The organism is Hafnia alvei, from assembly GCF_964063325.1.
Lineage (GTDB): Bacteria > Pseudomonadota > Gammaproteobacteria > Enterobacterales > Enterobacteriaceae > Hafnia > Hafnia alvei_B.
Genome location: NZ_OZ061315.1, coordinates 4,142,151 through 4,199,821, shown reverse-complemented (window position 1 = coordinate 4,199,821; position 57,671 = coordinate 4,142,151). Strand labels below are relative to the sequence as shown.

Genomic DNA, 57,671 nt, shown 5'->3' with positions numbered 1-57,671 from the left:
TAATGCCATGCGGCGCTAACTCTGTTTTTGTCATGAATGAAATAGCTAATGAGGGAGTGTAATGAATCCAATAAATAAAATTAATGTCCCTGAAATAATATCAAATGAGATGCGCGATGTATTACGTGTTCAGTATGAAAATGCAAAACCAATCGCAGCGGACGCTGATAATTCAACGATTAGACAAGCTTATATTGAGGAGAGAAAATATTGGAATGAGGAAGGGCCTAAAATGCTTAAGACCCTGCATGAAAAGATAGCCACTTCTTACGGAGAAATCGGTGTAAGAATATATTATCCACAGCGTGAAACAGCGGCAACGATCTTTTATTTACACGGCGGCGGGTTTATTGTCGGTAATCTTGATACCCACGACCGTATTATGCGTTTATTAGCCGATTACACGGGATGCGCCGTGATTGGCGTTGACTATACGCTTTCACCTGAAGCGCATTTTCCACAGGCGATTGAAGAAACGGTTGCGGTATGTCGCCATTTTTCTCAGCGTGCTGCGGATTATCAACTCAATATGCAGTCAATTGGCTTTGCCGGAGATTCTGCCGGTGCGATGTTGGCGCTAGCCACGGCGTTATGGCTGCGCGATCGCAACATCGACTGTGGCTACGTCAAAGGCGTTCTACTTTATTACGGACTTTATGGATTACAGGATTCTGCCAGCCGTCGATTATACGGTGGAGTCTGGGACGGTTTAACCGGGCCCGATATTGAACTGTATCAACACGCTTATTTGGCGAATGAACACGATAAAGAGTCACCTTATTACTGCCTGTTTAATAACGATCTTAGCCACAGCATGCCTGCCTGCTTTATTGCCACCGCAGAATTTGATCCGCTGATTGACGACAGCATCGCGCTGCACCGCACGCTTTCTGAACACCAACAACCTTGCTGCTATAAAATGTATCCCGGTACGCTGCATGCGTTTTTGCATTATTCGCGCATGATGGAAAGTGCCGATCGGGCGTTGCGCGACGGTGCCCGCTATTTTTGCGAGCAGCTTGAAGCAGGACAAAAATAGGCAAGTAAAAGGCGGGCAGTCGATCAATGTTGATCATTTAAGCTTGATTTTAGGGGGACCATACCGATGGGGTCGTAGCGGCGTAAGCCGCCGGAGCGCCCCGCGGTATGGTAGACCCGTGTATCTCGATCTCTTAAACGATCTGCATTAGCCGGTTAATGTGATTGCCCGCCAGTATTTTTAATACAGATCCATTTGGCTGGTTTTATCCAGCGATAAATCGCGCGTTTCGGGCGCTAAAAATACGGATACGACCATGCCAAAAAGCGAGATCCCCGCACCGGCTAACATCGTCATCGCGATCCCGTGCTGTTGCATAAACAGCGGCAGTGCATACGTTGACACCACGGTGCCGATTCGGCTGAGTGACATCGCAGCGCCCACCGCAGAAGCGCGAATGTGAGTGGGGAAAAGTTCGTTCGGATAGAGCCATTGCAAAATGCCGGGGCCGCCTGAGAAAAACGCATAAAGCGCAAAGGCTGAGACAATCAGCGTGATGCTAGGGTCTGGAATAATTCCTAGTACCGCGAGCGCGAGCGTCATAATGGCAAAGCTACCAATCAACAACGGACGGCGTCCGATGCTGTTGAGCCAATACATCGCTGGCAAGCAGCCAATCAGAAAGAACAGGCTAATCACCACGTTGCCGAGCACGGCCTCTTTGCCTTCGTTGAGCCCCAGCAGGCTGATAATTTGTGGGCCGAAGGTGTAGATGCCAAACATCGGTATCACCTGACAGGTCCAAATAATGGCGACGAACAAAATCGATGTTAGGTGCCTGCGGGTGAAAATCTGGCTATAACGCGTCTCCTGCGGGGCTTCGTCATCGAATACCACATGTTCGCCAAACAGCTTAAACATCAGCGCACGGCACTCTTCAATACGCCCTTTGCGAATTAGCCAGCGGGGAGATTCGGGCAGTTCAAAACGTCCTAACAAAATGATAATGCACGGAATAACCGCGCTGCCCAACATCCAGCGCCAGCCGTTTTCAACGTCATATAACAGGTAACCCACAACGTCGGCGGCGGTTGCGCCGATGTACCACATCGCGGCGATAAACCCCATGGTGAAGGCGCGCTGGCGCGTGGTGGAGAATTCGGCAATCATCGAGGTAGCGATGGGGTAATCTGCGCCGATCACAATACCAATCAGAAAACGTAGGATCACCAGCTCCAGCGGCGATGTAACAAACATGGTCGCGGCAGAGATAACGCCGATGGCAATAATATCAATCAGAAACATCAATCGACGGCCAAGCACATCGGCAATGTAGCCAAACAATGATGTGCCGATAAACAGCCCAACCAGCGTTGCGATCCCAACTAATCCCACCCAGCGAGCGTCAAGCTGTAACACGGGAGTCAGTTGTTCAAGTGCAATACCGATGATGACCAGCACGTAGCCATCGAGAAAAGGGCCACCGCTTCCCCACAGCATGATTTTGCGGTGGATCGGGGTAAAACTGATGTCATCAAACCTTTTGGATTTTTCCATAATGATGGTTTTAATCAGCCTGATAGCTGCTTAGCTCTGACATGTATCGCAGAGCTAAGTGGCTATAGTGGGTAAATAAAGGGACAGAAACGGGCAGGCCAGAATATCGATTTTTAGCCGTAGCGATATTCAACGCCAAAGGTGCCACGCGGGTAGTTCCACTCATCTAAAACGGAATCACGGCACAGGATCCGGCAGGTGCCGCATTCAAGGCAGCCCGCGTAATCAAAGCGGATCGTTCCATCAGGCTGGAGCTTGTACAGCCCCGCCGGACAGGCCAGCGTGAGGGTGTGAAACGCCGCCATATCAGGGTGTTCGCGAATGATGATATGCGGATGTCCTTCATCAACGTGAAACTTGTTAATGCCTAATTTCACATCAACGTTAACGGGAACATTGCCGGGGGAATTGGCGGATTTGACGGGGGCAGTCATAGCGCGGTCACTCCTTTAATGCCGTCTTTCAACAGGTTTAGATAGCCAATTTTTTTGCAATGACGCATCACCATTTTGCGTATCGGCTGTGGCGGTTGGCCGTTAACGGTGAACATATCCGCCATGATGTCGGCGACCATTTGCGGGTATTGGGTAAACATGCGCGGGTTTTCCAGCATGGCGGGGACTTTACGGTAGTGGCGTAAATCCTTCATGACCGGTAATTCCTCTAACAGCTTGAGATAAGCGTTCAATCCCTGCTCGCTAAAGTTATTGGCCTCTTTGGCTTGCAGTACGGCGCGTGCGGCCGCTTCACCAGAGGCAATGGCCATATCCATTCCACGGATGGTGAATCCCAGATTCATGCACATGCCCGCGGCGTCACCGGCGATAAGCACGCCGTTACCCACCAGTTTGGGCTGCATATTAATTCCGGCTTCAGGTACTACGTGGGCGGCGTATTCCACGGTTTTGCCGCCGGCAATTAATGGACGAACGGTGGGATGCTGTTTGAAATCTTCCAGCATCTGCGGCACCGATTTTCCCGCATCGGCAATATGGCTGAGGCCAACAACGATGCCTAAAGACAACGAATCACCGTTGGTATACAGAAAGCCGCCGCCCATCAGGCCGTTAGACGGCGTGCCGGCAAATAACCATGCGGCACCTTCGTTCTCGGTTAGGCTAAAGCGCGCTTCGAGCAGTTCACGCGGCAGTTCAATCAGCTCTTTCACTCCCACGGCCACATGCTTGGCAGAAACCTGTTTTTGCACCATGCCCAGTTGCTCGGCCAGCAGCGCGTTAACGCCTTCGGCAAGGATCACCACGTTGGCTTCTAAAATATCGCCATCGGCTTCAACGCCGATCACTTTGCCATCGCGCTGGATAAGTTTATCCACGCGGATCCCAGGTACGAATTGAGCACCGGCGGCTTCAGCCTGTTCCATCAACCATGGATCGAATTTACTACGCAAAACCGAGTAAGAGTCCTGCGCCGGTTCAGCCGCATTGGCATGGTGGTAATCCAACGTGACCGCGCTGTCGTCGGTAAGAAACGATATTTTTTCGCGGGTAATGCGGCGCTCAACGGGAGCATGGGCCGCAAAATCGGGAATGATGCGTTCTAAACTGTGCGCATACAGGCGACCACCGGTGACGTTTTTGGCTCCCGCATGATTACCGCGCTCGATAACCAATACGTTCGCGCCTTCCCGGGCCAGTACCAGCGCCGCAACGCAGCCAGACAGGCCAGCGCCAACAATAATGGCGTCAAAGACATCTTCAGACATAGGCTCTCCAAGTTCGATGGAGCACGGAAGCCACTCGCTAATCCGCGCTCCGTCGATATTTTATCGTTTTAGTTTTTCTGTCAGAGCAGGGACGATCTTCATCAGATCGCCGACGATCCCGTAATCGGCGTATTGGAAGATCGGCGCGTTTTTATCTTTGTTGATGGCCATCAGGATCTGCGCGCCGTTGGCGCCGACCATGTGCTGGATCTGACCAGAAATTCCCAGCGCCAGATAAAGTTCTGGCTTGATCATGATCCCAGAGATGCCAACGTAGCGTTCACGATCCATCCATTTTTCGTTTTCAGCGACCGGGCGCGAGCATCCCAGTTCTGCGCCAATGGCATTGCTTAACGCCGCCGCAATGGTGATGTTTTCCTGTGAACCAATGCCGCGTCCAACGCTCACCACCAAACGTGCTTTGCCCAGATCGACGCTTTCGCCTTGCTTGGCTCGGCGTGATACGCAGGAAATCGCGTGGGCGGGTGGGATAAACGCCAGCGTTTCAGCATTGCCCACTAAGGCGTTATCTTCTGATACGGCAGGGAATACGCCGCTGGCCAGCGTGATGACGGCGTAGTCGGTGGTGATTTTCTCTTTGCCGAAGGCTAAGCCGCCGTAAACCATGTGCGTGGCTACCGGATATCCGTCTTCCAGACTCAGCTCAGCGGCATCGTTAACCACGCCAGCGTTTAGGCGAGCGCCTAAGCGCGCTGCTAAGGTTTTGCCGCGACGAGTTGCGGGCAGCAGCAATAAAGCACGTGAACTATGGCTATGCGCTTTGATCGCCTGAGCCAGAGTATCGGCATAATCTTCAATGATGCGGTCGGCGGGCTGTTCGCCAATATGGTAAACGGCGTTAGCGCCGAGACGGAAAGCCAAGGCTGATTGCTCAGCGCTGTGGCTGATGACGTGAATGATTTCACCCAGCTCGCGTGCACCGCCAATCAGCTCGGGTAGATGTGAGTGGGTGTCACTGAACACCCATACTGTTGCAAACTTGCTCATATTGCCCCCAATTAGCTGATGACTTTGCGCAGATGTTCTGCGAATTCTGAAATTTGATCGTCGCTATCGCCTTCGATAATGACCCGCCCGCGCGCTTTTTGCTGTGGAGCCTGTACGCTCAGCAATTCGGTGTATGGCGTGATCTCTGGCAGTTCTAAATCGGCAGGTTGCCACGCGGTTACCGGCTTTTTAGCCGCGCCGAGAATGGCTTTCATGGAGGGGATTTGAGGCGTATTGATATCAGTGGATACTGAAATCACCGCAGGCAGCGGAATGGTTAAGGTTTCAACTTGGTCTTCTAGCGTGCGTTCAACCTGAATGCTGTCGTCACTGAGGGCCACGATCCGGCTCACCCCATTGATAGACGCGACGCCCAGCGCCTCGCCGAGCAGCAAACCAACCTGCTGTGCATAAAGATCGGCTGAGCCGTCACCACAAAGAATTAAATCAAAACCGGTTTTCCGCGCAGCGGCCGCCAGCAGGGCAGACGTTTGGTGAGGAAGCATCTTCTCCAAACCTGCGCTGGAAACGACAACTAACTCATCGGGGCCGCGAGACAGCACGTCTTTGCGACCTTTGGCGTTGGACAGCGCTTCGCCACCTACGCTCATGGCCGTAATCTGGATGGTGTCATTGAGCGATTTCAAGCCGATAGCCGCTTCGATAGCGTTGAGATCGAATTGACTAATTTTGGCATCCGCTTTGCTGAGATTCAGAGAGCCATCACTATTAACGGTGATATCCTGCTCCTCGGGGATGAGTTTGTAACATGCAATAATTTTCATCACTTCTCCGATTTCGATAGGCAATACAATATCCGTAATACCCTACACATAAGACTACGCCCGTAACGTCACCTGCCAGGTGTCATTATTCCTAGAGCGAGAAACGTCAGGCAAAGATAAATAAAAATAACGAAAATAGTGTTCGCTATATATATAAATGTGTGCACGCCATAGCCGATTTAAACGCTATTAGTGGTGTGATTAAACTTACTGTAATAAAGAAAGGAGTAAATTAATTAATATCTAATAAAGGTATCCCTGTAAGTTGTTATTCGTGCCTTGTTATCACGCTAATAGAAATACCATGATTCACCAGACCAAAATAATACCTAGATCACCAATATTGAACGACTTAAAGGCAAAAAGCCTTCGCTAATAATGTTTTAATTTTGTTATTTTGATGATTTTAAAGGATTTAATTAGTATCGCTGGATCGGGGCTCTAAGACGCTCATTGGGTGTCAGAAAATAGTTTGATTAAGATCACGGATTATTGAACAGTCAAATCTCATTATATCTCGGCGTTAAGCGGTAAAGGCGACACACACGCAATGAGATACCTTTAACTATTATTAACAGACGTTTTAACAGATATTTTTGGCAAGCTAAATAACTCGTAATAACTAGATCCACCATTAATTGAAAATTTACCTGCAAAATTAGTGTTGGTGTTCTGTCTTTTCATGGCAGAAATTCTGACGTTTATTCTGAATATTACATCTCAAGTTTTTATGGCAAGGAACTCCTTTCCATGAGGGAAATGTGTAAATGAAGACAGAAACGAGCAAACGGAAAATAGGGATAGAACCGAAGGTTTTTTTCCCATCATTGATAATTGTCGCACTACTTTGTTATTTAACTATCCGCGATCTGAACGCCTCTAATATCGTCATTAATTCGGTATTCAACTACATCACAACGCAGTGGGGATGGGCGTTTGAGTGGTACATGGTCGTGATGTTTGTCGGTTGGTTCTGGCTGATCTTTGGCCCTTTTGCCCAGCGACGTCTCGGCGAAGAAGCCCCGGAGTTCAGCACCGTCAGCTGGATCTTCATGATGTTCGCCTCCTGTACTTCAGCCGCCGTGCTGTTTTGGGGATCGATTGAGATCTACTACTACGTTTCTTCTCCGCCGTTTGGTTTAACACCATTTTCAAACCCAGCTAAAGATCTTGGTTTAGCCTACAGCCTGTTTCACTGGGGGCCTTTGCCATGGGCGACCTACAGCTTCCTCGCCGTGGCGTTCGGCTACTTCCTGTATGTGAAGAAAATCGACGTGGTGCGCCCAAGCGGAACGCTGGTGCCACTTTTTGGTGAAAAACGCTGTAACGGAATTATTGGCACCATCATCGACAATCTGTATCTGGTGGCGCTGATTTTGGCGATGGGAACCAGCCTTGGGCTAGCAACGCCGCTGGTGACCGAATGTATTCAGTATCTGTTTGGCGTGCCTCACACGTTAGAGCTGGATGCGCTGATCATCTCTTGCTGGGTGGTGTTTAACGCCGTGTGCGTTGCGTTTGGCTTGCAGCGCGGGGTTAAAGTTGCCAGCGACGTCCGAAATTACCTCAGCCTGATCCTGCTGGCGTGGGTATTCATCATCGGCGCGAGCAGTTTCACCATCAACTATTTCACTGATTCTGTTGGCATCCTGCTTTCTAACTTCACCCGTATGCTGTTCTACACCGATGCCGTCGGCAAGAGCTGATTCCCGCAGGCGTGGACGGTGTTCTATTGGGCATGGTGGATCGTTTACGGCATCCAGATGTGCATCTTCTTGGCGCGCATTTCTAAAGGTCGCACCGTGCGCCAGCTCTGCTTGGGGATGGTCGGTGGATTAACCGCTTCAACGTGGTTGCTGTGGACCATCTTGGGCAGCAATACGCTCTCGCTGATCAACAACGGCAAAATCAATATCCCGCAGATCATTGAACAACACGGGGTGGCGCGCGCCATCATTGAAACCTGGGCCACGTTGCCGCTCAGCACCCTCACGATGTGGGCGTTCTTTATTCTGTGCTTCCTCGCCACCGTAACGCTCATTAACGCCTGTTCGTACACGCTGGCCATGTCGACCTGTAAAGGCGCAAACGGCTATGACGAACCGCCGATTTGGGTTCGCGTTGGCTGGTCTGTGCTGGTGGGGGTTATCGGCATCATTCTACTAGCGCTTGGCGGATTGAAGCCGATTCAAACCGCGATCATTGCCGGAGGGTGTCCGCTTTTCTTCGTCAACATACTGATAACCATATCTTTCTTAAAAGATGCCAAGGCTACGCACTGGAAATACTAAGCGTTTTACCCTGTTTGAATTCGAACGATATAAACCACCAAGAGGCCTGATTTATGAATTTTGCACTGTCTGACGAACAAGAGTTATTTGTTTCCGGTATCCGCGACCTGATGGCGCAAGAGAACTGGGAAGCGTACTTCGCGGAATGCGATCGTAATAGCGAATATCCAGAGCGGTTCGTCAAAGAGCTGGCTGATATGGGCATTGATAGCCTGCTGTTGCCGGAAGAGCACGGTGGTCTGGATGCGGGCTTTGTCACCTTAGCCGCCGTGTGGGCCGAGCTTGGACGCCTTGGTGCGCCAACCTATGTGCTGTATCAGTTGCCGGGTGGATTTAACACGGTGCTGCGTGAAGGAACGGCGGAGCAAATCGATAAGATCATGGCTTTCCGTGGCACCGGCAAGCAGATGTGGAACTCAGCAATTACCGAACCTGGCGCGGGCTCTGACGTGGGCAGTATGCAAACGTCGTATACCCGTAAAAACGGCAAAGTGTACCTCAACGGTAGCAAATGCTTCATCACCAGCAGCGCGCATACGCCTTACATCGTAGTGATGGCGCGTGATGCGGCTTCACCAGATAAAGCGATTTTCTCTGAATGGTTTGTGGATATGAGCAAACCGGGGGTGAAGGTCAATAAGCTGGAAAAACTGGGCCTGCGCATGGATAGCTGCTGCGAGATCCTGTTCGACAACGTTGAGCTCGAAGAAAAAGACATGTTCGGACGTGAAGGTAACGGCTTCAACCGCGTGAAAGAAGAGTTCGATCACGAACGTTTCATCGTCGCACTCACCAACTACGGCACCGCATTCTGTGCCTTTGAAGACGCCGCGCGTTATGCCAACCAGCGCGTTCAGTTTGGCGAAGCCATCGGGCGCTTCCAGCTGATCCAAGAAAAATTTGCGCATATGGCTATCAAACTGAATTCGATGAAAAACATGCTGTTTGAAGCAGCATGGAAAAGCGATAACGGTTTGATGACCTCCGGCGATGCCGCGATGTGCAAATACTTCTGCGCTAACGCCGCTTTTGAAGTGGTGGATTCGGCGATGCAGGTGCTCGGCGGCGTGGGGATCGCAGGCGATCATCGTATTACCCGCTTCTGGCGCGATCTGCGCGTGGATCGCGTTTCCGGTGGTTCGGATGAAATGCAGATCCTAACGCTGGGTCGTGCGGTGCTGAAACAGTATCGGTAAGCCATTTATTAAAAACAATTTATTGAAAATAAAGGGCTAACGGCAAGTTGCGTTTTAACCGAGATACACGGGCATAGCGTACCGCGGGGCGGTTATGGAACACATCCATGTGTTCCTCCCTACGGGCCAACGCTGGAGCGTTGTTCAACTTTGCTCCAAGCAAAGTTGTCGGCGGCTCACGCCGCTACGACCCCATCGGAACGCTCTCCCTAATATTGGGCCTAAGTTATCGCTTGGTGAGTCGGTTACACGTTAGCCCTAATTTTGAGGAAACAGCTTATGTCTATGCCAACATTTGGCCCGCTGGCGGGTTTACGCGTGGTCTTTTCAGGAATTGAAATCGCAGGCCCTTTTGCAGGGCAAATGTTTGCCGAGTGGGGCGCTGAAGTTATCTGGATCGAAAATGTCTCCTATGGCGATACGATCCGCATTCAGCCAAATTATCCGCAGCTTTCACGCCGCAATTTACATGCGCTGTCGCTGAATATCTTTAAAGACGAAGGGCGTGAAGCTTTCTTAAAGCTGATGGAAACCACCGATATATTTATTGAAGCCAGTAAAGGCCCCGCCTTTGCGCGCCGTGGTATTAGCGATGAAGTGCTTTGGGAAATAAATCCCAAGCTGATTATTGTGCATCTTTCAGGTTTTGGTCAGTACGGCACGCCGGAATACACCAATTTGGCGGCTTACAACACCATTGCGCAGGCATTCAGCGGTTACCTGATCCAGAATGGTGATAAAGATCAGCCGATGCCCGCATTTCCGTATACCGCCGATTATTTCTCTGGCCTGACGGCAACCACCTCGGCGCTGGCGGCGCTGTATAAAATGCAGCAAACGGGCGTGGGCGAAAGTATTGATGTGGCGATGTATGAAGTGATGCTGCGCATGGGGCAATACTTCATGATGGACTACTTTAACGGCGGCGAAGTATGCCCACGTATGACCAAAGGCAAAGATCCGTATTACGCGGGCTGTGGTCTGTACAAATGCCAAGATGGTTACATTGTGATGGAGCTGGTTGGCGTGAACCAAATGCAGGGAATGTTTGAGGATATGGGCATTGCGCACCTGCTGGGCACGCCAGAAATCCCCGTTGGCACACAGCTTATCCATCGCGTTGAATGCCCGTTTGGTGAGCTGGTTGAAGCCAAATTGGATGAGTATCTGGCGACGAAGCCCTATGAACAGGCGCTGGCGCGCTTTGCTGAACTCAATATTGCCTCAGCGAAAGTCCTGACCATCCCTGAATTAGAAAGCAATCCACAGTATATCGCCCGTGAATCTCTCACAACGTGGAACACCATCGATGGCCGCACCTACAAAGGGCCAAATGTCATGCCGAAATTTAAGAATAACCCAGGGCAAATTTGGCGAGGAATGCCAACACTCGGCATGGATACCGCCGCCATTCTTGCCAGCATTGGTTATTCTGATGCCGACATTGAAACGCTGGTGGCTAAAGGTTTAGCCAAGGCTGATTAGGCACTGAAATTATTTGGGTAGATGGATATGGATATGATAGGCAAACGAAGCTTGCGTCAGGCTTGGGATGATTTAGCGGATATGCACGGCGATAAAACGGCGCTTGTCTTCGAAGATCAGGCAAGGCAAGTTTCTCAATACAGTTATATTGAGTTAAATAAAGAAATTAATCGTACGGCTAACCTATTTCATTCCTTGGGCGTGAATAAAGGCGATAAAGTTGCGTTGCATCTTAATAACTGTGCTGAATTTATATTTTGCTGGTTCGGCTTAGCGAAAATCGGTGCAATCGTTGTGCCTATCAATGCCAATCTATTGCGTGAGGAAAGCGCTTATATCATTAATCAGTGTGAGGCCAAAATGGTGGTGACCTCTACGGATTTCTATTCTATTTACGCCGACCTCACGTCACCGAATTCACTTTCTTTGTATCCCATTATATTAATTGATGGTGACGCAGAACCTCAGCGTTCCCGCGACGTTATTTATTTTCACCCATTGCAAAAGTCCCAGCCCGATATGCTGATTTATTCGGTTGAGCTTAACAGCGATGATGTGGCGGAAATTCTTTTTACCTCAGGCACCACCTCTAGCCCGAAAGGGGCGGTGATAACCCACCACAATTTGTTATTTGCGGGCTACTACACGGCTTGGCAATGCGCATTACGGGCAGATGACGTTTATTTAACGCCGATGCCGGCCTTTCATATTGACTGTCAGTGCACCGCCGCGATGCCAACATTTACGGCGGGAGCCACTTTTGTTCTGCTGGAAAAATACAGTGCGCGGGCGTTTTGGGGGCAGGTATGCCAATACCGCGCCACCGTGACGGAATGCATTCCTCTGATGATGAAAACGCTGATGATGCAGCCGCCTATGCCGTGGGAAAAGCAGCATAACCTGCGCGAGGTGCTGTTTTATCTTAATTTGTCTGAGCACGAAAAAGATGAATTTATTCAGCGTTTTGGTGTGCGGTTACTGACATCGTATGGCATGACCGAAACCATCGTGGGCGCCATTGGCGACAGGCCCGGTGATAAGCGTCGCTGGCCGTCGATAGGGCGGGTTGGCATGGGCTATGAAGCACAAATCAGCGATGCACAAGGCAATGAAATGCCGGTGGGCCAAACGGGTGAAATTTGGATCAAAGGCATTCCGGGAAAAACGCTGTTCAAAGAGTATTACAAACAGCCTCAGGAAAGTGCGCGAACCCTGAACGCCGACGGATGGCTGCGTACCGGTGATTACGGTTATAGGGATGATGACGGATATTTTTATTTTGTTGAGCGCAGCTGCAACATGATTAAGCGCAGTGGGGAAAATATCTCCTGCGTTGAAATAGAAAATATTATCTCTACGCATCCAAAAATTATGGACGTGGCAGTGATTGGTTTAAAAGACTCAATCCGAGATGAAGCGATAAAAGCCGTCGTGGTGTTAAATGACGGTGAATTTATGACGGAGAAAGAGTTCTTCACATTCTGTGAAAATAACATGGCAAAATTCAAGGTTCCCTCTTTCTTTGAAATAAGAACGAGCCTACCTAGAAGCTGCTCGGGAAAAGTGATTAAAAAAAGCCTGGTTGAAGTTTCTTATTAAGATGAGGTCTTAGCATGAGTGAATTACATATTAAGCGTAATGGCTACATTCTAGAAATTACGTTAGACAGACCGAAAGCCAATGCGATTGATGCCAAAACAAGTTTTGCGATGGGCGAAGCTTTTATCGCTTTTCGTGACGATCCTGAGCTACGTGTCGCCATTATTACCGGCGCGGGTGAGCGTTTCTTCTCTGCGGGGTGGGATTTAAAAGCCGCCGCCGAAGGTGAAGCGCCTGATGCTGATTTCGGCCCCGGCGGTTTTGCGGGCCTCACCGAGCTGTTTAATTTGGATAAGCCGGTGATCGCAGCGGTCAATGGTTATGCCTTCGGCGGTGGATTCGAGCTGGCGCTGGCTGCCGATATGATTATCTGCTCGCGAAATGCCATTTTCTCGGTGCCTGAAGCGAAGTTAGGGATTGTGCCAGACAGCGGCGGAATGCTGCGTTTGCCGAAGATTTTGCCTCCGGCGATTGCGATGGAAATGATGATGACGGGCCGCAGCATGGACGCGGAGGAAGCGCTGCGCTGGGGCGTGGTGAATGCGGTGGTGGACAGCGAACAGCTCATGCCACATGCCCGTGAGTTGGCAGCACAAATTGCGGCTAACGCCCCGCTTGCCGTAGCGGCGATTAAAGAAATTTATCGTGAAACCAGCGAGCTGGCGGTTGAAGAAGGGTATCGTCATGCGCGCAGCGGCAAGCTAAAACACTACCCGTCAGTATTGCACTCCGAAGATGCGCTGGAAGGGCCTACCGCTTTTGCAGAAAAACGTGAACCGGTCTGGAAAGGGCGCTAGTTTCATGGCATGTAAGCCGGTGAAACCGCAGCAGAGCGCCGGTACAGCAAATAATTCAGCAAACAAATCAGCAAACAATGCGGGTATGCAAAGTTTGCTGGGCTCACGTTATGTGATGTGCCCGAGCTGTAGTCTGCGAATTAGAGGCCAGCTTTACAGCATGCTGAATCAGTGCCAAACGTGGTGCCCAAGGTGCAAGAAAAATGTCTCTTCATGCGTGGGATAACAGCGCGATAGGATTATCACAGCGGTCAGAAATAGGGCCGCTGCTTTAATTTTGAACGCTATATAAAACATGCCGCTGAAGCAATAGAAGATCGATAGCGACACACCAAATACAGAACTTAAATATTATTTTTTAAAGATCTCACCTTTCTGACATGCATCATAATGCGGTTAGCATTTCCTCAACACGTCGCTGGCATAAGATACAATTCGCTTAACCTTCTAAGGATATCTCTGCTGATGGCGGGGAGATGAAGCAATATTCTGCAATTGATTTATTCACATTGATTCATTCGCATTGATGTATTCGCTTAGATATCGCTGTCGATATCCCCTCTCCGAATATCCTGTTTATTGGTTTTAAAAATTTTAGACAAAGCCCCATCAAAGCGCTCTGCTATGGCTGGCTTTGCCCACACAATATGCTCATTGAGACAAACGCTATGACCACCCAAGCCCGCATGAAATTTGCCATCGATGATGGCTCTACCAACGTCAAAATTAGTTGGATTGAGAACGGCACGCTAAAAACCGTTGTTTCCCCTAACTCATTCCGCAAAGACTGGAAAAGTGCGGCCCTGCTGCGCGGGCAAAAGGTATTCAACTACACCATTGGCACCACCAAATACACCTACGATGCGACCTCCGATAAAGCATTATCGACCACGCATATTGAATATCAGTATGACGATTTAAACCTGCTGGCGGTGCACCATGCCCTGCTGCAAAGCGGTCTTGAGCCGTGTGAAGTTGATGTAGTGGTGACGCTGCCGATTACCCAGTTCTATAACCCCGATGACTGCCAGCGCAACGAAGATAAAATTGAAGCCAAACGTCGCAATTTGATGCGCGAAATCTCCCTGAACAAAGGCGAGCTGTTTAAAATCGTTGGCGTTGAAGTGATGCCTGAAAGTTTGCCTGCGGCGCTTTCGCATTTATTGAATTCTGAAACCAGCGAATTCACTCGCTCCTTAGTGGTCGACTGCGGCGGTACCACGTTGGATATGGGCGTGATCGTCGGTGAATTTGACGATGTGTCTGCGATTTACGGCAACAACGAAATCGGTGTGGCGATGGTGACGGATGCGATTCGTAAAGCGCTGGCTTCTGCCGACAGCGATTCAAGCTATTTGGTCGCGAATGAGCTGATTAAACGCCGTCACGATATGGCTTTCGTGCGCAGCGTGGTGAATGACGAAACACGTATTCCAGACATCTTGCAGCGCATTGAAACCAAAATTCGTGAGTTAGGCGATCAGGTGGCCTATGAAGCGAAGAAGTTTGCCAAAAACCCCAACCGCGTTTATCTAGTGGGCGGTGGAGCAACGCTGATTGAAGAAGCGATCCGCGAAGCCTATTCCACGCTGGGCGATCGAATTGTCACCATTGATAATCCGCAGAGCGCGCTGTCGCGTGAAATTTGCCTGTATCACTCAGAGGCTGGGGCCGATGCGTTGGCAGAGCCTTTGATGCTTGAGGTAGAGGAAAATGAGTAAAGGGCAGACGAGCCGAGTTAACTTCTCGCTTTATCTCAGCCCCGCTCAGTCACAGGCCGATTTACGTACCATGACGGTGTTGCAACAGCTGCACCGTCAGCTAAAACAGAGCGGTAGCGATCGCAACGATGTGAATATGGAAACTCGTACTTTTCATCGTAATGTGTACCTGGCGGGTTTACAGCTGCATCAGCTCAACCCGCAGCTCTGTCATCATGTGGCAGAATCGATAGGGCGCGAACACTTAACGCTGCCTGAATTAGCTGAAGAACTGGTGCGCTGCGAGCTTTTACCGATAGAAACTCCGGCGGCGTCTTCAGCGCAAAGCACCGATTTCTCGGCACAGCAGCTAGAGCAACTGCGTCAGGTGTTTGAACAGTCGATCCCTGAAGTAAAAACCGCTGAGCCAACGCCTGCTGCGTTGAGTGAAACGGTTCAAGCCGAAGGGATTAGCGCCGAGCAACAGGCTGAGTTTACGCATCTGCGCAGCGAGCTTGCGCGGATGAGCAAACTGCTGGAACAGCAAAATTTACAGCTCCAGCAGCTGCGCCTTAGCCAGCGAGCGCCAGCATCCGTAGAGCCAACCCGTAACGGCAACGCGGAAGAAGTTGATTTGGCTGACATCGCACCACCGACCGAAAAAATGAAAAAAATCCGTCAGAAAGGGATTTTCTAGGTTGGGGAACCAGCCTGACTTTCATGAATAAAAAGCCACGTTTAACGTGGCTTTTTATTACGAATATTGATACCGACCGAATCGCATTAGAAAAACAGGTCTGGCCTAACGTTAAAGCGCTTTGAGAGTGCTTTGATATGCTCAATGGTTAATGAGCGCTTGCCGGATAAAATCATGCTGATAAGACTTTTTGAACCGATTTCCGAGGCTAAATCTGAGTAGGAAAGCTGATGTTGTTCGATGAGAACCCGTAGCGCAGCCACGCCGGTTGGCATATCAGTCACGGCCTGATTGAAGGCTTTAAATCGCTCATTGTTATTTTCATATTCAGCAATTTTTAACGCGAGAAAATCGATTAAAGGGCTTTCGTCATCGTGCTCAATAAGATAATCAACCATAGCGAGCGCATCGCGATAGGCCTCCTCAGACGTATTTCCGCCTAAAAAAGGAACGGCATCTACCAATACTTTTGCGGCCTCTAGCGCTTTGGTCGGTTCTACAATCATTCTTTTATCTCCCGGTACTGCCTCGTTAGCTTGTCATACTCTGCGTGGGTGACGATGTGCTTGACGTAAAGGCGTTGGTTTACAAAGTTGATGTAGGAAATCATCCGCAGATTGTTTCCGCCAATGTTGACTACCCACCACTTGTTCCTATATTTGAAATTATCAAGTTTAGGGAATAGCTTGCGTAATTCCTCAGGACTTTCAAATTCATTCTCTTTAAGCAATCGGTATGCTGCGATGAGAGATGCGACATCGTTTGGAAACTTTCGCGCGGCATCTTCAAACGGATCCCGAGATATGATGTGCATGTCCGGCTCTCTGTTTACATCATGTGAACATAATAGGCGCGCAATGTTTGGTTTACAATATGTGAACTAAACATTTTTACCCAATCCTTGGTCGCTGATGAGGTCATCACTCTTCTAGGATGGCGACTTGTTTCTTGTTCAGAAGAGAATGGCTTGTCTCTCAGCGCAAAAACTATATTCCGACTGTTATTAAGATGAAATGGACCGTAGAGGTTGTTCATAGTTAGTTTTTTTATCTGGAATCCTCCTCGCGAAAACGGCTGATATAAACCACACGCCGTTGCAAACCCTAGACCCGTCTTACTATCTGCGTTACCGTTCCTTATCTCCTGCCTCTATGATAATTCGAGAAAAATGCCAAATTTTCATGCTTTAGTGTGATGTTGTCTTATGAATTCTAAAGGCGAATAGTGCAAGCGTTCTGAGATGTAGTAGGAGGGAGGGCTAGAAACTTGTGGGTAATGTCTTAAAAATCTCAACTATGGAGTGTTTCCCGTATTTTTTGGAATGGCACGGAGTAATATTATGATTTTGTGAGCGATGGATAGCTTTATGAAAGTGATATTACCTGTAATGACTGCATCTGGAAAATCCTATGCCTCAACAGAGGATTTTTTGGCAAAGGTACATGGTGAGACTTCTGGAAACTGGTTATTGAATGTTAGCGCCCATTGGCACGGTGGTATTCATCTAACTGACGCAAATTGTGCTCCGAATGCCAAGCTGACTGATGATCTCGTCGACGCGAATAAGGTGACGGGATTACAAAGTATGACCGATGGGCATATCGTAGCCTATCGCCTTAATGACACTTACTGTACAGCCCCTTATTCAGGTTCGAGAGGAACGAAAAACCTCCGTTTTTCTAGCTCGTTTATTCTTATCAAATCAACCTGCCAACCTGATGTAGCTCAACCGAATGCTTTCTCTTTGATTACACGAACCCTCGAGACTGGGCCCAAGGACTACAGAGAGCTGGATATGCTACTGATCCAAATTATGCAAATAATTTGATTAGCATTATGAATAAAGAGGGGTTGTTATGAGATTAATATTATTCTTATCTTTTCTCGTATCTTCATTTTTATCGTGGGGGAATGCAGTGATATAAATATATCAGCTGAACAAAAACAATCATTAAATTCAACGGCAGAGTCAAACTATATAGTTAAGTATAAATCGAGAGTATATTTTTATAGTGCTCCTGATGAAATGTGTCGAATTAAAAATATTTTTATCATTAAGAATGATGTGGTTAGTGTTTATGCTGAATATAAGGGTTTTTCTTCGGTTATGTTTTTCAGGAAAAATGGTGATCCTGTAAGTGGGTGGATTCATTCAGACTCTATAGAACCTATAGGAACAGGGGTTGGTCCGAAAGAGTAATGGAACCGGATCCTTAAGAAAATCTTGATATCCTCTTTTCGGTTTATCAAGGGTTTACTAAAGGGCCTAAGCCAATGCTTGCAGGTTCAAATAATAATAAACAAGAATTGATTGGCTATATAAGAAGTACCCCTTCAATTTCTCAGTATGAACCTGGAAGGCAGAGAGCTAATTATTTGGAGAGTAGTGAATGAAACGTGTTTTAGCTATTGTTTTGTTTTATTCGGCATTCTCACATGCCGCGGATGTTTGTAGTGATATACAAAACTCTGGTCAGGTGTATTTATGTTCTGAAAATAAAAAGAACGAAGCAGATAAATATTTAAATGAAAAATACTCAGAACTGTTGTCTAAAATAAATTCTGAGTATATGAATGATGATGTGTTGAAAAGAGAGTTAGTAGCCAACGTTAAGACCTCTCAGCGCGATTGGATTAAATTCAGAGACTCTAACTGCAAATTATATGCTTTCCAAATTGATAGTAATAGTTCAGCATATCAAACAACTATTAACAATTGTGTTACGAGAATGTCAGAGAGCAGAGGAAAGGAGTTAGCTGAATTTTCTAATGACATGTAGTGAAATTTTGGCTGTTTTGAAAGGATCTCCTTGAGATCCTTTTTGTCTGTGCATAATCTCTTACTCTGCAAATGAAGGAATCACCTAGGGAAGTTCGATTGGGGATTGGCAGAATACACGAATGTGTTTATCGAGCAAAATATATAGGTTAAAGACGTTCCTGTTGATATTTACAGTGGTGAGTAGAGTAATAATTTATTTGGTATTAAAGCACATGGAGATCCTAATTTCATTTTTGTTAATACTCATGAATATCTCAACGGAGAGAGGAAAGCTATCGTAGATAAGTTTATGAAATATGATTCTTATGAAGACAGCATTTCAGGTCGTTCGGATTTCTTTGTGAAAAATAGACGCTATCACTTTCTCTTTGGTTACACGGACCCTCGAGACTGGGCTCAAGGACTACAGAGAGCTGGATATGCCACTGATCCAAATTATGCAAATAAGTTGATTAGCATTATGAATAAAGAGGGGGTATTATGAGATTAATATTATTTTTATCTTTTCTCGTATCTTCATTTTTATCGTGGGGAGAGTGCAGTGATATAAATATATCAGCTGAACAAAAACAATCATTAAATTCAACGGCAGAGTCAAACTATATAGTTAAGTATAAATCGAGAGTATATTTTTATAGTGCTCCTGATGAAATGTGTCGAATTAAAAATATTTTTATCATTAAGAATGATGTGGTTAGTGTTTATGCTGAATATAAGGGTTTTTCTTCGGTTATGTTTTTCAGGAAAAATGGTGATCCTGCAAGTGGGTGGATTCATTCAGATTCTATAGAACCTATAGGAACAGGGGTTGGTCCGAAAGAGTAATGGAACCGGAACCTTAAGAAAATCTTGGTATCTTCCTTTTGGTTTATCAAGGCATTACTAAAGGATCTAAACTTATGTTTGCAGGTTAAAATAATAATATATAGATATTATTAGCTATGTAAGAAGTAGCCCTTCGATTTCTCAGAATGAACCTGAAAGGCAGAGAGCTAATTATTTGGAGATTACGGTGCGAGGTTTCTGCTATGGAAATATTATTTAAAACAGCAGGTTATGGAAGTAGATCTAATTATTAAGCATTTTTGTGCAACATTGATTCGGGCTATCCGATCTAAATATTGGCTATCTTTTCCACGGCGGTACAATAGTTCAAACCAACATGGTTATGACTTAAAAATTGAGAGGAATTATAATGAGTCATTATAAATATATTGTTTTTACGTTGTTTTGTGTGTGCTTTCAAGCACTAGCTGACGTAACTTATTTTTCATGTAAAACAGATCGAGGTGATATAATACTAAAAGAAAAAAATAAAAAATTCGAATATAATTTCCTTAACCGAAATAATGATGTGTTTAGATTCAATGCTCCCCCTGTAAAGTTTACTTATAGTCATTATTATAGATTTCAAACTGACTACTTTGATGTTTCATTTTTTAATGGAAAGTATAAATACTCTATTTTTAGTAATTTTGAAGATGGAAACTACAGTAAAGGAGTTAATGTAAAAAATATTGATAGCAAAAAAGAGTATTCTTTTGCATGTAACGTAACTGAGGTAGATCGCCTTAGAGATTTATCAGAAAAACTCAAATGTGATACAAACTCTGCTCTAGGATGTGGTTGAGTTATAAATCATATAAAAAGAGCGTCACCTCTGTCGAAAACGCCTATTCGTGCGTGTAGATTTATATTTTATAAACGAAATAAGCTGGTTCATCTGAGAACTTATGCTGAGTGTTAAGTGAAATGGACAAGAGCTAAGACGTTGCAAACTCTAGACCCATCTTGCTATCTGCGTTACCGTTCCTTATCTCCTGCCTCTATGATAATTCGAGAAAAATGCCAAATTTTCATGCTGTAGCGTTACGCCCCGTTTGTTTATTGGCCCTATTGGTATTGGCTGGTTGCTCAACCCAAACCAGTCAAGCGCCTGCGCCACGACCGGCCGATGTGAAATCACAGTTGGTTAAGCTGATGCCAAGCAACGTGCGCGATCGTCAGGGCTGGGCGACGGATATCGCTGCCGCATTTACCGCACAGGATATTGCACCAACCGCAGAAAATTTGTGTTCGGTGTTAGCCGTGACCGAGCAGGAGTCGACCTTTCAAGCCGATCCACAGGTGCCGGGGTTAGGGAAAATTGCATGGAAAGAGATCGATCGCCGTGCCGATCAGATGCATATTCCCAACTTTCTGGTGCATACCGCGCTGTTGATCAAATCCCCCAACGGGAAAAGCTATAGCGAACGCTTAGATAAGGTGCGCAGCGAGAAAGAGCTCAGCGCGATTTTTGATGACTTTATCGATATGGTGCCAATGGGGCAAAAACTGTTTGGCAGTTTGAATCCGGTACGTACCGGTGGGCCGATGCAGGTCAGCATTGCGTTTGCCGAAGCGCACGCTAAAGGCTATCCGTATAAAATCGACGGGACGATTCGTCGTGAAGTCTTCAGCCGGCGCGGCGGTGTCTATTTCGGCACCATGCATTTGCTTGGCTATCCGGCTAATTACCCACAGCCTATCTATCGTTTTGCTGATTTCAATGCCGGATGGTACGCCAGCCGGAATGCGGCGTTTCAAAGCGCGGTCAGCCGCGTTAGCGGAATTAAGCTGGCGCTGGATGGCGATTTGATTAACTACGGCACTGATAAACCCGGCTCCACGGAGCTGGCCGTGCGTTCGCTGGGCAAGCGTTTGGATATGAGCGATTCCAGCATCCGCCGAGCGTTAGAGAAAGGCGATAGCATCGATTTCGAGAAAACGTCGCTCTACAAACAGGTATATGCGCTGGCCGAGAAGTCGAGTGGTAAAAAGCTGCCGCGTGAGATCCTGCCGGGGATCACGTTGGAAAGCCCTAAGATTACCCGCCAACTGACCACCGCATGGTTTGCCAAACGCGTGGATGGGCGCTGGCAGAAGTGCATGGCCAAGGCGCGTTGATAATTGCGCGGTGCTTCGCATCTTACATTTATCCTTGTTGCTCAACTGTTAATCGGTTGTTATCGTAAAAGGCGTCTGCTATTGGACGTTTTTACCACCGTTGAGTTGCAACAAGATATCCGTGTGAGGTAGAGCATGACGACATCCAACCCGCTAAAAGACGCCGATTTTGAAGGCTGGCTGGCCCGCATTAATCAGGCCTGTGGGCGTTTTGCCGCCAAAACGCTGGGGGAAGGATTTAGTGGTTCGGTGCAGGAGTTTCGCGCAGGTGCTCTGCGTTTGAGCATGGTTGATATTGCGCAAACCAAACTTTACCGAACGCCAAAGGAAATTGCCCAGAGCGACGGTTCATATTTTTACACCGTATTTCAGCTCAGCGGCCATTCTGAAATGGAGCAAGAGGGGCAGCGAGCGCTGCTTTCTGCGGGGGATATCACCCTGATTGATGCCGCCAAACCGAGCACTTTTACCTTCAGCGACACCTCTAGCCAAATCTCATTGCTGCTGCCGCGCGGCTATCTTGAACGTAATTTGCAGTTTGCCGATTTGCGCTGTGCGCAACGATTGGCCGCGGGCGCACCGATGGTGCGGCTTAGCCAACAGCTGGTGCAAGAGAGTATGCGTAATAGCGTGTTAGATCAGCAGGAAAGCGAAGCGGTTTTAGATGCGGTGGCTACCTTGCTGCGTCCGGCGCTGATTGCGCGTGATGATGACGCGCCACAGGATAAAGTATTTAGCCGCACGCTGACTTTTATCGATAAACATATTCAGTCGGAATCGCTGCGGCCAGAGTGGATTGCCAGCGAAGTCGGCGTTTCGGTGCGTAGCCTGTATCGCATGTTTGCGCGCAAAGGGTTGGTGGTGGCGCAATACATCAAAAACCGCCGCCTTGATCTCTGCGCTAACGCTTTGCGCAGTGCGCCAGTGCGGCAAAAATTGTCAGATATTGGCTACTCATGGGGCTTTGCCGATCACAGCCATTTCTCTACCGCGTTCAAAACCCGTTTTGGCATTACGCCGGGCGAATACCGCAAACAGTATCGCTAGTCTCATCTTCGTGAGTTTGTCACCAGCGACAAAGCTGATGGCATACACAACAAATTAATCCCCACAACGAATTGCTATGTTTGAGTTAGGTCAGTTGATGCTGGCCCTGTTTAACCGTAGCAGCGCGTGGCGGCAGACCCAAAATAAGACACAAAAAAGTCTCTAAAAGATCTCTTGAGGAACTGATTTTCAACAGCACGCTCGTATACCAGGTCGAGATTATCCCGCGCACTGATTCACTGACATGAATGCCAACTTTTAGCGGTGAGGTAATAAAGCTATGTTTCATAACACCATGTTTTATAAAACCTAGTCCTATAAAAAACTGACTCGCAAAACAATGATGAAAAAACGCCTGCCGGTTGCAATTGCGCTGGCGCTTGGGCTGTTGACGTCTGCGGGTTGGCAAAACAGCGCTCAGGCACATGGTGCGGCGGCGCATATGGTGCCGATGGAGAAAACGCTGGCTGAATTTGGGGCGGATGTGCAGTGGGATGATTATGCCCGCATGTTTACCATTGCCAAAGACGGCGCTTATATCAAGGTTAAACCTGATACCAACGAAGCCATCGTCAACGGTAAACCGTTGAAACTGGCGGTGCCGGTGGTGTTTCGCGACAAAGTTGCCTATATGTCGGAAGACTTTATCAATGAAGTTTTTCAATCGGGCTTAGATCAGACTTTCGCCGTTGAAAAACGCGCGCATCCGCTTAATCCGCTGAGTGCTGATGAAATCAAAACGGCGGTAGAGGCGATCAAGGCGTCAGATAACTACCGCGATAATTTCCGCTTTACGGAAATCTCTCTGCGCGAGCCGCCAAAAGATGAGGTTTGGCAGTTTGTGTTGAGCGGAAAAACCGTTGAGCAGCCGCGTCAGGCGAATGTCACCGTGCTGGATGGTAAGCACGTTGTGGAAAGCGTGGTGGATTTAACCGATAAAAAAGTGGTGTCGTGGACGCCAATCAAAGATGCGCAGGGCATGGTGCTATTGGATGATTTCGCCACCGTTCAGTCGGTGATCGGCGCCAGCGCTGATTTTGCCGCCGTGCTGAAAAAACGTGGCATTGCCGATCCAAGCAAGGTGATCACCACGCCGCTGACCGTTGGCTATTTTGATGGCAAGGATGGGCTAACGCAGGATCAGCGCTTGCTCAAAGTGATCAGCTATCTGGACGTGGGTGACGGCAACTACTGGGCGCATCCGATCGAAAACCTTGTAGCGGTGGTCGATCTTGAACAGAAAAAAATCATCAAAATAGAAGAGGGGCCAGTGATCCCGGTGCCGATGGCTCCGCGCCCGTATGATGGCCGCGATCGTAAAGCGCCAGACATTAAACCGCTGGAAATCGTTGAGCCGGAAGGCAAAAACTACACCATTACCGGCAATACGATCCACTGGCAAAACTGGGATTTCCACGTGGGGTTGAACTCTCGCGTTGGCCCGATCGTTTCCACGGTGACCTACAACGATCAGGGCAAAAAGCGCAAGATCATGTATGAAGGATCGCTGGGCGGCATGATCGTGCCTTATGGCGATCCGGATATTGGCTGGTACTTCAAAGCCTATCTTGATTCAGGCGATTACGGCATGGGCACCTTAACCTCGCCGATTGCACGTGGCAAAGACGCGCCGTCGAATGCGGTGCTGATCGACCAAACGATTGCAGATTACACCGGCAAGCCGATGACTATTCCGCGTGCGATTGCCGTCTTTGAACGCTACGCAGGGCCAGAATATAAGCATCAGGAAATGGGACAGCCCAACGTGAGCGCCGAGCGCCGTGAGCTGGTGGTGCGCTGGATCAGCACCGTGGGCAACTACGACTATATTTTTGACTGGGTATTCCATCAAAACGGCACCATTGGCATCGACGCGGGCGCAACGGGAATTGAAGCGGTGAAAGGCGTGAAAGCGCGCACTATGCAGGATCCAACCGCCAAAGAAGATACTAAATATGGCACCCTTATCGATCACAACATCGTGGGAACCACGCATCAACATATCTACAATTTCCGTTTGGATATGGACATCGACGGCGAGAACAATAGCTTGGTTGAGCTGAATCCTGACGTGAAGCCAAACGATCGTGGCGGCCCGCGCACCAGTACTATGCAGGTGGATCAGGTTGATGTGAAAACCGAAAAAGAGGCGGCGCAGAAGTTTGATCCTTCCACTATCCGCTTGCTGAGCAACGCTAACATTACCAACAAAATGGGCAATCCGGTCTCTTATCAGCTGATCCCTTACGCGGGCGGAACTCATCCCATTGCCAAAGGGGCGAACTTTGGTAAAGACGAGTGGATTTATCACCGCCTGAGCTTTATGGATAAACAGCTGTGGGTGACGCGCTATAGCCCAGACGAGCGCTATCCTGAGGGGAAATATCCAAACCGTTCTATTCATGATACCGGTCTGGGACAGTATTCGTCAGACAACCAGTCGATTGAAAACACGGATAACGTGGTATGGCTGACTACCGGCACCACGCACGTGGCGCGCGCGGAAGAGTGGCCAATTATGCCAACGGAATGGGTGCATGCGCTGCTGAAACCGTGGAACTTCTTCAGTGAAACGCCAACGTTGGATTTGAATGGGAAGAAAGGGGAATAGTTTATTTCGGCTGTGATCCCCTCACCTTTTTTGCCCCAGCCCAAGCCCTCCCCCTCGCAGGGGAGGGAGCCGAATGTGCCTCGATGTTGACTAAGCGCTCGATCTGCTCCTCCCCCTGCGAAGGGGGAGGTTGGGAGGGGGTTGCTGAGGAACTCCGTTCTTAATACCGCACGCACACCGTTTTGGTTTCGGTATAGGCATCCAGCCAATCAGTGCCAAAATCACGTCCGGTTCCTGACTGTTTCACCCCGCCAAACGGCATATTCGCATCAATAAGCGTATGACTATTCACCCACACGGTGCCTGCTTGAATGCGCGGAGTATAGGCCATCGCGGTTTGCAGGCTGGTGGTCCAAAGGCTGGCGGTGAGGCCAAAATCGGTATCGTTGGCCTGATACAGCGCATCTTCAGCGTCTTTGACCCGGATGAGGTTAACGACGGGGCCGAAAACTTCTTCTCGCGATAGATTCAGCGCGGCATCTGGGTTAATCACCAGCGTTGGTGGAATATAAAAGCCCTGCGCATCAGGCCCTGTGGCTCCGCTGATCAGTTCGGCATTTTTGGCTTTAGCATCTTGCAGATAAGACGCCACTTTGTCGCGATGCTGGCACGAAACTAATGGATTAATGTGTGTTGTGGTATCCATACCAGGGCCGACGGAAAGTGATTTTACCGCTTGTTCAAAACCGGCAACCAGATTGTCGAAAATCGGTGCTTCGATATAGATACGTGAGCTGGCGGCGCAGACCTGCCCTTGGTTGAGAAAACTTCCTGCCATCAGGCCTTCAATCACCTGCTGCTGAACGGCATCTTTCAGCACGATGGCCGGATTTTTACCGCCTAGCTCTAAAGTGACTCGGGTTAAGCGGTCGGCGGCAGCGCGAGCAATGCCTTTGCCGACCGGCGTTGAGCCGGTAAAGCTGACCTTCGTCACCAACGGATGCTCGGTTAATGCTTTGCCGCACACTGCTCCTTTACCGGTGACAATATTAAATACGCCATCGGGAATACCCGCTTCGCTGGCAAGTTCCGCCATGCGTAGCAGCGTTAACGGCGTAGTTTCAGACGGTTTGATGACGATAGAGCACCCCGCCGCCAGCGCTGGCATGACCTTCCAAATCCCAATCATCAGCGGGAAGTTCCACGGCACGATACCGGCTACCACGCCGATGGGTTCTTTGCGGGTGTAAGCCATATATTTCGCACCGGCGGGCATCGGTATCGACACATCCATCGTTTGCCCGGTGATTTTGGTGGTGAGCCCAGCGGTATAGCGCATCCAGTTCAGCGTACAGCCCACTTCGAAGGCGCGGGAAATATTAATCGATTTTCCCTGTTCCAAGGTTTCTAGCTGCGCCAGCTCTTCTGCGTGTTGTTCTACGAGGTCAGCGTAGCGCAGCAAAATGCGCTCGCGTTCGGCGGGTAAGCGCTGTGACCACACACCGCCACAAAAGGATTGATGGGCAGACGTGACCGCGCGCGAAACATCTTCGGGGTTTGCGTCAGCAGAAGAGGCAATCTGTTTGCCGGTCGCTGGGTTATAAATCGCTAAGCGCGCATCTGACGTGGAGTTACACCATTTCCCATCAATATAAAGTCCGTGCTGACGGTCAAGAAAACGCGTAACGCTGTCGAGTATTGCTACTGTGTTGTCGGGCATAAGCCCTCCCGTCGGTCGAAAAATAGATTAGTAGAGTGGGATTGCCGTGGAGCGACAAAACCAGTCATCACCTCATGAGTCTATAACAAGGATAGTTTTATCTATTTGCTGTGCCTGACATTCGATTGGTGGGATATGACAGAGGTGATAAAAGCACCTAAACAGCACCTTAACGACGGGGGGATAGTCACGTAGACAATAGGGTTCCTCATGTTAGTATGTATAAGTAATAGCTATTAATGTGTTTGTTTCATTCATACAAAGATAGGACGTCTTGTTATGAAAACATCCATTGTTGGCGTCACCCCAATCAGCATTGATGTCTGCCATTTTGATCGGCAGTTGCCCGTTTTCACGCATTTTTTCCTCAGTTTTAACTTTGTTCGATTGACCAAAACTCTTCCTCACAGAGCGGATTTGCTGCGTCTGTAGCCCAGTGCCGCGCTTTTTTGTTTTTACTAGCATGGAACACAGCGAGTATTTATGGATATCAAAAATAGAAAACGTCTCACTTTTTACTCAATTATTCTTATCGCTATCGTGGTGGCCTTTGCCGCGTGGTGGAGCCTGCGCGCGCCCGGTTTGCCTGACGGATTCGCTAGCAGTAATGGGCGTATTGAAGCAACAGAAATTGATATTTCGGCCAAGGTGGCGGGTCGCATCGACAAAATCGTGGTGCGCGAAGGCGATTTTGTGAAGCAAGGAGATGTGTTGGCACATATGGATACGCGCGTTTTGAATGAGCAGCGTATCGAAGCCGAAGCACAGATCCGTGAAACGCAAAGCGCAGTCGCCACGGCGAAGTCATTACTGGCACAGCGTCAAAGTGAAAAACTGGCGGCACAGGCGGTGGTGAAGCAGCGTGAAGCTGAACTGAACTCGGCGAATAAACGCTATGCCCGTTCACAGGCGCTTTCTAAGCGTGGTGCAGTGTCGGCTCAGCAGCTTGATGACGACATGGCGGCGGCGCAAAGCGCTCGAGCTGCGTTGGAATCCGCTAAGGCTCAGGTGTCAGCCGCGCAGGCCGCGATTGAATCTGCACAGGCGGGCATCATTCAGGCCAATACGCGTGTGGAAGCTGCCAAGGCCACCGAGCGTCGTATCACGGCTGACATTGAAGACAGCGCCTTGAAAGCACCGCGCGATGGGCGGATCCAGTACCGCGTGGCTGAGCCGGGAGAAGTTTTGGCCGCAGGTGGTCGCGTGCTAAATATGGTCGATCTCAGCGATGTATACATGACGTTCTTCCTGCCAACCGAGCAGGCGGGTAGGGTCGCCATTGGTAGCGATGTGCACGTTGTCCTTGATGCCGCGCCAACGCTGCGTCTTCCGGCGAAAGCTACCTTTGTGGCCAGCGTGGCACAGTTCACACCGAAAACGGTCGAGACCGATAATGAGCGTCTTAAGCTGATGTTTCGGGTAAAAGCGCGCATCTCCCCTGAACTGCTGGAAAAATACCTCGAATATGTGAAAACGGGTCTGCCGGGCATGGCCTATGTGCGTTTGGATAACAGTAAAAGCTGGCCAGAGGATCTGGATGTGAGGTTGCCGCAATGAGGCCATTAGGTGCTAATCAAGACCCGCTGGCGGCGCCCATCGTTCGGCTTGAGCAGGTTAGCCAGCATTATGGTAATACTCAGGCATTACAGCAGATAACGCTGAATATTCCGGCGCGAAAAATGGTGGGGCTGATTGGGCCTGACGGCGTAGGAAAATCCAGTCTGCTATCGTTGATCGCGGGTGCGCGCGTTATTCAGTCGGGGAGCGTGAATGTTCTTGATGGTGATATGGCGGATGCCGATCATCGACGCAGGGTCTGCCCGAAGGTGGCTTATATGCCGCAGGGTTTGGGGAAAAATCTCTATCACACGCTGTCGGTCTACGAAAACGTCGATTTCTTTGGTCGACTGTTTGGGCAAGGTACTCAAGAGCGGGAGCAGCGCATCAATGATTTACTGCAAAGCACCGGACTGTCACCGTTTCGCGATCGTCCGGCGGGTAAGCTGTCTGGCGGAATGAAACAGAAGCTGGGTCTGTGTTGCGCGCTGATCCACGATCCTGAGCTGCTGATCCTTGATGAGCCGACGACCGGCGTCGATCCGCTGTCTCGCGCCCAATTTTGGGAGCTGATCGATCGTATTCGTGAGCGACAAACCAACATGAGCGTGTTGGTCGCCACCGCCTATATGGAAGAAGCCGAGCGCTTTGATTGGCTGGTTGCGATGGATGCGGGGCGGGTTCTCGCCACCGGCAGCGGGCAGGAGCTGCGCGAAAGCAGCGGCAGCGCGACGCTGGAAGAGGCGTTTATTGCTCTGTTGCCAGAAGAAAAACGCAATGCGCATCAGAAGGTGGTTATTCCACCGCGCGATACCTCGCAGGATGACGTAGTGGCCATTGAGGCGCAGGGACTGACTATGCGCTTTGGCGATTTTGTTGCCGTTAGCGATGTCAATTTACGCATACCGCGTGGCGAAATTTTTGGTTTCCTCGGTTCTAACGGCTGCGGTAAATCGACCACCATGAAGATGTTGACCGGATTACTGCCCGCCAGCGAAGGAAAGGCGTGGTTATTTGGGCAGGAGGTCGATCCTAAAGATATCGAAACTCGCCGCCGTGTGGGCTATATGTCGCAGGCTTTTTCGTTGTATAGCGAGCTTACGGTGCGGCAAAACCTTGAACTGCACGCGCGTCTTTTTCATCTTCCTGAGGAGGATATTCCTGCACGCGTTGAGGAGATGAATCAGCGATTCATGCTGAGCGAGGTAGAGGATATGCTGCCAGAGGCGCTGCCGCTAGGCATTCGTCAGCGCTTATCTCTCGCCGTTGCGGTGATCCATAAACCTGAAATGCTCATCTTGGATGAGCCAACGTCGGGAGTCGATCCGGTAGCGCGAGATATGTTTTGGAATTTGATGGTCGATTTGTCACGGCGCGATGGCGTGACCATCTTTATCTCAACGCACTTTATGAATGAAGCCGAGCGCTGTGACCGTATGTCGCTGATGCACGCGGGAAAAATACTGGCGAGTGATACGCCAGAGGCATTGGTGAAACAGCGTGGTTTAGGCACACTTGAGGCCACGTTTATCGACTACCTGCGCGAAGCCTCTGGTGATAGCGGTGCGCCCCCCGAGCAGATGCCCGACACGCCTCAGGTTGAAACTGCAACGCCTGCCATCAGCCATCACTTTAGCTTCACGCGGATGTTCAGCTATAGCCGTCGAGAAGCTTTGGAACTGCGACGCGACCCGATTCGCTCGACTTTAGCTTTGCTCGGGACGGTGATCCTGATGTTCATCATGGGCTACGGCATCAGCATGGATGTGGAAAATCTGCGCTTTGCGGTGATAGACCGCGATCAGACCGGCACTAGCCAAGCCTATACGCTCAACCTATCTGGCTCGCGTTATTTTATCGAGCAGCCGCCGATTACCGATTATCAGCAGTTGGAGCGCCGAATGCGCGACGGTGAACTCGCCGTTGCGATAGAAATACCGCCTAATTTTGGCCGTGATATTGCGCGTGGACATACGGCGAAAATTGGCGTTTGGGTCGATGGGGCGATGCCGAATCGAGCTGAAACCGTGCGTGGCTATGTGCAGGCGATGCACTTGGCGTGGCTAAGTGATATGGCTTCGCGCCAGCCAACGGCCAATATGGGGAATATCCTGATGGATATTGAAACCCGCTATCGCTACAACCCAGATGTAAAAAGCTTGCCTGCCATTGTACCTGCGGTGATCCCGCTGTTGTTGATGATGATCCCCGCGATGCTCAGCGCGTTGAGCGTGGTACGTGAAAAAGAGCTGGGCTCGATCATCAATCTGTATGTGACGCCGGTGACCAAAGCCGAATTTCTGATCGGCAAGCAGTTGCCTTATATCGCACTGGGCATGTTTAACTTTTTGCTACTGTGCGCGTTATCGGTCTTTCTGTTTGGCGTTGAGCATAAGGGCAGTTTCCTCACGCTGACGCTGGCGGCGCTGTTGTACATTATTATCGCCACCGGCATGGGACTGCTCATTTCAACCTTTATGAAAAGTCAGATCGCCGCGATCTTCGGCACCGCGATCATCACATTAATTCCCGCTACGCAGTTCTCCGGCATGATCGATCCGGTTTCGTCGCTAGAAGGGATCGGGCGGTGGATTGGTAATATTTATCCAACCTCTCACTTTTTAACTATCACTCGCGGCACCTTCTCTAAGGCGCTTAATCTGTTTGATCTTCAGGCATCGTTTATCCCGCTGCTGATTGCCGTTCCGGTGGTTATTGGGCTCAGCGTTCTTCTATTGAAAAAGCAGGAGGGCTAATGCGCAGCTTACGCAATATCTTTAATCTGGGGATCAAAGAGCTACGCACCTTACTGGGTGATAAAGCCATGTTGGCGCTGATCGTGTTTTCGTTCACGCTATCGATCTACTCCTCGGCAACCGTGACGCCAGGCTCGTTGCATATGGCACCCATTGCGATTGCCGATCAGGATCAATCCCAGCTTTCCACCCGTATCGTGAATAGCTTTTACGCGCCCTATTTTATGCCTCCGGCGATGATCGACTCGAATCAAATCGATCCGCTGCTGGATGCCGGAACCTACACCTTCGCTCTGGATATTCCGCCGAATTTTCAGCGCGATGTATTGGCTGGACGTCAGCCAGCGATTCAGTTGAACGTTGACGCCACGCGCATGAGTCAGGCATTTCTGGGCAACAGCTATATTCAGAACATTGTGAATGACGAAGTGAGTGAATTTATGGCGCGCTATCGGGCGGGGAGTGCATTACCCGTCGATTTAGAAGTGAGGGCGCGCTTTAACCCGAATCTCGATCAGTCGTGGTTTGGCGCGGTGATGGCGATTATCAACAATATCACCATGCTGGCGATCATTCTGACCGGCTCGGCGCTGATCCGCGAACGCGAGCACGGCACCATTGAGCATCTGTTGGTGATGCCGATTACGCCGTTTGAAATCATGCTAGCGAAGGTATGGTCGATGGGGCTGGTGGTGCTGGTGGCCTCGGGGCTATCGCTGATCTTTATGGTGCAGGGCGTGTTACATGTGCCGATTGAAGGCTCGATTCCGCTGTTTATGCTGGGCGTGGCGCTTAGTTTGTTTGCCACCACCTCCATCGGGATTTTTATGGGCACTATTGCGCGTTCAATGCCGCAGCTTGGTTTGCTGATGATACTGGTGTTGATCCCGCTGCAGATGCTTTCGGGTGGCTCAACCCCGCGAGAAAGCATGCCGCAGCTGGTGCAGGACATTATGCAAACCATGCCGACCACGCACTTTGTCAGCCTTGCGCAGGCGATACTGTATCGCGGCGCTGATTTCAGCATCGTGTGGCCGCAGTTTGCTACGTTGTTGGTGATTGGTATGGCGTTCTTTGGTTTTGCCCTGAGCCGGTTCCGTAAAACCATTAGCTCGATGGCTTAGGTTAGGGCGGTAGCTCTCGTTTACTGAAATTATCTTGATGAGAGCTACTTCTTAATATTGATATTTTGCGCACTGTTTAATTCAACTACTCGGGTAAATTAAAGCTCGAGAAAGGTATCTCTCAGAATGAACTAACTATTTCGACGGCTTCTCATGCGGGGATGACCCGCATGATCAGTTCTGGATAAAGCAGGGAATCGACTATGCGAAAAAGCACGGTTATTAGTACAGTTATCATCGCCGGGCTTATTGTTTTTGCAACGCTATACTTTTCTCCGGTTGGAAAGCCTACAGTGCCGAACGTTACAATTGTCGCAGTACAGCCCATTGGGAATGATTTATATCTATACGTTACTCAAACAAATAACGGCGGCGCAACGGTACCTATGACTTATCGATACTACATAGGGGAAGAAATCGACCCGCGATCTATCGATATTCAATTAAGCCATGAAGAGCCTTTTATTGTGAGTAATAGCGATCGGTTCACATGGGGGTATGCGTCGGGCGAAGTTACGGTCAATGTCACTGGGAGGTTATATGATTTTAAGTCGTCAGCGTCTTACCTTAAGAAAGGTATAAGAAATCAAATGCCTGTAAGAGTCCTAAACACCCCACATTGATTCTATTGTTCTATTCGAGCAAATGGCTTCCCGTTTTGGCGAAGCCATACACGCTTATGGCATTTCTGGCGACGGTGTGCGTTCGCCGTTAAAGCCGTGTACGGTGCCAAAACGGCCCGTGTCTTGGTTCCAGTCGGCAATGGATTGGCGTAATTCTTCTTTGCTGCGGCCCACGAAATTCCACCACATCAGCACCTGCTCACCTAAAGGCTCACCGCCGAGGAATAACACCCGTGTTTTTGGTGCCAGCGTGACGTTGAGCTGCGTATTTTGCGTGCCAATATAGGCCAGCTCATTTTCAGCAAAGCGTTCGCCTTCAATGTTGATCTCACCTTCCAGCACAAACAGACCATATTCAAAATCTGGCTGCAGCGTTAACTGGGTATTTGAGCCATCGGGCGTATAGAGATCGACACCGAGTAAATCGGAGAAACACAGAGTTGGCGCATGGTAGCTGGCGTAATCTCCGGCCAGAAGCGTGTGGCGGATGCCATCAGCATCCCAAACGGGCAGCGTTGGATAGTGATCAAAACGCGGCGGCATATCTTTAACGGCTTCGGGTAAGGCTATCCATAATTGGGCCGCGTGGAGGCGTGGGAAGCCCGGCACTGACTCCTCGGTATGGGCAATGCCGTGTCCGGCCGTCATTAAATTCACCTGACCGGGGCGAATGATTTGCTCGTAGCCAAGGCTGTCGCGATGTAAAACCTCGCCCTCTAGCATCCAGGTGAACGTCTGCAAACAGGTATGCGGGTGAGGAGCCACACGGAATCCACCGCTGTCGTGTTTAAGCACCGATGGACCCGCATGATCGAGAAAGCACCATGCGCCAATCAAACGACGTTCTTTAACCGGAATGGCGCGCGAAACGGGGATCCCGCCAACGTCTTTAATACGGGACGTGATGCGCTGTAGTGGGATAGAGCTGTGATTGTTATTCATAGTCGCTCGCTCGTTATTGGGTATAGGATAAGCACCGATATTTCATCCTATACCACTTAGCGTCGAGTTGCAGTGATGCCCTCATCATTCCCACTCTAGCTCGAGCTACCACCGATTCGGCTGTAGTAGGCCTGTTTGACGAGGCTTTCATCGAGCAGCACATTGACCAGATTATCCAAATCGTCGGCGGAAACCGATGCTGGGATCAGCGATACGGTAATCTCCACGTCATCGTCACCGAAAGGCTCAACGTCGAGGTGTGACATAAAGCAGTTTTCCGCTTTCAACGTTTGTTTCACCAGCGTCAGCGCCTCGCGCTGATCGTTTTCTAACGTGATGACGCAAATCTCGTAAGTGGCATCACCACGTTCGTCGATAAGCGGTTGGCGGTTGATAATGTTGACCATTGGACGCAGTAAGGTATTGGAGGCAACGACAAAAAACGTCGCCATACAGGCATCGGCAATCATTCCCGCACCCGCGCAGGCACCTACGGCGGCGGAGCCCCACAGCGTTGCCGCGGTATTAAGCCCGCGGATGTTTAATCCTTCCTTCATGATGGTTCCCGCGCCGAGAAAACCGACGCCGGAAACGACATAAGAGATCACCCGTACAGCACCGCTAGGCGTATCGATACTCATCGCCAAATGAACAAAAATAGCGGCGCTGGTGGCAACCAGCGTGTTGGTGCGCAATCCAGCCGTACGCTGGCGATATTGACGCTCGTATCCAATGATGGCGCCGAGTAAAAATGCGACCAGTAAAATAGAAAATGTTTCGTAATGCAGAGTGAAGTTCATGTAATAAGCCTCAGGAATTGGGCTCTGCTTTTTAGTAACGAAAATAGGCATATTTTGCCCGTGGCTATGCCACGGAACTTTCGTCATCATTAATTTTGTCGCAATATCTGGCGCAATAAATGATGAAGGACGTTATTTCCGTTGCGAATAAGCAGAAAAATAAATAGCAGCCACTCATCAGAATTAAATCTGATTAATAACCACGTGATTTTGAGATGAGGCGTGTTAATTCAGTGAGGCTGTTTACGCAAATTGGCGTAAGCCTTAACAATGAAACTGCGGTGGCGTTCTATACCCCTGTATCTTGAAGGCCGAAGGGTATAACGGAGAATAGCACCACATCCTTTGTCTATGCAGGATGTGAAGGGGGACATTATCACATCATGCGATCAGCTGAGAAAAACACGCGATCTCGGTCTGTCGTTGTCCATGCTATTTCCTTAGGTTGGTGTAGATAACGTAGATATTCAATTTATAACGCCGGTTATTATAGCGGAGTGAGTTTGAACGTTATCTAAACGACCCGTGTAAATAACGAATAAAAACAGCTAATAGAATAAAGAGTAAAAGAGTCCGATATTTATCGGACTCTTTTATAAATCAAAACATATTTTCTGTCGGGGTATTTCTACGCCTGTTAAATAAGCACAATCAGCAGAATTAAACCAATCAGCATAACGGGAGCGGTGCGCTTAATCAGGTCGATAGGAGAAACACCGGCCATACCCGCAACCACAATGGCCGCAGCCGAAAGCGGGGAGGCCGTACGACCTAAGTAACTGGCAAATGCGGCAGCAGTTCCAAGATTCGTGGGGTTCATACCAAATTCAGCGGCATGCGGCGTGATGGCTTCATTGAACGCATAGGCGGTTGCGTCGCCAGAACCAATCACGATGGCCATCAAGAATGGTCCCACGGTACCGCCAAAGCGGGCGGCTTCAGGAAAATCAATCAGCGCGCTTTTCGCCGCGTCGATAAGCCCGACCGAAGTTAACCCCGCCACAAACACACCGGCGCAGATGATAATGCCGAATACGTCGCTGTAGGCTTTACCCATTCCATCAAAGAAGGCGGGAACCACCTTGCCAGGATGGGTTCGGGTAACGGCGAGAGTGGCAAGAACGCCCCACATAACGGCTTGGGGAACCCCCATTTTTAACCAGCTTACGCCGCCAAATGCACCCAGCATCAGTAGCGCAATAGGCACCAGCGGCATCAGCGCGGCTAAAATGTTGATAGGGCCTTCTTGTGGATCTTCAGCGTCAAGGCGTGAATGATAGCCCTTGTGTTCTTTGCGCAGCACGGCGGTTATTGTCATGCCAATCATGATGATAAGACCTAGCCAAACGACGGTCATCACGCGGTCGCCGATGATCGTCATAACGTCGCCACCCACGATTTTCGCCACCAGCGCCATGTGTGGGCTACCTGGATTAAGTAAGCTCGCGCCGAAGGTTCCGGCTAATACCGATGCCGCCGCCATGACCGGATGGATCCCCGCCGCTAGCTGTAAAGGGATCATGGTTATCCCCGCGGCTGCCGCAGCACCTGCCGCGCTTGGCAGAGCTAACTGCACGAAGGTGGTGAGCAAAATAGTGCCAGGAATGAGAAACAGCCCAACGTGTTTAAGCGGGGCGCTTAATAGGCGGACTAAATGGCGATCGCAGCCGGTAAATTTCATCACGGTCGCAAATCCAATGGCTGACAGAATGGCTTGGATCAGCCCTTCAGACACCATCTTTTCCGCAAAGCTGTTCATCGCGGCCATCGGCTCTAATGAGATCAGGCACATCAGCATGCCGGAAAACAGCAGAACGGTGCGGGTGTCCTGCTTTTTGATCAGCAGGATGATGGTTAACAGCAGAATTATTACGCCAAGAGTTAAGGTCAACATGGGGTTCTCGATGCTATGCCGTTGGGGAACGATGATAGGAAATATGCTGAGCCGGATCGATCTGCGGTTCGTGCGCCAGTTTGCTGCGTAGACGGTCAAACTCAGCGACCCACGCCTGTCGCCATTGTCGTTTGATTTCCTCTGGCTGCCAGCAGGCATTGATACCGTTGAGCATCAGTTGGCGTACGCCATCAAGATCGAAGCCGAATTCTTCCACCATAACGCGATAGCATTCGGCGCCGTTGGTGTTGTGCATGTGCCAGTCGTCGGTGGCTGGGATGATATTCATGCCCGCTTGCGCCATTTGGCGGATGGGATGGTGTTTACGCCACTGGCCTGCATCCGGCCATTTTTTGAGATAATAGGTATTGCTGGGCACCACGGTAAAAGGAGTGCCTTCGCGGGCGCAGCGTGCGGTAAGCTCAGGGTTATCCAATACGGTATAGCCGTGATCGATGCGCTCTAGGTGAATCAAATCTAAGCCCGTCTCTACGTTACGCCAGTGCAAACCAAACTCTGAACAGTGCCCCGTGAGGCGTAATCCACCGAGTTTTGCTTTGCGATAGGCTTTCCAAAAATGCTCGATAGGGGCGTCATTCTCTTTGTAGTCAATGCCAATCCCGGGCACTAAAGGGTGCGGATAATTCAGCACGGCATCCACCATCGCCACGGCTTCTTCGGGGGATTTTTCGCGGTTGATCGAGGGAATAAAGAGCGCACGAATATCCCATTCTTCAGCCGCTTTCGCCATTGCGCTGCTCATGGCCTCTGTGACTTCGGCATAGGTGAGTTCGGTGTCAGAGGGATTCCAAAACAGTTCCAGATGACGAATACCGGTTGCTGCGGCGTCTTGCGCCACTTCATAGGTCACGCGGTAGTAATCTTCGGCGCTGCGCATCAGCGGATACAAAAAGTTAAGCGCCGCAATCCCGCCTTTCACCACGCTGGTCTCATGTTGATAGCGGCGATAGTAGCTTTTGGCTTCGGATTCGGTGAGAGGCACTCCGTATTTCTGCGCCAGTGCTAGCATGGTGGTGAGACGAACTCCGCCAAGCAGATGGTAATGGAGATCCGCTTTAGGGAATGTGGCGAAAAACTCTGGCAACGTAATCGTTTGCGTATCCTGCATCATTAACGGCGCTCATTGATAACAAAGAAAACGCCATCATAAATAAAGCGGCCTGAGGGGTGAAATGCTATTCCGGCATTGGCGGGTACGTTTAGGCACTATGTTAATGGTGAATGGTGAATGGTGAATGGTGAATGGTGAATGGTTTAGTGCGAGGCGTTTAGTTTTGCGCCGGTGGCCAATAAGAGATGCCCTGCGCTATCTGCTGAGATAGGCAATGCCAGAATGTTTCCGCGCGCTGGTGAAGCTGCGCTTGGTTGCGATACAGGCGAATTTGATAGGGAATGTGCCAGCGGCTGCGGTTGACGGCAACCAGCTTCCCCTCTGCCAGTTCGTTTTCAATCTGACAATCCGGTAACCAAGCCAATCCCTTAGCGCGTAAGGCCATTTGCCGATGCAAATCACACAGCGAAGATTCAAACACCGGCTGACAGGCAAAAGGCTGCTGCGGCATGAGCCGCTCCACCATTCTCGCGCTGTAAGAGTCTGGCGAATAACGTAAATAGGGCACCGGCTGCTGGTGGTTTTCGTCGGGGGTAAATAATGGCTGGCCTTGCTTATCGGCTGCGCTGACCAGCAGAAGATTACCTTTCCCCAGCAGCAAATTAGTGAAAGGGGGCTGAAGTAAAGCGTGGGTATCAAAGGCTAAAAGAAAATCGCTGGCGCCTTCAATTAACGATTCAACGGCAAAATCTACACGCAGGATATCAACGGAAAATGGCGTTGCGGGGTCGATGCGGTCAATTAAATCGAGCAAAAAAGGAGATGAAAGAGAATGCGGGGCGCTAAAACGAACGGGATTAATCATCTCGGACGGTAAGCCATTTATCTTCTGGATACCTTCTTTAAGCTGATTCACCATGCTGTGAGCAATTAAACGAAACTGATATCCGGCAGGCGTGAGCGTCACCGGTGATGAACTTCTGTCGACTAATTTCTGACCGATACTTTCTTCCAATGCGCGTATATGGCGACCAAAAGCGGGCTGAGTGATGTTGCGTAACTGAGCTGCTCGCGAAAAATTACGCAATTCAGCCAATGCTAAAAAGTCTTCTAACCAGCCGGTATCCATGGGTAAGTATCCTATTGTTCGCGTAGCGATTTATTTCGTTTTAGCCGTGTACCGATAGCGTGATTTTATCAGCAAAAATAGCCGATATAAAAATGAATAAAATAGCTTTATTTCTGCCTAACTATATTAGTCACTGAAATTATTACTATTACTTCTGACAATAACCTCACTATTAAAGATGATTATCTCTGTTGTATTTGTCGCGGCAAGCTGGCATTTATGAATAACAGGGTCGTAATTACTCACTCAGTTATTCACTCAAACATAAATCAATTGCATTTATATGCGAAATTTATGTGGGCTCACTCACTCTAAAATCAGAGTAAAGAAGAGAGAAGTTCGAGAGAGGTAGAGTACGCCAATGACGATTTATCCAAACTTAATAGCGCTGTAGCGAATGGCCTAACAGCAGGATAAAAACGTAACAACAGCAGCCAAAGTTTGGTTTTGATTCATTTTTGTGAGCACGGGAGATAATGATATGAACAGTGAAGTTCAAGTCGTGAATAATTTATGGCGTTGGTTGAGCGGCCAGCGTGAACCTATCGGTTATCAGCCAGGAAGAGTGTTGCATCTGGTTGAAAAAAACCTACAGCCATTTGAATGCAAACGCCTGTCCGATCGCGTGCTCCACGTTGTGTGTCCGCAAGGGTTGGAAGTGGAAGTGGAAGAACGTGTTGTGACCAGCTTCAGAAGCTATAGCGTGACCTGTCATTTCCATCTGCGCGGTGAGACGGGCTTGCAGCAACCGATCCACATTCATGGCAAAAATACCGATATTCTTGGCCGTGGGGATACCCGCTTTAGTGCCAAAACCAGCAATGACGATAGCCGCCGTTTGATGGCCGTGCTGGACTGCTATCCTGAAATTACCGATGCGTTGGATTGCCTTAATTTCCGCCGCTTGAATCTGCGTTCTGAAGCAGGGCAGTGGCAGCTTGAAATTGAGCTGTTTGCCGCAACCGAATTGGTGGGCCCGCGTCCGATATGCAGCGGCTATCAACGTTTACCTTACGCGCAGCGTCATCTGATGTTGGACGTGATGCAGATGTTCCAAAAACTGATGGATCGCGTGACGGTGCAAGGTGTGGCGGCTTAACTCCCCTTTATCTAAATCTAAGTCTTATCTACGACCCCAACATTGAATGAGTTTGATGTTGGGGTTGTTGTTTATAGCGACTCAGGACTCAGTACGCGCTTGGTGGATATTCACCAAGCACGGTCAATGCAGGGATCAGATGCGCTGCGGCGCTAAGAAATGCACCGACCTGCTTAAGGCTTTCATTTGGAAATGTGTTATCGCTGGCAAAAGCCTCGCTGATAAACATCAACCCGTGACATAACCCTTCGATGGTTTCCTCTGCGACTGCGGATAAATCAATGTGTTGAATATCACTTAACTGCTGGCTATCAAGTTCGGAGACAAGTTCACGGAAGATGGTGATAGAGCTGGCTGGGGTGGAGGTGTAGTTGGTCATCGTTTTAGCCTTATGGTAGTTAGCATTGCTCCCCAGCAGACGCCAAGCATGCTGGGGGTAGCCCAGACGGGGTTGGCGTACCGATTACCATAAAACTCGGTGCTTCGTGAGAAGCCCCCGTCTGGACCACCATTATTCAGGTATGAGCAGACTTTGCCAACCAAAAGCTGTTGGGTTTTATGATAGGTTCGGAACGCCAATTCCGGTCGCGATTGTGTCGCGGCGAAATGACTATATAACGAACAAAAAAAATGGGAATAGGGTGGATGCATTTACAGTGGAGTTGCTGTGGGAATTGGAATCAACCACGCAAAATAGCCCCCAAGTTAATTTAGAGGGCTATTAGTTGAATGTTAGCTCAATCTATATTCTTTGGGTTCTGGGAACAGAAGTGGTAGGTCTTGCGGTTTGATTTTAAACAGAGGCCCTTTTTCAGAGACTCTCCCTGTACAACCTGATCTTTTGATTAAATGATCCATTGTGATCGCACCAGCTTTGAGTAGTGGGATAAGTTGGTTCACTAAAGGAGATTTTGTGTGAATAACAGATATTAACTCGTAGTATTCATCCTCACCTTTTCGAATTGCATTGGCTTTAATCCAGAAGGTTTCTCTATGTTTTTCTAGTAATCGGTTCTTGAGAGTGTTAATTGGCCAGACCGCAACGTCGCCATTAGAGTCGCTAACTTCCACAAGAAGTTCCTCATCTCTAATCTCAAATTTAAGTCCTTGAGAGTTACTTTTTAGTGCTGATATTGTGCAGTAAAGCTTAAAATTATCGTCTCTTACATAGCCGTGTGCATTTAAGATTTCTTCACTACTTTTTTTCGGGCTTTGTGCCCAATCAGCTACTTGAGCAAAAAGAGTTGATCGGGTCGCGCCAGCCCCTCTTGCTGATTTAAGCTCAATGCCTTTGTAGTCTGGCTCTTTACTTGAGTTAGCTGGGATCCCTAATGCATGCTCGATGGTCATGCCGATGGCGGTATCTCCCCTCTTAATTGCTTTGATAGGGCCTTGTGCTGCTATGGCTTTAAGTTTAGCTAAAAGCTCTTTTGCAACTTTCTCTTCACAGTCCTGCGCCCTGTCTAGGAAGTCACGAATTCGATGGGTCGTTTCGAAAGAATCATGTGATAAGTTTAGTAACCAGAGTTTATTATCGACAACGGTGAGTGCAATTTGTTGCTCAGGCGCTGCAAAATCCTTCAATCTTCTAAACCACAAGCGAGGATCACCTTTTTTAGTTTCGGGCCTATAAAGGCTTACGGTGGTTTGATCTATATTCTGTGAAGTTATGAAAAATGCCTGTTCTATAATACGATTTGCGAGTCCCTGTTTTTGGAGTGCATAAGCGTGGAAATTTTTGGATTCGAAGAGGTTTCGAATAGTTTGCGTAGCATCAAGAATGGATTTTGTTAGACCTGTTCGCGTGGGCACGAGAATAGCAAAGTCTAAACCTCGTTTAGTAAGGGACCTTTTATTGATTTCGACTAAGTCTGTCATATATTTTTAGTATGCTTTTGCTTGAAATATATACTGCTCTCTAGGCTTTATATCGCTCCATATAAAGTCGTAAACATCACCATTTCAGGTGAGAGCCCTAATTGCATATCTTTGTGAATTTTAAGATCCCAGTGGACAGTGATGTCTAATGAGTGGGGTTTTATTAAATTATACAAAAATAGCATCTGATGAATTTATATGAAAAATAAACGCATTAGAATATTTAATGGTGTCATAGCAAACTATCACTATCAACTTGGTATGCCTAATATGTGAGCTTCGACAAAAATGGAATCCTCGCCGCAAAATTTTAATATGTTTATACATACAGCACTTTTCTCCTGGACATTTGGCTTGAACTCTTCTAGAATCCCCCGCAGTGCATTTCATCAAGGGTATCTTAAGTGAATCATATTGAGTTGTTTGCTGGCTGCGGTGGCCTATCTCTGGGTCTAGACTCCGTTGGTTTTGAATTAGTTATGGCAAATGAATTGTCGCCTATGGCGGCAGAGACTTTTGCCTATAACTTTTTCGGACAAAATTTAGCCAAAAATACAGTGAACGACGATAAGACAAAAAATAAAGCCGTATGGTTGAGTAGCTCATATGATTATGCCTCCATGCCTTCTCGATTAAGAGAAGACCCTCGGACTTATCCAGAGCTGGGAAAAGGTTTTTGCGATATCTCGCAAGGCTCAGATTTAAAAGGCAATCTTGTTGTCGGCAGCATTGTTGAACTTAATAAATGGCTTGAAAAAAATGAGAACATATTAAGCCAGCTAAAAACAGGGTTCATGCCTGAAGGTGAGGTAGACCTCGTTTCTGGAGGGCCACCATGTCAAAGTTTTAGTATGGCTGGTTTGCGACAGCTATCTAATGACAGGAATATTCTACCATGGGAGTTCGCTAAATTTGTCGGTATGATAAAGCCTAAGTTTGCTCTTTTAGAAAACGTTACAGGAATTTTAAGGGCATTCAATCATAATGGCGCTAGCTTTTATGCTTGGTTTGAAGTCGCTAAGGCATTTTCTGAAGTGGGGTATATTCCTGTTTGCCTCCATATTAATGCACGGTTTGCAGGTGTTGCTCAGAATCGACCTCGATTCATTCTTATTGGGATCCGTGCGGATCTTTATGAGCCTATAATTCGCAGTTCTACAGCTGTTGAAGTTTCAATTTTGGAACGCTCAAAGGTATTTTTTGATCGAATTTCAGCAGGAGAAAACCCTGAGTATGGGTCTCTTTCTTTCTTAGATGTTGTAAATAAAAAAGATATCAGCTTTTTTGAAAGCTCGTTTTTATCACCACTTTTGAAAAAGAAGTCTAATTTTTACACAGTCAAAGATGCAATTGATGATCTAAGGGCTGAACCAGAGACCAGTACATCTAGCTATGTTAATAATATAAATAGAATTTTTGGTATGGATATAGAACCAAAAACAATTTTGAATCATGAGCTAAGAAAAAATGGTGAGCTCGTTCAACGGCGGTTTCGCATATATCAAATATTATCTTCCGTTACTAATGATAGTAGGAAGGAAGCTAAGAAGGTTATTTCAGGTAAAAGCAATGAGCTAAGTGATTCTGCTTATGAAGAACTGATAGCTTATGATTATTTAGTTGGGGTTGGGGAATATAAAAAATTCTCAGATAAATTCGAGCTAATAAAGTATCTGAATGAGCATTCAACGAGAAAACAAACGCAAAAAGCACTTGTAGCTTCTCAGCCAGCCCCAGCAGCGCTTTCTATTCCAGACGATGCTTGCCACTATCATCATGATGAGCTCAGAACACTAACAGTGAGGGAGATGGCAAGAATCCAATCTTTCCCTGACTCTTTTGTTTTCAGATCAAAGGTAACAACCGGCGGGCAAATGCGAAAGTTTGAAGTACCACAATATACTCAGGTTGGTAACGCCGTCCCTCCTTTACTTGGACGTGCATTAGGTGAAGTTATATGTAACCTAATAAAGAAATTGTAGATTTTATAGGGCTGATGTTTCAGCCCTCTTTTCATCTAGTATTTAAATAACCGCGTTGTACTGATTTATAATTAAGTTGCAAACATGTAAATAAATAGTAATCTCACATCAAAATACCTCTCCCCCAACTCTCTAAACCTCATCCCTATGAGTGCTTTTGCATCAGTCTGCGGATTGTGTATATTACGCCGCCTGTTGGCCGCGCTTGGCTAACGCAACAATATGAATCTTGTCGATGGAGAGTGAGTGGTGAACAGCGCAGTTCCTTTACTAAGTCGGGCGTGGCATTGGTTGATGACGTCGCGTGAACCTGTGGGGTATCGACCTGGGCAGATGTTAAATCTGGTGGCGCGTGATTTTCGTCCTTATGCCTGCGAGCGCACATCGCCGTGTAGTTTAACGGTCACTTTGCCACAGGGATTAACGATCGAAGTACGTGAAAAGGCGACGGCGTTATTTCGCTCATTTGTGGTGTGTAGCCATTTCCATCTTCAGGGAACGACCGGATTGCAGCAGCCCGTCAGGTTAAGGGCGCGTAATGGCAATATTTTAGGGCGCGGCGGCGTGCGGTTCCGCTGCAAAGATAAAAACGACGATAGCCAACGTTTGTTAGCGGTGTTGAATTGTTATCCGCATATTTTTGCTGCTCTGGATGATTTGCATTTTCGCCATCTTAATCTGCGTGTGGAACAAGGCCAGTGGTGGCTCGAAATTGAGCACTACGCGGCGTCAGAGGTAATCAGTCAGGTGCCGGTAGAGCGCCGTTATCAAAAGCTGCATCACGATCAGCGCCAGCAGTTATTGAACGTTATGCAGATGTTTGATGAATTAATGACGCGGGTGGCCAGTGAAGGCGTTACCGCCTAGGCGGCAACGGTAGGCAAAATAGCGGTTTATTCGTAGGTATTGAGACCCAGCTCGCGCGATATCGCCGCTGCGGTCTCTTTGAGTGGTTTTAACAGATTCTGCTCACCAATCATGCCCAGTTTGGCGGTTGAAAGGGAGATGGAGACCGAATAACTCACGCGGTGATGAATATCAAAGACCGGCACCGCAATACAGGATACGCCCAGCTCATTTTCCTCTCGGTCCATTGCCATTCCCTGCTGGCGGATCTGCTCTAACTCTTGGTACATCTGATCTAGCTGAATGATGGTATTGCGCGTAAGCGGCTGGATCTCATCTTGGTGGCTCTTCCAATAAGACTCTACATAGTCGTGATGACCATAGGCCATGTAGATTTTCCCCATCGCCGAACAGTACAGAGGCATGTGCTGGCCGATGTAGGCTCGCGTTCGCAGCATGCCGGTCGTTGGTTCTAATTTATAAATCAAGATGGCGTGATCGTCTTCGCGGCTGGAGAAGTTAATGGTTTCTCCGGTGGCAATATTCAGCGCTTCTAAGTGAGGGGCTGCCACATGGATGATGTTCAACGAAGATAATGCTTTTTGCCCAACGGCAATAAACTTAGTGGTTAAACGATAGCTGCCTGCCGCCGGTGCCGGAGTGACATAGCCGCAGGATTGCAAACCCTGTAATAGGCGGTGCACGGTGCTTTTATTTAATTGCGCTAGCTCAGAAAGGTGCGCCAACGGACATCCGTTGGGATAGTTGCTCAGGATCTCTATCAGCTGCAGCCCGCGAAAAAGGCTTTGGCTTCCAGCCGGTTTTTCTTTGCTTGGCTCGATCTCGGTTGCTTTCTCTTTTGTTTTCATTCGCCTTTAATCTTTCCAGTCAAATCACACTGCAGTGATGTTAACTCAATTTATCGCCATTTTTTGTTATTCCTTTGCATTATTTCCCTTCCAATTTTCCCCCTACCCGAAGTGTGTTTTACGTCACGTTCTTGAATGATAAAAAACAACTAATTGATTTATATGGTTTTTAAAAAACGACAGTGCTTTGACTTGTTAAAATTTGAGCGGTATTATTTTTTGGAATCTGATTTCACATAGTGAAATTTAAAGATTTAAAAACCAACAAATAGATTGTTTGAATCACGAGGAGAGCGCTATGCGAGTGAGTTTTGACCAGTTAAAACAGGAGTTTGAACGGGTGCTATTGGCGCGTGGCGTTCAGGCTGAAACCGCCAGCGAGTGCGCAACGATGTTTGCCCAAACCACGGAATCTGGCGTCTATTCTCACGGGGTGAACCGTTTTCCTCGCTTTATTCAACAGCTTGAGGCGGGGGATATCATCCCTGACGCGCAGGCAAAGCGTGTTCTGGCATTGGGGGCGATTGAGCAATGGGATGCACAGCGTTCTATCGGCAATCTCACCGCGAAAAAAATGATGGATCGTGCGATGTCTTTGGCCTCAGACCACGGCATTGGCTTAATTGCGGTGCGCAATGCCAACCACTGGATGCGCGGCGGAAGCTACGGATGGCAGGCCGCTGAGAAAGGTTATATTGGCATTTGCTGGACGAATTCGATTGCCGTTATGCCGCCGTGGGGAGCGAAAGAATGTCGTATTGGCACGAATCCGTTGATCGTGGCGATCCCGGGAAATCCGATCACCATGGTGGATATGTCAATGTCGATGTTCTCTTACGGCATGTTGGAAGTGAACCGTTTAGCAGGGCGTGAACTGCCCGTTGACGGTGGCTTCGATGACGAGGGCAATCTCACCCGTGAGCCGGGCGTGATAGAGAAAAATCGCCGCATTTTACCGATGGGATACTGGAAGGGATCTGGGTTATCTATCGTGTTGGATATGATTGCGACGCTGTTGTCTGATGGTGCATCGGTGGCTGAAGTTACAGAGGACAACTCTGACGAATATGGCATTTCACAAATTTTTATCGCCATTGAGGTCGACCGCTTAATTGAAGGTGCGACTCGCGATGCCAAGCTACAGCGCATTATGGATTACGTGAAAGGGGCGGAGCGCGCTAATCCTGAGGTGGCTATTCGTTTGCCGGGCCATGAGTTTACCCAGTTGCTGGCCGAAAATCGCCGCAATGGCATCACCATTGATGACAGCGTATGGGCAAAAATTCAGGCACTCTAAGGACGCAATATCATGATATTCGGCCATATTAGCAATGAAAATCCCTGTGAGTTGCCAACGGCAATCCAAAGAGCACTCAACTTTTTACGTACCACGGATTTTAGCCAGCAAAAGGTTGGAGAAGTCGAAATTGATGGGCGTAATATTTATGCGCAGATTATTGATATGACAACGCGGCCTAAAAAAGATAATCGCCCAGAAGTTCATCGCCGCTATATTGATATTCAATTTTTAGCCAAGGGTGAAGAGATTATCTGTGTCGCGGCGGAGCGCGGAAATAATAAAATCTCTGAATCATTATTAGCTGAGCGAGATATTATTTTTTATCACGACGTAAATGATGAATCAGAATTAACGATGACCGAGGGAAGCTATGCCATTTTCTTCCCACAAGACGTTCATCGTCCCGGATGTATAAAAAATAAAGCGACGCCAATTCGTAAAGTTGTCGTAAAAGTCGCGCTGAGCGAGCTTATTTAAAGCATTAATTATTTCCACCACCAAGGGATAATTTTCAATGAATTATAATCACGGCTTTATTGTCGGAGCGTACCCCTGCGCACCTTCATTTCATCAACGCGATCGCGATCAAGAGACGGCGTTCTGGCGTGGCCTTGCGGACGTTGAAGGAATACGCGGGATTGAACAGCCTTGTCTGGAAAATCTTCATCCTTACGGCGATGACTATTTATTTCAACAGATCCCTGCGGACTGGCAGATTGTAGTCACCGCCGTTATGGAAACGATGCGCCGTCGTGCAGGGCACGGAGGCTTTGGCTTGGCTTCGGCAGACAAAGCGCAGCGCTTGGCCTGCGTTGAATACTATCGCCATATTTTGAATATAATTAACCGCGCCAACGATCGCTTTGGCATGAAGAAAATCCTCGCCTTGGAGATTCAGTCTGCGCCATTGGCGGGCTCTGATGATGTTGCGCTGGCGGCAGAATGCTTTGCTGAGTCAATGCAGCAGATTGCGCGCTGGGACTGGCCGTGCGAGCTGGTGATTGAACACTGCGATGCAATGAATAAACCTGATTCACGCAAAGGCTTTTTGCCTTTAGAGCAGGAAATTGCGGTGATTCAGGCGCTGGAAAAAGAGGTTGGCATAGCCATTAACTGGGCTCGTTCAGCGATTGAAGGACGCAACACGACATTGCCCTTACAGCATCTGCAACAAAGCCAGCAGGCTGGGGTGCTTAAGGCATTGATGTTTTCTGGTACAGCGACGGGTGGCGCGTACGGTGATTGGCAAGATTTACACGCGCCTTTTGCACCGTTCGCAAGCGCGCGGGTTAACTGTGCTGAAAGTTTAATGACCGTAGAGCTGGCGTCTGAAATGTTTAAGCTAGCGCCATTGGAATCATTAAGTTTTGCTGGAATTAAATTATTAGAAATTGATCCTAAAGCTAGCGTTGCACATCGTATTGATATATTGCGCGATGGAATTAATGCTTTAAATATCGCGACACGAAATTAGCAGTAATACTTTAAATTATTTAATGGATTAAATGCATTAAGTCTTCACCAAATAAACCCATATCAATGGGGAAATCTGTGCATCCTAATGTACGGGCCGTATCAATAATGATTAAGGCGTGAAGTTATGAACTCTAACTCTGAAACTCTACATAAAAATAATATACCGAATGATATTCCACGCCAGCGATGGCTAAGAATAATTCCTCCGATCTTAATTGCCTGCATTATTTCCTACATGGATAGGGTGAATATCGCCTTCGCGATGCCCGGAGGGATGGATGCCGATCTCGGTATTACGGCGTCCATGGCGGGATTAGCCGGCGGTATCTTTTTTATTGGTTATTTATTTCTGCAAGTCCCCGGTGGAAAAATTGCCGTGCACGGCAGCGGGAAGAAATTCATTGGTTGGTCACTGGTCGCGTGGGTGGTTATTTCTATTTTAACCGGCTTGGTGACGAATCATTACCAACTCCTGTTTCTGCGCTTTGCTCTTGGGGTCGCGGAAGGGGGAATGTTGCCCGTTGTGCTCACGATGATCAGCAACTGGTTCCCAGACGCTGAACGCGGACGCGCCAATGCGATTGTGATTATGTTTGTGCCGATTGCCGGCATTATCACGGCACCGCTTTCGGGCTGGATTATCACCGCGCTTGACTGGCGCTGGCTATTTATCATTGAAGGTTTGATGTCGGTAGCGGTGCTGGTTCTGTGGGTTATGGCGGTGTGTGACCGACCACAAGAGGCACGCTGGATTTCGGAAAAAGAGAAAAGCTGGCTGATCGCCACCTTAGCCGAAGAGCAGCGCGCGATTGCTGGAAAAGAGGTGAAAAACGCCTCTCTGAGTGCGGTGCTGTCCGATAAAACCATGTGGCAGCTGATCGCGCTGAACTTCTTTTATCAAACCGGTATTTACGGCTACACCCTGTGGCTGCCGACCATCCTCAAAGAGCTGACCCATACCTCAATGGGGCAGGTGGGCATGTTGGCCATTCTCCCTTATGTCGGTGCGATGGCAGGCATGTTCCTCTTCTCTTCACTCTCTGACCGCACCGGTAAACGCAAGCTGTTCGTGTTCTTACCGCTGCTGGGTTTCGCTGCGTGCATGTTCCTGTCTGTGACGTTGAAAAACCATGTGTGGTGGTCGTACGCGATGCTGGTGGGCTGCGGCGTATTTCTACAGTCGGCTGCGGGCGTATTTTGGACCATTCCAGCCAAGTTATTTAGCGCAGAAATGGCGGGAGGGGCGCGTGGGGTGATTAACGCGCTCGGTAACCTTGGCGGATTTTGCGGGCCGTATGCGGTTGGGTTGCTGATTACTTATTACAACAAAGATGCCGGTGTTTATTGCCTTGCCCTGTCGCTGGCGATAGCTGCGCTGCTGGCGCTGTTGCTGCCTGCGAAATGTGATGTACCAACGCAGTCTGGTGCGCAACTGCCAGAAGGCAAACGCACGGCGGCGTAAATAGCCCCCACCCTAACCCTCCCCTTCGCAGGGGAGGGAACCGTTCAGCGTAGTTTGTGAGGATCTCGATCGGCTCCTCCCGCTGACAAGGGGGAGGTTGGGAGGGGGACTGGTGGGGCAATCAATGCAAATAACAGGAATGACTATGAGTGCGACATCCACGGAATATTGGCTGGGTATCGACTGTGGCGGCACCTATCTCAAGGCAGGGCTATACGATAGGCAGGGCGCGGAATTGTGTATTAGCCGCCAAGCGTTGCCGGTAATCAGCGAGCATCCGGGCTGGGCCGAACGCGACATGTCTCTGCTATGGAAAGCCTGTATAGAAACTATCGCCATGCTGCTGCGCCAAAGCGGTGTTAATGGTCAGCGGGTGCAGGCTATCGGAATATCGGCTCAGGGCAAGGGACTGTTTCTCTTAGATAAAGAAAACAGGCCGCTGGGCAATGCCATGCTGTCATCGGATCGGCGAGCCACTGACGTGGTGTCGCAGTGGCAGCGTGATGGGCTGCCTGAAATGCTCTATCCGCTTACACGGCAAACCCTGTGGACTGGCCATCCGGTTTCTTTACTGCGCTGGGTTAAACAGCATCAGCCAGAACGTTATCAGAAAATTGGCTCAGTGATGATGGCGCATGACTATCTGCGTTTCTGCCTGACAGGTGAACGCGGTTGCGAAGAGACGAATATTTCTGAATCCAATCTCTACAACATGATGCAGGGCGAATATGACCCCCAGTTAACGCAGTGGCTTGGAATACCTGAGGTTTCTTCTGTTCTGCCACCGATTGTGGGCTCTACTGAAATATGCGGAAAAGTAACACGCGAGGTGGCTGAGGCCACGGGGCTGCGCGCTGGCACGCCCGTGGTGGGAGGGCTGTTTGATGTGGTGTCGACCGCGATCTGTGCTGGCCTTCAGGATGAATTCACGCTTAACGCAGTGATGGGAACTTGGGCGGTGACCAGCGGCGTTGCCAAGTGCATCTCTTCGAACGAACCCTATCCCTATGTCTATGGGCGTTATGCCAATACGCCGGGTGACGATGAGAATAATTACATCGTGCATGAGGCCAGCCCGACCTCTTCCGCCAATTTGGAATGGCTGACCCAACAGTGCGGCGGCATCAGTTTTGATGAAATTAATCAGTCGGTAGGCGCATTGCCGAAGGCCGGCAGCGACGTGATGTTTTTGCCGTTTTTGTATGGCAGCAATGCCGGTTTGGATATGACCGCCGGTTTTTATGGTCTGCAATCGCTACATCGGCGCGAGCATCTTTTACAGGCGGTTTACGAAGGCGTGGTGTTTAGCCACATGACCCATCTCAATCGCATGCGTGAACGTTTTACTCAGGTACGCAAACTGCGTGTTACCGGCGGGCCGGCGCGCTCGAAAGTCTGGATGCAAATGCTGGCCGATGTCAGCGGTTTACCCGTTGAGTTGCCACAGGTTGAAGAAACGGGCTGTTTGGGCGCGGCCTTGGTGGCGCTGGTGGGCAGCGGTGTGTACTCCAACGTGAAACAGGCGCAAAGCCAGCTTAGCCATGCGATTCAACGCATTGAACCCGATAGCGCGGTGTGGTGCGCCTATCAGCATAAATTTACCCGTTACCAATATTTGATTGAAGCATTGCATGGCTATCACGTGCGCTGCTCATCGTTAGCCAAGTCTTGAGGAGCTATCCATTATGAACCGACCTTTGCTTCAGCTCGCGCTGGATCACACGAGCCTGAATCAGGCTTTGCAAAGCGTGAGTGCGCTAAGAAACCACGTGGATATTATCGAAGCCGGTACGATCCTATGTATCAGTGAAGGATTGCAGGCCGTGCGGGCACTGCGTCAGATGTGCCCTGATAGCATTATTGTTGCCGACCTTAAGGTGGCAGATGCCGGAGAAACCTTGGCAACCGAGGCCTTCGACGCCGGAGCAAACTGGATGACGGTGATTTGTGCGGCGCCGTTGGCGACGGTGATAAAAGCGCATCAGGTGGCTCAGTCTCGCGGCGGTGAAATTCAAATTGAGCTATTTGGCAATTGGACGCTCGACGATGCGAAAGCATGGCGAGCCGCCGGAGTGCGTCAGGCGATTTATCATCGGGGGCGCGATGCTCAGGCTAGCGGGCAATCTTGGAGCCAGCAGGATCTTGATCGTATGAAACAGCTTTCCGATCTGGGGTTGGAGCTGTCGATCACTGGTGGGATCACGCCACAGGATCTCGCGCTGTTTAAAGATATCTCCGTCAGAGCGTTTATCGCTGGCCGTGCATTGTCGGAAGCTGAACATCCGCAAGAGGTCGCACAGGCGTTTCATCAGCAGATCGATGAAATTTGGGGGGCGTCACGATGAACATCATCAAACGACGTCATCCACTTGGCATTTATGAAAAAGCCCTGCCAAAAACCTTAAGCTGGCCAGAGCGCTTAGCGCTGGCGAAAAGCTGTGGATTCGACTTCGTTGAAATGTCGGTGGATGAAACAGACGAAAGACTTAGCCGTTTAGACTGGAGCGTTGCTCAGCGAACCTCGCTGGTGGGGGCGATGCTGGAAAGTGGGGTCTCTATTCCTTCTATGTGCCTATCGGCGCATCGACGTTTTCCTTTTGGCAGCCATGACGAAAATGTCCGCCAGCAGGCGCGCAGCATTATGACGAAAGCGATTCATCTGGCGCGCGACTTAGGCATCAGAACGATTCAGCTTGCGGGCTACGACGTGTATTACGAAGAGCAAGATGAGGGCACTCAGCGGCGTTTTACCGAGGGTCTGGCGTGGGCGGTGGAGCAGGCCGCAGGTGCGCAGGTGATGCTGGCCGTTGAGATCATGGATACCGAATTCATGAACTCAATTACCAAGTGGAAAAAGTGGGATCGGCTGCTTTCGTCGCCGTGGTTTAGCGTTTATCCCGATGTGGGAAATCTGAGCGCGTGGGGCAATGATGTGTCCGCCGAGCTGGAACTGGGTATCGATAGCATTGCGGCGATTCATTTGAAAGACACCTATCCGGTAACGGCAACCAGCCAAGGGCAGTTTCGCGATGTGCCATTCGGCGATGGCTGCGTCGATTTCGTCGGCGTGTTCCAAACGCTAAAGCGGCTGAACTATCGCGGCTCATTCTTGATCGAAATGTGGACGGAAAAATCAGCGGAGCCGGTGCTGGAAATTATTAAAGCGCGGCAGTGGATCGAGGCGAAGATGATGGAAGGAGGTTTGGTATGTTAGAGCAATTAAAACAGCAGGTCTTAGACGCCAATCTGGCTCTGCCCAAGCATCACTTGGTTACATTTACCTGGGGCAATGTGAGTGCGATCGATCGTGAATCTGGGCGGGTAGTGATTAAGCCTTCGGGCGTTGAATATGACGGAATGCAGGCGGCAGATATGGTGGTGGTGGATTTAGCCAGCGGCCATGTGGTGGAGGGAAATAAAAAACCGTCGTCGGATACCGCCACTCATTTGGCGCTGTATCGGGCTTTCCCGCACATTGGCGGCATCGTTCATACCCATTCGCGCCATGCCACCATTTGGTCACAGGCCGGTCTTGATCTACCCGCTTGGGGCACCACGCACGCAGACTATTTTTATGGCACCATTCCGTGCACGCGCCTAATGAATAAAGATGAAATTGAAGGCGACTATGAGCATCAAACCGGTGAAGTGATTATTGAAACCTTCGCCCAGCGCGATATTGACCCAATGCAGGTTCCCGCCGTATTAGTGCATTCACATGGTCCCTTTGCGTGGGGCCGCGACGCCGCAGATGCCGTGCATAATGCCGTGGTTCTGGAAGAGTGCGCTTACATGGGCATTTTCTCCCGCCAACTGATGCCTGAGATTGACGCTATGCAGCGCGCTTTGCTGGATAAACACTATCTGCGAAAGCACGGCGCAACGGCCTATTATGGGCAGGAAAATAGCTGATTTAGCCCCGTCATACTTTCAAACCACCTGAATTATTTTGGGCATAGACCGCCATGCGGTAACGCCGCTCATTTAAGAGATACACGGGTCTAGCACACCGCGGGGCCGTTATGGAACACATCCTTGTGTTCCACCCTACGGGCCAACGCTAAAGCGTTGTTCAACTTTGCTCCAAGCAAAGTTGTTGGCGGCTTTCGCCGCTACGACCCCATCGGTGTGCTCCCCCTAAAATCGAGCTTAAGTGAACGGCGTTACCATTCTTCGGCGGTTTTTTAATTTTTATTCCTGACAAATTTTCTTATTAACATTCCATTCTTGTTTTAACGCCATGGTTCACCGAGCAAAACATTAATTCATAAAACATATGATTAACTCATAAGCATAACTTCAATGTGAATTCAGTGGAGGCTGAGTGGATAGCTGTGTAGTTTGCGCCCTGCAATGGATGTGATTAAGCGCAAAGCCCTTTGGTGTTGAGGCAAGTCGCTATGTCTCTTAAGGACGCCTTTTTCCCTCTACGATGATCTCAAAATGTTATTCCGAAAACTTATCTCAGCCGCAGTATTTTGCTCTGTCGCATTCGTGACTCAGTCCTCATCGGCGTTTGATTTACCTACGTATTTTAAATCTGACAAGATGAACCAAAACCTGCATGTTAAACAATCTTCTTACCGGATTTCCTATCGGGAAGCGCTAAATAGCAAAAGCTTCAACGATCCACAGCAGGCCAATATTAAGCAGGTCATTTTGCAGGATTATCGGCGCTGGCAGGGGGTGAGATATCTCTGGGGCGGTGATTCTAAATATGGCATTGATTGCTCAGCATTTACGCGCCGGGTGCTCGGTGAGCTCTCGGTTAATCTGCCGAGAACAACCTCCGAGCAAATTCATTTCGGTAGCCACATTGCAAAGCAGCATCTCAAAATCGGTGATTTGGTTTTCTTTAAAACCTCGCCGGAGACACGACATGTCGGGGTGTATGTGGGGAACGGTCAGTTCATCCATGCATCAAAGAGTATGGGGGTAACGACTTCTCGCCTCAGCGATCGCTATTGGGAAAGCAGTTACGAAACTTCTGTACGCGTGATTTAAGCGTAGATACGCTTCCCTTCTTCGATCTCCTTCACATTCTAGGATAAAAATGAAACCGGTTACTGAAACCGGTTGCGGTTAATAAAAATGGCGTCTTATACTCTGTTCCTTACGCGTCTTATTCAGGGGTAGAGCATGATGAATATCAGTCAATCGCTGTTTAGCTTTATCGAAAATCGAATTAGCCCGGTGGCGGGAAAAATTTCCTCTCAGCGACATATTATGGCGATTCGTGATGGCTTTATTGCCGCTATGCCGTTCATGATTGTCGGTTCGTTTTTACTGGTATTTGTCTATCCCCCGTTTTCCGCTGAGAGTAGCTGGGGTTTTGCACGCAGTTGGCTGGCGCTGTCTGGCAAGTATGAAAGCCAGATCCTGACGCCGTTCAACATGACGATGGGGATCATGTCGATTTACATCACTGCAGCAATTGCCTACAACCTCGCAAGACGCTATCAGCTTGATCCTTTCATGACGGCAATGCTGGCACTGATGGGCTTTTTGCTGGTGTCAGCACCGCAGGCTAACGGAAATATGCCCACCGTTGCGCTGGGCGGCGTGGGGATTTTCACCGCGGTTATCGTGGCGATTTATGTTACGGAGCTCACGCGTTTTCTCAAACATCACAATATTGGAATAAGGCTCCCTCCGCAGGTTCCGGCAAACATCAAACAATCATTCGACCTGCTGATCCCGATTCTTGCCGTCATTATTACGCTGTATCCGATCAGCATGGGCGTGCAGGCACTGTTTGACCAGCTTCTCCCTCAGGCAATTATGGCGCTGTTCCAGCCACTGATTTCTGCCGCTGATTCACTACCGGCGATCTTACTTGCCGTGTTGATTTGCCATCTATTATGGTTTGCTGGGATCCACGGCTCGGCCATTGTTTCTGGCATGTTGCAGGCATTTTGGCTGACGAATTTAGGGTTAAATCAAACCGATCTCGCCGCAGGGCTGCCGCTGACGCACATTATGACGGAGGCGTTCTGGAACTTTTTGATCGTAATTGGTGGTTCAGGCGCAACCTTCGGTTTAGTGCTGTTGTTCCTGCGCAGTAAATCCGTGCATCTACGTGCTATGGGGAAACTGAGTCTGGTTCCGAGCATGTTTAATATTAATGAGCCGGTGATATTTGGTACGCCGATCGTTATGAACCCAACCTTCTTTATTCCCTTCATTTTGTCGCCGATGATCAATGCGGTTGTGGCCTACACCGCAGTGACCACTAATCTACTTCCACACATGATTTCATTGGTTCCATGGACATCGCCGGCGCCGATTGGTGCCGCGTGGGCCATGGGCTGGGATTTCCGCGTCACCGTCTTAGTGCTGTTGCTGATGGCATTATCTGCCCTGATTTATTACCCGTTCTTTAAGGTCTATGAGAAGCAACTCTTGGCGCAGGAACAGGCTAATCAGGCACAGGAAGATGAGGAAGCCATCGTGTGGTAACCACGGTAATCACTATTTAGTCTTTTTATTTATAGCGTTAACGGAGTAATAAAAATATGAGCCAATTTCCAAAAGATTTTCTCTGGGGAGCAGCAACGGCGGCGTATCAGGTAGAAGGTGCGCATGACGCTGACGGTAAAGGGTTATCTGTTTGGGACGTATTCTCTCATTTGCCTAGCACCACGCACGAAGGGACAAACGGCGACGTTGCGGCCGACCACTACCATCGTTTTAAAGAAGATGTGGCGCTGATGGCCGAATTGGGGATGACCTCATATCGCTTTTCTATTTCGTGGCCGCGCGTGTTGCCGAACGGTACGGGTGAAGTGAACGAAGCTGGGATCAAATTCTACAGCGATTTGATCGATGAGCTTTTGCGCCACAATATTCGCCCGATGATCACGCTGTATCACTGGGATCTTCCTCAGGCTTTGCAGGATAAATTTGGCGGTTGGGCAGGGCGCGAAATCGTTGATGCCTTTGATGAATATGCCCGTCTTTGCTATCAACGCTTTGGCGATCGCGTTGACCTGTGGTCAACGTTTAATGAAACCATCGTATTCATTGGTATGGGGTATTTCACCGGCCAGCATCCACCGAAGCTGAAAGATCCTAAGCTGGGCATTCAGGCCTGCCATCATGTTTTCTTGTCCAACGCACGTGCGGTGAAAAGTTTTCGTGAAATGGGGATCAAAGGCCAAATTGGGTTTGTTAACGTGCTACAACCTAACGATCCGATCAGCCAAGAACCTGAAGATCTCCGCGCTTGGGAGATTGCCGAAGGGATTTACACCCACTGGCTATATGACCCAGTGCTGAAAGGCGAATATCCGCGCGACATGCTAGAGATGGCACAGGCCGCATTTGGCGTGCCTGAATTCCACCCTGGTGATGCCGAATTACTGAAAGAAAACATCGTTGATTTTATCGGGTTGAATTATTACAAGCGTGAAATGGTGGCGCGTAACGACGACGTGCAAGGCTTCGATCTCAATACTTCGGGCCAGAAAGGCAGCGGTGGCGGAATGGGCTTCAAAGGCTTATTCAAGATCGTGAAAAATCCAAACGGGGTATACACCGATTGGGATTGGGAAATCTATCCAGAAGGCCTGACCGACGCGATCGGTCGCATTCGTCATCGCTACGGTGAAGTGCCTATTTATATTACTGAAAACGGTTTAGGCGCGAAGGATCCGATTGTTGACGGCGCGGTTCTAGATCAGCCACGTATTGACTATCTGAGCGAGCATATTCGCGCTGTTGGTCACGCAATTGAGCAGGGTGCCGATGTTCGTGGCTTCTATCCTTGGTCATTTATTGATTTGCTGTCTTGGCTCAACGGCTACCAAAAACAGTACGGCTTTGTGTATATCGACCGTGAGAATAACTTGGCGCGCAAGAAGAAGCTGAGTTTTGAGTGGTATCAAAAGGTGATCCGCTCAAACGGTGATGAGCTCTAGCGCAGTAAGACTCTGCTGACCTGATTGTCTCCCCGTTTTAGGGGAGACATTGCTTAATTTCTACCAAAAAAAACGGCATT

General features: G+C 49.0%; 48 protein-coding genes and 3 pseudogenes. 35 read left to right on the top strand and 16 right to left on the bottom strand.

The window, feature by feature from the left end; all coding sequences use genetic code 11:
- The first annotated feature begins 61 nt into the window (after nt 1-61).
- Entirely contained in the window at nt 62-1,039 is a 978-nt protein-coding gene (gene aes, locus AB3Y96_RS19545) for an acetyl esterase (RefSeq protein WP_367300005.1), read from the top strand.
- A 180-nt stretch (nt 1,040-1,219) separates the two neighbouring features.
- On the opposite strand, the gene AB3Y96_RS19540 is transcribed toward aes, so the two are convergent.
- The 3 genes from AB3Y96_RS19540 to fixC all read right to left on the bottom strand — a co-directional run bounded on the left by AB3Y96_RS19540 (nt 1,220) and on the right by fixC (nt 4,232).
- Nucleotides 1,220-2,536 carry an MFS transporter gene (locus AB3Y96_RS19540; RefSeq protein WP_367300004.1) on the bottom strand — a complete coding sequence of 439 codons (1,317 nt, stop codon included), beginning with the start codon at nt 2,534-2,536 and terminating at the stop codon, nt 1,220-1,222.
- Between the two features lie 113 nt (nt 2,537-2,649).
- Nucleotides 2,650-2,970 carry a ferredoxin family protein gene (locus AB3Y96_RS19535; protein WP_367300003.1) on the bottom strand — a complete coding sequence of 107 codons (321 nt, stop codon included), beginning with the start codon at nt 2,968-2,970 and terminating at the stop codon, nt 2,650-2,652.
- A complete protein-coding gene (fixC, locus tag AB3Y96_RS19530; protein ID WP_367300348.1) occupies nt 2,967-4,232 on the bottom strand; it encodes an FAD-dependent oxidoreductase FixC in 1,266 nt (421 codons plus the stop codon). The genes AB3Y96_RS19535 and fixC overlap by 4 nt, the downstream gene beginning before the upstream one ends.
- Here fixC and AB3Y96_RS19525 point away from each other — a divergent pair.
- The gene (locus AB3Y96_RS19525; protein ID WP_367300002.1) at nt 4,143-4,331 is read left to right on the top strand and encodes a hypothetical protein; all 189 of its coding nucleotides are present in this window, start codon (nt 4,143-4,145) and stop codon (nt 4,329-4,331) included. The two genes, fixC and AB3Y96_RS19525, sit on opposite strands and share 90 nt — an antisense overlap.
- Here the strand turns inward: AB3Y96_RS19525 and AB3Y96_RS19520 are convergent.
- Complete coding sequence (locus AB3Y96_RS19520; RefSeq protein ID WP_367300001.1) at nt 4,320-5,267, bottom strand: FAD-binding protein; 948 nt, start codon at nt 5,265-5,267, stop codon at nt 4,320-4,322. The genes AB3Y96_RS19525 and AB3Y96_RS19520 overlap by 12 nt on opposite strands.
- A gap of 11 nt (nt 5,268-5,278) precedes the next feature.
- Nucleotides 5,279-6,052, bottom strand: a complete 774-nt coding sequence (locus AB3Y96_RS19515; RefSeq protein WP_072308273.1) for an electron transfer flavoprotein — start codon at nt 6,050-6,052, stop codon at nt 5,279-5,281.
- Nucleotides 6,053-6,819: 767 nt separating this feature from the next.
- Between AB3Y96_RS19515 and caiT the strand changes: the two are divergent.
- The 7 genes and pseudogenes from caiT (at nt 6,820) to AB3Y96_RS19480 (ending at nt 15,817) form a co-directional block, all read left to right on the top strand.
- Nucleotides 6,820-8,343, top strand: a pseudogene (caiT, locus tag AB3Y96_RS19510) (L-carnitine/gamma-butyrobetaine antiporter).
- A gap of 53 nt (nt 8,344-8,396) precedes the next feature.
- Nucleotides 8,397-9,539: a crotonobetainyl-CoA dehydrogenase gene (caiA, locus tag AB3Y96_RS19505; protein ID WP_040046094.1), complete on the top strand. Its 1,143-nt coding sequence runs from the start codon at nt 8,397-8,399 to the stop codon at nt 9,537-9,539.
- A gap of 279 nt (nt 9,540-9,818) precedes the next feature.
- The gene (gene caiB / locus AB3Y96_RS19500) at nt 9,819-11,024 is read left to right on the top strand and encodes an L-carnitine CoA-transferase (protein WP_367300000.1); all 1,206 of its coding nucleotides are present in this window, start codon (nt 9,819-9,821) and stop codon (nt 11,022-11,024) included.
- 27 nt (nt 11,025-11,051) lie between these two features.
- A complete protein-coding gene (caiC, locus tag AB3Y96_RS19495) occupies nt 11,052-12,623 on the top strand; it encodes a crotonobetaine/carnitine-CoA ligase (RefSeq protein WP_367299999.1) in 1,572 nt (523 codons plus the stop codon).
- 14 nt (nt 12,624-12,637) lie between these two features.
- Nucleotides 12,638-13,420: a crotonobetainyl-CoA hydratase gene (gene caiD, locus AB3Y96_RS19490; RefSeq protein WP_072308269.1), complete on the top strand. Its 783-nt coding sequence runs from the start codon at nt 12,638-12,640 to the stop codon at nt 13,418-13,420.
- Between the two features lie 668 nt (nt 13,421-14,088).
- Nucleotides 14,089-15,141 carry a plasmid segregation protein ParM domain-containing protein gene (parM, locus tag AB3Y96_RS19485; RefSeq protein ID WP_247650278.1) on the top strand — a complete coding sequence of 351 codons (1,053 nt, stop codon included), beginning with the start codon at nt 14,089-14,091 and terminating at the stop codon, nt 15,139-15,141.
- A complete protein-coding gene (locus tag AB3Y96_RS19480; protein ID WP_367299998.1) occupies nt 15,134-15,817 on the top strand; it encodes a hypothetical protein in 684 nt (227 codons plus the stop codon). Before parM ends, AB3Y96_RS19480 begins: the two co-directional genes overlap by 8 nt.
- 86 nt (nt 15,818-15,903) lie before the next feature.
- On the opposite strand, the gene AB3Y96_RS19475 is transcribed toward AB3Y96_RS19480, so the two are convergent.
- Entirely contained in the window at nt 15,904-16,323 is a 420-nt protein-coding gene (locus tag AB3Y96_RS19475) for a type II toxin-antitoxin system HigA family antitoxin (RefSeq protein ID WP_072308265.1), read from the bottom strand.
- Entirely contained in the window at nt 16,320-16,631 is a 312-nt protein-coding gene (locus tag AB3Y96_RS19470; RefSeq protein ID WP_367299997.1) for a type II toxin-antitoxin system HigB family toxin, read from the bottom strand. The genes AB3Y96_RS19475 and AB3Y96_RS19470 overlap by 4 nt, the downstream gene beginning before the upstream one ends.
- Nucleotides 16,632-17,605: 974 nt before the next feature.
- Here AB3Y96_RS19470 and AB3Y96_RS19465 point away from each other — a divergent pair.
- The 8 genes and pseudogenes from AB3Y96_RS19465 to tynA all read left to right on the top strand — a co-directional run.
- Nucleotides 17,606-17,677: pseudogene (locus AB3Y96_RS19465) on the top strand (hypothetical protein); the annotation flags it as partial.
- A 530-nt stretch (nt 17,678-18,207) separates the two neighbouring features.
- Nucleotides 18,208-18,597 (top strand): lysozyme inhibitor LprI family protein, encoded by a 390-nt coding sequence (locus AB3Y96_RS19460; protein ID WP_072308262.1) that lies wholly within the window; start codon nt 18,208-18,210, stop codon nt 18,595-18,597.
- A 198-nt stretch (nt 18,598-18,795) separates the two neighbouring features.
- Nucleotides 18,796-19,083: pseudogene (locus tag AB3Y96_RS19455) on the top strand (glycoside hydrolase family 73 protein); the annotation flags it as partial.
- Nucleotides 19,080-19,424, top strand: a complete 345-nt coding sequence (locus AB3Y96_RS19450) for a hypothetical protein (protein WP_072308260.1) — start codon at nt 19,080-19,082, stop codon at nt 19,422-19,424. The pseudogene AB3Y96_RS19455 and the gene AB3Y96_RS19450, both read left to right, overlap by 4 nt.
- Before the next feature lie 370 nt (nt 19,425-19,794).
- A complete protein-coding gene (locus AB3Y96_RS19445; RefSeq protein ID WP_072308259.1) occupies nt 19,795-20,229 on the top strand; it encodes a hypothetical protein in 435 nt (144 codons plus the stop codon).
- Between the two features lie 215 nt (nt 20,230-20,444).
- Complete coding sequence (locus AB3Y96_RS19440) at nt 20,445-21,545, top strand: DUF1615 domain-containing protein (protein ID WP_367299996.1); 1,101 nt, start codon at nt 20,445-20,447, stop codon at nt 21,543-21,545.
- A gap of 135 nt (nt 21,546-21,680) precedes the next feature.
- Nucleotides 21,681-22,592, top strand: coding sequence for a transcriptional regulator FeaR (feaR, locus tag AB3Y96_RS19435; protein WP_367299995.1), 912 nt, complete (start codon nt 21,681-21,683; stop codon nt 22,590-22,592).
- A 343-nt stretch (nt 22,593-22,935) separates the two neighbouring features.
- The gene (gene tynA, locus AB3Y96_RS19430; protein ID WP_367300347.1) at nt 22,936-25,203 is read left to right on the top strand and encodes a primary-amine oxidase; all 2,268 of its coding nucleotides are present in this window, start codon (nt 22,936-22,938) and stop codon (nt 25,201-25,203) included.
- 160 nt (nt 25,204-25,363) lie between these two features.
- Here the strand turns inward: tynA and AB3Y96_RS19425 are convergent, their stop codons facing one another.
- Complete coding sequence (locus AB3Y96_RS19425) at nt 25,364-26,863, bottom strand: aldehyde dehydrogenase family protein (protein WP_367299994.1); 1,500 nt, start codon at nt 26,861-26,863, stop codon at nt 25,364-25,366.
- Nucleotides 26,864-27,346: 483 nt separating this feature from the next.
- Here AB3Y96_RS19425 and AB3Y96_RS19420 point away from each other — a divergent pair, with 483 nt between their 5' ends.
- From AB3Y96_RS19420 to AB3Y96_RS19405, 4 genes are all read left to right on the top strand, one after another.
- Complete coding sequence (locus tag AB3Y96_RS19420; RefSeq protein WP_367299993.1) at nt 27,347-28,420, top strand: HlyD family secretion protein; 1,074 nt, start codon at nt 27,347-27,349, stop codon at nt 28,418-28,420.
- On the top strand, nt 28,417-31,176 hold the full coding sequence (gene rbbA / locus AB3Y96_RS19415) for a ribosome-associated ATPase/putative transporter RbbA (RefSeq protein WP_367299992.1): 2,760 nt from the start codon (nt 28,417-28,419) through the stop codon (nt 31,174-31,176). The genes AB3Y96_RS19420 and rbbA overlap by 4 nt, the downstream gene beginning before the upstream one ends.
- Nucleotides 31,176-32,300: an ABC transporter permease gene (locus AB3Y96_RS19410; protein ID WP_040046084.1), complete on the top strand. Its 1,125-nt coding sequence runs from the start codon at nt 31,176-31,178 to the stop codon at nt 32,298-32,300. The genes rbbA and AB3Y96_RS19410 overlap by 1 nt, the downstream gene beginning before the upstream one ends.
- Nucleotides 32,301-32,503: 203 nt before the next feature.
- Nucleotides 32,504-32,923, top strand: coding sequence for a hypothetical protein (locus tag AB3Y96_RS19405; RefSeq protein ID WP_367299991.1), 420 nt, complete (start codon nt 32,504-32,506; stop codon nt 32,921-32,923).
- 54 nt (nt 32,924-32,977) lie between these two features.
- Here AB3Y96_RS19405 and AB3Y96_RS19400 read toward each other — a convergent pair whose 3' ends face one another.
- The 5 genes from AB3Y96_RS19400 to AB3Y96_RS19380 all read right to left on the bottom strand — a co-directional run bounded on the left by AB3Y96_RS19400 (nt 32,978) and on the right by AB3Y96_RS19380 (nt 38,760).
- Complete coding sequence (locus AB3Y96_RS19400; protein ID WP_072308252.1) at nt 32,978-33,865, bottom strand: pirin family protein; 888 nt, start codon at nt 33,863-33,865, stop codon at nt 32,978-32,980.
- 95 nt (nt 33,866-33,960) lie between these two features.
- Entirely contained in the window at nt 33,961-34,755 is a 795-nt protein-coding gene (locus tag AB3Y96_RS19395; protein WP_367299990.1) for an MgtC/SapB family protein, read from the bottom strand.
- A gap of 547 nt (nt 34,756-35,302) precedes the next feature.
- Nucleotides 35,303-36,559 carry a C4-dicarboxylate transporter DcuC gene (gene dcuC, locus AB3Y96_RS19390; RefSeq protein WP_040046081.1) on the bottom strand — a complete coding sequence of 419 codons (1,257 nt, stop codon included), beginning with the start codon at nt 36,557-36,559 and terminating at the stop codon, nt 35,303-35,305.
- Between the two features lie 13 nt (nt 36,560-36,572).
- Nucleotides 36,573-37,691: an adenosine deaminase gene (locus tag AB3Y96_RS19385; RefSeq protein ID WP_367299989.1), complete on the bottom strand. Its 1,119-nt coding sequence runs from the start codon at nt 37,689-37,691 to the stop codon at nt 36,573-36,575.
- A 157-nt stretch (nt 37,692-37,848) separates the two neighbouring features.
- Nucleotides 37,849-38,760, bottom strand: a complete 912-nt coding sequence (locus tag AB3Y96_RS19380; protein ID WP_367299988.1) for a LysR family transcriptional regulator — start codon at nt 38,758-38,760, stop codon at nt 37,849-37,851.
- Nucleotides 38,761-39,241: 481 nt separating this feature from the next.
- Here AB3Y96_RS19380 and AB3Y96_RS19375 point away from each other — a divergent pair, with 481 nt between their 5' ends.
- Nucleotides 39,242-39,859, top strand: a complete 618-nt coding sequence (locus AB3Y96_RS19375; RefSeq protein WP_367299987.1) for a DUF3156 family protein — start codon at nt 39,242-39,244, stop codon at nt 39,857-39,859.
- A gap of 88 nt (nt 39,860-39,947) precedes the next feature.
- Here AB3Y96_RS19375 and AB3Y96_RS19370 read toward each other — a convergent pair whose 3' ends face one another.
- Together AB3Y96_RS19370 and AB3Y96_RS19365 are read right to left on the bottom strand one after the other, a co-directional pair.
- The gene (locus tag AB3Y96_RS19370; RefSeq protein ID WP_072308249.1) at nt 39,948-40,238 is read right to left on the bottom strand and encodes a hypothetical protein; all 291 of its coding nucleotides are present in this window, start codon (nt 40,236-40,238) and stop codon (nt 39,948-39,950) included.
- Between the two features lie 353 nt (nt 40,239-40,591).
- Entirely contained in the window at nt 40,592-41,737 is a 1,146-nt protein-coding gene (locus AB3Y96_RS19365) for an MvaI/BcnI family restriction endonuclease (protein WP_367299986.1), read from the bottom strand.
- Between the two features lie 404 nt (nt 41,738-42,141).
- Between AB3Y96_RS19365 and AB3Y96_RS19360 the strand changes: the two genes are divergently transcribed.
- Together AB3Y96_RS19360 and AB3Y96_RS19355 are read left to right on the top strand one after the other, a co-directional pair.
- The gene (locus tag AB3Y96_RS19360; RefSeq protein ID WP_367299985.1) at nt 42,142-43,719 is read left to right on the top strand and encodes a DNA cytosine methyltransferase; all 1,578 of its coding nucleotides are present in this window, start codon (nt 42,142-42,144) and stop codon (nt 43,717-43,719) included.
- A 246-nt stretch (nt 43,720-43,965) separates the two neighbouring features.
- Nucleotides 43,966-44,586, top strand: coding sequence for a DUF3156 family protein (locus AB3Y96_RS19355; RefSeq protein WP_254663923.1), 621 nt, complete (start codon nt 43,966-43,968; stop codon nt 44,584-44,586).
- Nucleotides 44,587-44,612: 26 nt separating this feature from the next.
- Here the strand turns inward: AB3Y96_RS19355 and AB3Y96_RS19350 are convergent, their stop codons facing one another.
- Nucleotides 44,613-45,434: an IclR family transcriptional regulator gene (locus tag AB3Y96_RS19350; RefSeq protein WP_367299984.1), complete on the bottom strand. Its 822-nt coding sequence runs from the start codon at nt 45,432-45,434 to the stop codon at nt 44,613-44,615.
- A gap of 298 nt (nt 45,435-45,732) precedes the next feature.
- On the opposite strand from AB3Y96_RS19350, the gene yiaK reads away from it, so the two are divergent.
- The 11 genes from yiaK (at nt 45,733) to AB3Y96_RS19295 (ending at nt 57,591) form a co-directional block, all read left to right on the top strand.
- Entirely contained in the window at nt 45,733-46,731 is a 999-nt protein-coding gene (gene yiaK, locus AB3Y96_RS19345; protein ID WP_040046074.1) for a 3-dehydro-L-gulonate 2-dehydrogenase, read from the top strand.
- 12 nt (nt 46,732-46,743) lie between these two features.
- Nucleotides 46,744-47,211, top strand: a complete 468-nt coding sequence (locus tag AB3Y96_RS19340; protein WP_367299983.1) for a YhcH/YjgK/YiaL family protein — start codon at nt 46,744-46,746, stop codon at nt 47,209-47,211.
- A gap of 37 nt (nt 47,212-47,248) precedes the next feature.
- Nucleotides 47,249-48,208, top strand: coding sequence for a DUF4862 family protein (locus AB3Y96_RS19335; RefSeq protein ID WP_367299982.1), 960 nt, complete (start codon nt 47,249-47,251; stop codon nt 48,206-48,208).
- A 126-nt stretch (nt 48,209-48,334) separates the two neighbouring features.
- A complete protein-coding gene (locus AB3Y96_RS19330; RefSeq protein WP_367299981.1) occupies nt 48,335-49,672 on the top strand; it encodes an MFS transporter in 1,338 nt (445 codons plus the stop codon).
- Between the two features lie 145 nt (nt 49,673-49,817).
- Entirely contained in the window at nt 49,818-51,344 is a 1,527-nt protein-coding gene (locus tag AB3Y96_RS19325) for an FGGY-family carbohydrate kinase (protein WP_367299980.1), read from the top strand.
- 13 nt (nt 51,345-51,357) lie between these two features.
- Nucleotides 51,358-52,017 carry a 3-keto-L-gulonate-6-phosphate decarboxylase UlaD gene (gene ulaD / locus AB3Y96_RS19320; RefSeq protein WP_130984301.1) on the top strand — a complete coding sequence of 220 codons (660 nt, stop codon included), beginning with the start codon at nt 51,358-51,360 and terminating at the stop codon, nt 52,015-52,017.
- Nucleotides 52,014-52,886, top strand: coding sequence for an L-ribulose-5-phosphate 3-epimerase (locus AB3Y96_RS19315; RefSeq protein WP_367299979.1), 873 nt, complete (start codon nt 52,014-52,016; stop codon nt 52,884-52,886). The genes ulaD and AB3Y96_RS19315 overlap by 4 nt, the downstream gene beginning before the upstream one ends.
- Nucleotides 52,880-53,584, top strand: coding sequence for an L-ribulose-5-phosphate 4-epimerase (gene araD / locus AB3Y96_RS19310; protein WP_072308240.1), 705 nt, complete (start codon nt 52,880-52,882; stop codon nt 53,582-53,584). Before AB3Y96_RS19315 ends, araD begins: the two co-directional genes overlap by 7 nt.
- 531 nt (nt 53,585-54,115) lie before the next feature.
- The gene (locus tag AB3Y96_RS19305; RefSeq protein ID WP_367299978.1) at nt 54,116-54,676 is read left to right on the top strand and encodes a C40 family peptidase; all 561 of its coding nucleotides are present in this window, start codon (nt 54,116-54,118) and stop codon (nt 54,674-54,676) included.
- A 138-nt stretch (nt 54,677-54,814) separates the two neighbouring features.
- Nucleotides 54,815-56,131, top strand: coding sequence for a PTS sugar transporter subunit IIC (locus AB3Y96_RS19300; RefSeq protein WP_072308035.1), 1,317 nt, complete (start codon nt 54,815-54,817; stop codon nt 56,129-56,131).
- A gap of 56 nt (nt 56,132-56,187) precedes the next feature.
- A complete protein-coding gene (locus AB3Y96_RS19295) occupies nt 56,188-57,591 on the top strand; it encodes a GH1 family beta-glucosidase (protein WP_367299977.1) in 1,404 nt (467 codons plus the stop codon).
- The last annotated feature ends 80 nt before the right edge of the window (nt 57,592-57,671 follow it).

What these genes read in the sequence shown, in the direction of transcription:
- aes (WP_367300005.1), top strand. Translation starts at nt 62, where the DNA reads ATGAATCCAATAAATAAAATTAATGTCCCTGAAATAATATCAAATGAG.
- AB3Y96_RS19540 (WP_367300004.1), bottom strand. Translation starts at nt 2,536, where the DNA reads ATGGAAAAATCCAAAAGGTTTGATGACATCAGTTTTACCCCGATCCAC.
- AB3Y96_RS19535 (WP_367300003.1), bottom strand. Translation starts at nt 2,970, where the DNA reads ATGACTGCCCCCGTCAAATCCGCCAATTCCCCCGGCAATGTTCCCGTT.
- AB3Y96_RS19525 (WP_367300002.1), top strand. Translation starts at nt 4,143, where the DNA reads ATGATTACCGCGCTCGATAACCAATACGTTCGCGCCTTCCCGGGCCAG.
- AB3Y96_RS19520 (WP_367300001.1), bottom strand. Translation starts at nt 5,267, where the DNA reads ATGAGCAAGTTTGCAACAGTATGGGTGTTCAGTGACACCCACTCACAT.
- AB3Y96_RS19515 (WP_072308273.1), bottom strand. Translation starts at nt 6,052, where the DNA reads ATGAAAATTATTGCATGTTACAAACTCATCCCCGAGGAGCAGGATATC.
- caiA (WP_040046094.1), top strand. Translation starts at nt 8,397, where the DNA reads ATGAATTTTGCACTGTCTGACGAACAAGAGTTATTTGTTTCCGGTATC.
- caiB (WP_367300000.1), top strand. Translation starts at nt 9,819, where the DNA reads ATGTCTATGCCAACATTTGGCCCGCTGGCGGGTTTACGCGTGGTCTTT.
- caiC (WP_367299999.1), top strand. Translation starts at nt 11,052, where the DNA reads ATGGATATGATAGGCAAACGAAGCTTGCGTCAGGCTTGGGATGATTTA.
- caiD (WP_072308269.1), top strand. Translation starts at nt 12,638, where the DNA reads ATGAGTGAATTACATATTAAGCGTAATGGCTACATTCTAGAAATTACG.
- parM (WP_247650278.1), top strand. Translation starts at nt 14,089, where the DNA reads ATGACCACCCAAGCCCGCATGAAATTTGCCATCGATGATGGCTCTACC.
- AB3Y96_RS19480 (WP_367299998.1), top strand. Translation starts at nt 15,134, where the DNA reads ATGAGTAAAGGGCAGACGAGCCGAGTTAACTTCTCGCTTTATCTCAGC.
- AB3Y96_RS19475 (WP_072308265.1), bottom strand. Translation starts at nt 16,323, where the DNA reads ATGATTGTAGAACCGACCAAAGCGCTAGAGGCCGCAAAAGTATTGGTA.
- AB3Y96_RS19470 (WP_367299997.1), bottom strand. Translation starts at nt 16,631, where the DNA reads ATGCACATCATATCTCGGGATCCGTTTGAAGATGCCGCGCGAAAGTTT.
- AB3Y96_RS19460 (WP_072308262.1), top strand. Translation starts at nt 18,208, where the DNA reads ATGAAACGTGTTTTAGCTATTGTTTTGTTTTATTCGGCATTCTCACAT.
- AB3Y96_RS19450 (WP_072308260.1), top strand. Translation starts at nt 19,080, where the DNA reads ATGAGATTAATATTATTTTTATCTTTTCTCGTATCTTCATTTTTATCG.
- AB3Y96_RS19445 (WP_072308259.1), top strand. Translation starts at nt 19,795, where the DNA reads ATGAGTCATTATAAATATATTGTTTTTACGTTGTTTTGTGTGTGCTTT.
- AB3Y96_RS19440 (WP_367299996.1), top strand. Translation starts at nt 20,445, where the DNA reads ATGCCAAATTTTCATGCTGTAGCGTTACGCCCCGTTTGTTTATTGGCC.
- feaR (WP_367299995.1), top strand. Translation starts at nt 21,681, where the DNA reads ATGACGACATCCAACCCGCTAAAAGACGCCGATTTTGAAGGCTGGCTG.
- tynA (WP_367300347.1), top strand. Translation starts at nt 22,936, where the DNA reads ATGAAAAAACGCCTGCCGGTTGCAATTGCGCTGGCGCTTGGGCTGTTG.
- AB3Y96_RS19425 (WP_367299994.1), bottom strand. Translation starts at nt 26,863, where the DNA reads ATGCCCGACAACACAGTAGCAATACTCGACAGCGTTACGCGTTTTCTT.
- AB3Y96_RS19420 (WP_367299993.1), top strand. Translation starts at nt 27,347, where the DNA reads ATGGATATCAAAAATAGAAAACGTCTCACTTTTTACTCAATTATTCTT.
- rbbA (WP_367299992.1), top strand. Translation starts at nt 28,417, where the DNA reads ATGAGGCCATTAGGTGCTAATCAAGACCCGCTGGCGGCGCCCATCGTT.
- AB3Y96_RS19410 (WP_040046084.1), top strand. Translation starts at nt 31,176, where the DNA reads ATGCGCAGCTTACGCAATATCTTTAATCTGGGGATCAAAGAGCTACGC.
- AB3Y96_RS19405 (WP_367299991.1), top strand. Translation starts at nt 32,504, where the DNA reads ATGCGAAAAAGCACGGTTATTAGTACAGTTATCATCGCCGGGCTTATT.
- AB3Y96_RS19400 (WP_072308252.1), bottom strand. Translation starts at nt 33,865, where the DNA reads ATGAATAACAATCACAGCTCTATCCCACTACAGCGCATCACGTCCCGT.
- AB3Y96_RS19395 (WP_367299990.1), bottom strand. Translation starts at nt 34,755, where the DNA reads ATGATGACGAAAGTTCCGTGGCATAGCCACGGGCAAAATATGCCTATT.
- dcuC (WP_040046081.1), bottom strand. Translation starts at nt 36,559, where the DNA reads ATGTTGACCTTAACTCTTGGCGTAATAATTCTGCTGTTAACCATCATC.
- AB3Y96_RS19385 (WP_367299989.1), bottom strand. Translation starts at nt 37,691, where the DNA reads ATGATGCAGGATACGCAAACGATTACGTTGCCAGAGTTTTTCGCCACA.
- AB3Y96_RS19380 (WP_367299988.1), bottom strand. Translation starts at nt 38,760, where the DNA reads ATGGATACCGGCTGGTTAGAAGACTTTTTAGCATTGGCTGAATTGCGT.
- AB3Y96_RS19375 (WP_367299987.1), top strand. Translation starts at nt 39,242, where the DNA reads ATGAACAGTGAAGTTCAAGTCGTGAATAATTTATGGCGTTGGTTGAGC.
- AB3Y96_RS19370 (WP_072308249.1), bottom strand. Translation starts at nt 40,238, where the DNA reads ATGACCAACTACACCTCCACCCCAGCCAGCTCTATCACCATCTTCCGT.
- AB3Y96_RS19365 (WP_367299986.1), bottom strand. Translation starts at nt 41,737, where the DNA reads ATGACAGACTTAGTCGAAATCAATAAAAGGTCCCTTACTAAACGAGGT.
- AB3Y96_RS19350 (WP_367299984.1), bottom strand. Translation starts at nt 45,434, where the DNA reads ATGAAAACAAAAGAGAAAGCAACCGAGATCGAGCCAAGCAAAGAAAAA.
- yiaK (WP_040046074.1), top strand. Translation starts at nt 45,733, where the DNA reads ATGCGAGTGAGTTTTGACCAGTTAAAACAGGAGTTTGAACGGGTGCTA.
- AB3Y96_RS19340 (WP_367299983.1), top strand. Translation starts at nt 46,744, where the DNA reads ATGATATTCGGCCATATTAGCAATGAAAATCCCTGTGAGTTGCCAACG.
- AB3Y96_RS19335 (WP_367299982.1), top strand. Translation starts at nt 47,249, where the DNA reads ATGAATTATAATCACGGCTTTATTGTCGGAGCGTACCCCTGCGCACCT.
- AB3Y96_RS19330 (WP_367299981.1), top strand. Translation starts at nt 48,335, where the DNA reads ATGAACTCTAACTCTGAAACTCTACATAAAAATAATATACCGAATGAT.
- AB3Y96_RS19325 (WP_367299980.1), top strand. Translation starts at nt 49,818, where the DNA reads ATGAGTGCGACATCCACGGAATATTGGCTGGGTATCGACTGTGGCGGC.
- ulaD (WP_130984301.1), top strand. Translation starts at nt 51,358, where the DNA reads ATGAACCGACCTTTGCTTCAGCTCGCGCTGGATCACACGAGCCTGAAT.
- AB3Y96_RS19315 (WP_367299979.1), top strand. Translation starts at nt 52,014, where the DNA reads ATGAACATCATCAAACGACGTCATCCACTTGGCATTTATGAAAAAGCC.
- araD (WP_072308240.1), top strand. Translation starts at nt 52,880, where the DNA reads ATGTTAGAGCAATTAAAACAGCAGGTCTTAGACGCCAATCTGGCTCTG.
- AB3Y96_RS19305 (WP_367299978.1), top strand. Translation starts at nt 54,116, where the DNA reads ATGTTATTCCGAAAACTTATCTCAGCCGCAGTATTTTGCTCTGTCGCA.
- AB3Y96_RS19300 (WP_072308035.1), top strand. Translation starts at nt 54,815, where the DNA reads ATGAATATCAGTCAATCGCTGTTTAGCTTTATCGAAAATCGAATTAGC.
- AB3Y96_RS19295 (WP_367299977.1), top strand. Translation starts at nt 56,188, where the DNA reads ATGAGCCAATTTCCAAAAGATTTTCTCTGGGGAGCAGCAACGGCGGCG.